The sequence below is a fragment of the Spirosoma radiotolerans genome, assembly GCF_000974425.1.
Lineage (GTDB): Bacteria > Bacteroidota > Bacteroidia > Cytophagales > Spirosomataceae > Spirosoma > Spirosoma radiotolerans.
Genome location: NZ_CP010429.1, coordinates 403,701 through 461,371, shown reverse-complemented (window position 1 = coordinate 461,371; position 57,671 = coordinate 403,701). Strand labels below are relative to the sequence as shown.

Genomic DNA, 57,671 nt, shown 5'->3' with positions numbered 1-57,671 from the left:
AGGGCAGGCAATAAATGAACGGCCCCATCTGCACTTTGCATGAGCATTTCGGTGATGCCGGATGTACAGCCGAAGTTGCCGTCGATCTGGAACGGTGGGTGAGCATCGAACAGGTTGTTATACGTACCTCCCCCCTCTTTGTTGACACCGAGAGGTGTCAATTGATTTTGAATGAGCGTATATGCGTGATTTCCGTCCTGTAGGCGCGCCCACCAGTTGACTTTCCAGCCCATGCTCCATCCAGTCGATACATCACCCCGATGAATGAGAGAGGTTTTTGCCGCGCTGTACAGCTCGGGCGTACGGTAGGGCGAAAGCTGGTTTGAGGGAAACAGACCGTAGAGATGCGAAACGTGCCGGTGTTTATCGTTGGGGTCGTCGATGTCTTCCAGCCACTCCTGCAACTGACCATGTTGCCCAATATGCATAGGGGGCAGTTTGCTGCGCTTCTGCCTAAGTGTATCGACAAACGAAGCGTCTTTTCCGAGCGTTTCTGCGGCCCGGATAGCGGTGCTGAAAACGTCGAACGCAATCTGATTGTCCATAGTCGTTCCGGCATCCAGCGACGAGCCGCCGTGGGCGCTGGGCGCATTTTCGGGCGACGTTCCCGGCGAGACAACCAGCCAGTGGTATTTAGGATGTTCGATCAGGTAATCGACGTAAAAAAGGGCTGACCCTTTCAGAATGGGATACACCGACGCCAGGAATTGTTTGTCGCCACTGTACAGATAGTGCTCCCAAAGGTGCTGACTGGTCCAGCCGCCACCAGCTACCCACATGCCCCACAACGCGCCATCGACGGCTCCGGTAGCCCGCCAGATGTCGGTATTGTGGTGGGCCATCCAGCCTCTTGCCCCGTACATGACCCGTGCCGTTTCCTGACCGGTTTCTGACATATCACGGACCATGTGCAGAAACGGCTCGTGCAGCTCGGCCAAGTTTGTTTTCTCGGCTGGCCAGTAGTTCATCTGGGCGTTGATATTGATCGTGTATTTACTGTCCCATGGTGGTCGCATTTTATTGTTCCAGACACCTTGCAGGTTGGCAGGTTGCCCCCCCGGCTGGGAAGCCGAAATCAATAGATACCGTCCGTACTGGTAATAAAGTGTAACCAGTTGCGGATCACTGACCGAGCGGAAATTTTGCAGTCGCTCGTTGGTGGGTAGCCTGGCGGCATCTGTAGAGCCTAGGTCGAAATTAACCCGGTTGAAATACTTCTGGTAGGCCGTAATATGCGGAGGCAGCATGGCTGCGTATGCTTTTGGATAGGCCTTGTTCAGGTATGCTGCCGCCCGCGCGTTTTCGTCGGCACTGACATCATGATAGTTGACAAAATTGGTGGCAATCGATAGGTATATCGTAGCCGAATTTGCGCCTTTAACCGTAAGCGCGGTGTCGCTGGCCGACACGCGGCCACCCTGCGTTTTTATCCGGGTAATTCCTTTAAACCGAACCAGACTTTTTACGCCTTCGTGATCCGACGTTGTGCAGGCAATGGTCAATTCATTGGTTGAGTTGGTTTTAATAACTGGATTCGTGTGTTGCGTAGAATAGGAAGCCGAAAACGATAATCGGCCCGGCTGGCTGGCCGTCAACTGCATCACCAATACCTGATCAGGAAACGAAGCCAGAATTTCGCGGGTGTAGGTGACCCCATCGACCGTGTATGACGTTTTGGCAACGGCACGCTCAATATCCAACTCCCGGTAATAGTTGCTGTACTTTTCATGCCCATCGAAGGTGAGGTTCAGGTTGCCAACCGGCTGGAACATCTGCCCCTGCGACTTTTTGCTGATTATGGCTTTGTTGGCCAGTTGCTCTGCTTCTTTCTGTTTACCCTCGAAAATTAACCGCCGTACTTCGGGTAAAGCCGCCAGAGCATCAGGGTTATCATTCCGGTTCGGCCCTCCCGACCAAACCGTATGTTCGTTGAGTTGTAGGGTTTCTTTAGGTACGTTGCCATACACCATCGCGCCTAAACGGCCATTCCCGATGGGCAGGGCATTCTCCCAGGTCTGACCCGATGGGGCATTATACCAAAGTTTAAGCGGTGACTTTGTTTGCGAAAAACAAACGGAGGTGAGTATCAGGTAAAAAAAGCAGAAAATGGTTTTCATTTAGAATGCATTGAACATATTATAAGAGAAGGGCACATATAGCGACCTTGTCGCTGTCTTTTAAACTATGAGAACGGACGCTACAACAGCCATCAGGGGAAGCATTTATAATAAACTCATCTACCATACCATGCGGTAAGTTCCGTTCTTTCGAAGTACTTTTTCCCTACTGCTCATAATGACAATTTATAACTTTCAGCAAATGGTTAGGCCTAATCTGTATTATCCAATAGTGTCTTTTTGACACTATTGATTCATTTAAAAAAGGGCAGTGGATCACATCCCGCCCTCTACTTATCATTTCAACTAGAATGCGCCTTAATGGCCTTGTTATACCTTAAAGTAGGCGAAAAAATAAGAATACAATTTTACAAAGATATAATTATACAAACTAGATCGAATTTGATAAATACTGACTGTATTTTACCCTTCCTGGTGCATTGGGCCTATACACCTCGTATACAGATTTGCTGTTTGTAAAAGGATAAGCCTCAAGCATATTTTTTCAAACGTTGTGCAATTGGGTGTGTTCGAGAGGGGTCTTATGAGCGACACAACTATTTATAATCATTTATTATGCATACCATAACGAGGATCAACAATTAATGCCTTTTCTAACACAAAGCATTCCCATTTTTGAGTAAAAATACCCACAACAATTAGCTTATTATTGCTAACCAATTATTATTAAATCACTAATAGTCAATCTATTATCGACAGAGGACTTGTTATGGCACGGTTTTTACAATGCTAAGTTGTACGCTTGCTCTAATGATGATCGGCAAACTTTTCCTCTACACCTGAAGATAAATTAATATAAAACTCATAGAAACTTAAGGAAGTCCATCTTGCTTTGTGATTGCCCTTGCCCGTGACAGGTGAAGTATCAAGGGTATACCATCGAATTCTTTCTTATGAAGAAACACATCGCTGGCAACTCAGATAAATACCACTAAATACCACATTGTCTGGCCCCTTCAGGTCCTGATTTTTTATGGTCTATATACAGGCGGGCATCATATCGCAGGTAGTCACGGCTTTCGCCGGTTCTGTTATCGAGCCAGCGGTCGTCGGCATTACGCTGGGTATTGTGCGCAACGAGTACCCAACCGAAATGGCAAACCATCTTCTTAACAACGAGTAAACAAGCTTACATGAGTCACATTTTCATCTGGATTATTACCCTCCTATCCATCGCGGGTGTCATCATCCGACCATTCAATATTCCAGAGGCCGTTTGGGCCGTATCTGGAGCCGTGTTACTGCTGATCTTCCAGTTACTATCTATTTCAGAAGGTATTTCAGGCATCGCTAAGGGGCTAGACGTATACCTCTTTCTGACGGGCATGATGCTACTGGCCGAAACCGCCCGGGAGGAAGGCCTGTTCGACTGGCTGGCGGCTCATGCTACCAAACGCGCCGAAGGATCAGCCAGCCACCTTTTCCTACTGATTTATCTGGTAGGCGTTATTGTCACTACGCTTTTATCCAATGATGCTACGGCAGTGGTACTTACCCCGGCTGTGGCGGCTGCCGTGAAAGCCGCTAAGGTCAAAAATCCGCTGCCTTACCTGTTTATCTGCGCCTTTATTGCCAATGCGGCTTCGTTTGTACTGCCGATTTCCAACCCAGCCAACCTGGTTATTTATGGGAGCCATATGCCGCCCCTGCTGGCCTGGTTAGCCCAATATACCTTGCCTTCGCTGGTGTCAATTGCCGTTACGTACGGGGTACTTCGCTTTACCCAGCGAGAGGCATTAACGGAATCCGTTGAGACTGACATCACTATACCGGCGCTTTCGGCTGGTGGTCGTCTGGCCATCCTCGGTATTGCCGTCACGGCTGTCGTCCTGCTGGTTTCCTCAGCACTGGACAGGCCACTTGGTCTGCCAACCGCTATTACGGGTATTCTCACAACGGTTCTGGTCCTGATCCGGGCGAAATTGAGTCCGTGGACCGTGATAAAAGGCGTTTCGTGGTCCGTGCTTCCGCTGGTTGCGGGCTTGTTCGTGCTAGTAGAAGCCCTTGTTAAAACCGGCCTGATCCAGGAGCTAACGAACCTGCTGCACGAAAGCACGACCCGTTCGGTAACGATGACTACCTGGGCAAGTGGAGTCGGAGTTGCTCTGACCTGCAACCTGGTTAATAACCTGCCAGCCGGACTTATCACGGGTACGGTGATACAGGCCAGTCAGGTGCCCGAGGTGCTCAAAAGTGCCGTATTGATTGGGATTGACCTGGGCCCTAATCTATCTGTGACTGGTTCACTGGCTACCATACTCTGGCTGGTCGCTCTGCGTCGGGAAGGCCAGCAGGTAAGCGCCTGGGCATTTCTCAAACTCGGCATTCCGGTGATGATGACCGCACTTCTCTTTACACTTGGTACTGTCTGGTTGTACCACCTGCTAACCTGACAGGAAGGAAGATTCTATTTGTTTTACTCGTTAACAACTCGTCGTTATGAAGCCATTTTACAATACCCGTTGGTTCTCAAGTTTAGTCAGATTTCGACTACCGAAATTCCTCCATAATGGTTCGTTTATGTGTTCAGCCGTCTACTCATTCACGCAAAAATGATCGACGCTCCCGCTAGAACCCCGAAACATAAAGCCAGTACAGACAGCTTACGCGCCCTGGATGCAGCTAATTTCTTCCTGGCCGATGTTCGTGATGGACTGGGTCCGTATCTGGCTATTTATCTGCTTACTACGCTGCACTGGGACGCCCAAACAATCGGCATCACCATGTCGGTGATGGGCATTGCGACCGTAGTGGCCCAGACGCCCGCTGGCGCCCTGGTCGACCGTACGCGTCGAAAACGCATTTATTCCGTTGTGGCATCGCTATTGATTGCTATGGCAGCCCTGCTCACTATCACCTGGCCTCACTACGGAGTCATTTTAGGCGGTCAGGCCATAATGGGCGTAGCTGCCGCCTGGTTTACTCCGGCTATTGCCGCGCTGACGCTCGGGCTGGTTGGCCCCAACGCCCTTGACGGACGGATAGGCCGAAACGAGACATTCAATCATGCGGGTAACGTATTTGCTGCGGTTATGGCTGGTTTGATTGGCTACTACCTCCGAACAGAAGGAATATTTGTATTGCTGGCCGTTATGTCGCTGCTCAGTAGCATCGCCGTCTGGCGCATCCATGAAACTGATATCGACCATGAACTGGCACGCGGCAAGGGCCCGGAAGACGGGCAAGTCAATTCAGGAGAGAAGCCAACCGGTATTCAGGCGGTGCTGGTCAACCGCTCCATTTTATTTTTTGCGCTGGCATGTGTGCTTTTTCATTTCGCCAATGCGGCCATGCTGCCCTTGCTGGGACAACGCCTGGCCAAAGGCATCAACGCCGGGGCTTCATCAGCCTACATGTCGGCCTGTATTATCGTTGCCCAACTGGTTATGATTCCCGTCAGCCACCTCACGGGAAAGCTGGCTCCCAAAGGGCGTAAGCGATTGCTGCTCATTGGATTTGCTGTGTTACCCGTTCGTGGTTTGCTCTACACACTAACCAATGATCCCCTATTACTGGTCGCTATTCAGATTCTGGATGGCGTCGGCGCGGGTGTATTTGGGGTGCTCTCCATCCTGATCGTGTCTGATTTAACCAGGGGTAGTGGCCTGTTTAATACTACGCAGGGCGCCATTGCCACGGCTGTCGGACTGGGCTCTTCGCTTAGCAATGCCTTTGCTGGTGGCCTTCTTCAGCGCACCAGCTACAATGTTGCCTTTCTGACGCTGGCTGCCCTGGCTCTAGTCGCTCTGGCTGTCCTGTGGTTTTTCGTACCAGAAACGAGTCCGCAGGCTCAGAAATCAACTGTCTGAAAAAAGGCTTTTTACAACAAGAAGAGCAGGATCGGCTGCCAATTAATGACATACCGATAGGAGACTGGATTTATTACACACCCAATGGGTTGCTTTTTATCTTTTGCTGTTCAGCAACGTTACTATTCTCGCTGATAGGACTAGTGCGGGGCGAAAAATATAACAAAAATTAGGTGTCACCACTGGCATAAACCATGGAAACCGGACTGTTCAAAGTCGCTAGCGGTGTCTGTTATGACAGTGGAAGCTAAGAAGTTTTTCTTTTCTCCTTTATTCACCGACTGGCTTGACACGGCTCAGCGAGCAGTCTCGAGCTTATTTAGAGCCGGGCTTTCCAGCCCTTTTCGCATCGTATTCAGCCAATGACTTCATGACTTCCTGATGGTATGTTTCAAGCATAGCGATCAGTTGCTTGTGGCTATACGCTGACTGGGCAAACTGAGTTTGTAGCTCTGTTTTAAACGTAGTTTGATCTTGTTCGCTATATCCTGATGGAAGTCTTGATTCGAAGAAATTCAAAAACTGACGACTAGTAGCCATATTATACTCTAGTTGCAGCTTACGCTCTTCCAAATACTGTTTTTCCCTTTTGGCTCTTATATCCATTTTATTAAAAAATACGGTAGCTTTTCACGATGCCTATGGAAATACGTTGTAATTCCGTTAGCTAAACTATTAATAACAAGTTAACTAAAGACGATTATTTATTAATCGGATAAGCCTATACGTCTGTATTTCCTCGTATATACGCTAACAATTAAACACATACATTCTTAAACTCTATAAACTGTAAGTATATAAATATATACCTAAATGGTATAATTTATTGTTATAGTATACTAAATTATACCCTACTCAGTTCATATAGTCGGCTGGAACAACAAAAAACGGCTCATTCATATGAATACTATTAACGATATTTAATTTTTAAAAACTAGTAGTTACCAATAAGTAAATAAAGTTGGCATAGAAAATGCAGTATATAATTTTGTGCATACTCAGTCAAAAACACTTATGATACTTTACTTTACAACAGTAGATAGTCTGGGACAGACAAAGGAATTTTCCTGGTGGTTTACTACCCTCGAATTTGCCCTGGATGTATTAAGCCACCTTTCCTCAACCGGAAGGACAATCATTTACGCCCGCCTTGTCGATAATGGGCATCATACCGACCTGCCCCTGGACGCTTTTGATGGTGAAATCATATCGTCCTCCATTCACCAATTAGAAGTTGAGTGGCAACAAGTCTTAGGGCAATCGATTACTGGCGAAAACGGCTCGTTTATCCATCTTAAATAAAGCACTGGCGATAAGTTTAAGCTCCTCTTACCCATGTACACTGATTCATACCCTTATTTACCTTTTCTAAATAATTCACCCTATATGAGTACCGTTTTAAAGGTCTCCGAACGAAATGTGATTAACTTTTGGTTTGCGGAAGCAACACCAATCCAGCAGTATAAAATAAAAATGAATCCCAGGCTCTGGGCAGCCTGTCAGCAGGTTAGTCAGGAATTTAAAGCGCCCTCCGGCACACCAGACCCCAGGCAGTATCGAAGGTCTGATAAAGTAGCGTTTGCCCAGCTGGTGTTAGTCCATTTTGCAGCTAGAGAACTGGCTTCTATGAGCCAATAAAAAAATCCCCGACCAGTTATGAACCAGACGGGGAATACAATCTAACCTATAGTGTATCTGATCACAGTTTCACAATCCTCACTATACCAGGCCAAAATAAGGATTCAGCCAAGCCAACGGTCCGATGGATAGGAATGGTGAGATCTATCTTAACATTGGTGAGGCAACAAGTAAACCATAAATCCGTATACTATCTACGTAAAGTTACCATTATTAATATTTAGAAAACAAAGTATTTATAAAAAATCAATTTATCGGTAATAAATACCGAATCTGGACTCAGTAATCGCCCATACTACCATACCTGCTCAAAGCGATCTAAAGCTAATTGATGGATAAAACGCGCTTTCGCCAATTTAACTTCATACCGATTTACTAATGAATCGTAATACCCTAACAAGTTGGCAGAAGCTGGTCGTCGGGCAACCAGATCCTTAGCTCGCTGACGAATAGTTTTTAAATGATTATGCGTTTGCTCAGTGATAGCAATCCGGGAAGCAGACTGCTCAATTCGTCGTTGAGCCATTCGACGAAGCTCATGGTGTACAGTCGAAGCCAGTCGAACGGGTTTACTCAGAATATTATTCCACTCCTGTTCAAGCTCCTTCATGGCAGCCATGAAGCAGGCCCCGTCAAAAGCCTTTACGGGTAGAGAGGTAGTATAATTATCCTCAACAATGCAGGAACTAAGGAGGGTCTGTCCCTGCATAACAATGTCGTTCAGAATTTTAAAGGCCACGTCAAGCTGTTGGAGTGGACAAGCGTATTCACGCAGTTGGTTATACTCATCAATGGTTGTTAAAAAGAGGTGCATGATTAGCTAAGCCTAAAACGTTGTATAATTTCAGGTAACATACAAAAGCAAAACCCGACTGTCTGCGTAGCCATTACGTTGGGCAATGGCCTTCTCGTATTGTCTGTTCGTCAACACATTATCCCTTGCCGATAACGCTTCCAAAAGGGAAGTCCCACTTTACCTCCGCAAATCACTTACTTCCCCGCCATTTATTTTCGAAGTAATTGGCTGACTACCGCTCGACTCTAACAGTCCGGCCGGTACGGTCAGGGCACCCGTTTGCGGATCAATCAGCCCGTTGCTATCTATTGCCGGCCGGTAAATGTCTCCCGCGAATGTATGCTGCCGTAGCACCTGCTTGAACCACCGAATCTGGTCTGCGTAGCTGGCCGAATGAGTCGGCCAGTTATTGTAAACAAACCCACCCCACTCGCTAACAATCAGAGGGACCTGCCGCCGGTAGAAGAACGGATCGCCCACCACCAGCGGATGGTTGGCCACCTGCACAAACTCACCCGTTTCCAGCCGGTTCAGTATGGTCCGCCATTGATCTGGGTCCGACGTATGCACGTGTGCCGTCAATAAATCAGACTTCAGGCGTCCCTCATAAGAAATATGGTGCCACCCATCATTATCGACCACCAGAAACTGGGGATGGGCCAGTTGCATGAAGTGGTACAGATCCATAATGTATTGGCGGGTTTGTGCGTTAGCAGCAATATCCTGAGCCCCCTGATCTTCGTTATACAGGCTCCAGATCACCACCGAGGGATGGCTCCCAATCAGAGATAGCATGCGCAGAAGTTCAGCTTTATGGTGTTGCCGACTTAGCTCAGTCGAGACAAGCGGAGCGGGCACTTCGACCCAGAGTAATAAGCCCAATTCATCGGCCAGGTTATAAAGGCGCGGGTCAAGTCCGGCCATATGCACCCGGACTAGATTACAGCCCAGTTCTTTTATTGCCCGCATATGCCGTTGCATTTCGTCCAGGGTAGCCCCGCCTGGTCGGTACACAATGCCATCCAGGTAAACAGGCTCATTGTTGAGGTACACATAGCGGCCACGCGCTTCTATCTTTCGCAGGCCAAATAGTGTTTCTACCTGAGTCGCATATCCTGTATGGTCAATAAGTTGCGCCACGAGTCGATAACGGGTCGGCGATTGGGGCGACCACAATCTGGCATGATCAACATCAACGACCACCCGCTGCTGCTTTTGACCAGCCTCTAACCGTAATGGAAAATCGGAGTTGGCCAACTGCTGGTCAGATTCTACGTCAAAAACCTGAAGACGCAACAGGTAATGGCCTGGGTCATGAATCCGCGTCGTGACGCTAAAGCGAACCAACCGATCTTCGACTACGCTAACAACGCCCAGGCGGGATCGTAACCGGTTGCGGTCGACCGTCTCAAGCCAGACACTTTGCACAACTCCCGTATAAGTTTGATACCACTTGACTCCCTGTTTATAGACGTGCGACTCCTGTTCGCCACAGCGGATGTCGGCATCCGTAACGTCAGCAATACGCACGGTAAGCCGGTTAAGTGGTCGTAGATACTGGTCGGGTAGCTCGTAGGAGAACGAGGCATAGCTCCCACAATGGGGATCTTCATCTTCCAGCGTACGAAGGAGATGCCCATTCAACCAGACACGGGTTGGGTAGCCGCAGGCGCCAAATGTAAGCTGAAAAATAGAGTGATCCGTCGCTCCGTTGCGAGTAGGCAGGTTAAAGTCACGTTCATACCAGATGACTACTTTTACAGGCCGTTCCTTTTTACCTGGAGACATATTTCCTCTGACATGCCTGATGTGGGCTTCTATAGAACCGGGCCACTGCACAGTACCATCCGACGGGTGATTTATACACCACAAATCATGTAATCCCCGATCATAGGGATCGAGCGTAAATCGCCACTCGCCATCAAGCAACAAGTAATTATTGGGTAGAGAAGCCGCTTCAGCTAGTTGGTTATCGGCTTGAGGCATGCCATCGGCAGGGAGCCGATTAGGCGTAAAACGGGTCATTGGGTGCTTAGTTTCCATACATGTAGGAAAAATTAGGTAAGCAGACCTGTTTAGATACTCGTCTTCAACTGCTGGACGTAACCAGGTAGCTAGTTAAGCAGAAGGAGATAATAGATACGTCCATTCGTTTTGTAACTCTTGCAGGATAGCCACCATAGGTCGCTCATCAAAAGCTTCCACAGGTAAATCAATCCAGTTCCCAAAGCAATCATCCTGATCCAGACAACGAATGTACCGTAATTTCCACCCTTCGCGGGTTAGCTCTGTTAAGCCATCAAACCCAGCTTCGATCGTTGTTGACCGAAACTGGCTATTGTAATATTTGCCGTTATCATCCGTACAGAGAATAAAAAATGCGTACATAGGTCAACTACATTAAACCGATTAAGAAACAGGCAGGCTGAACTCATACGGACACATGAATAACTCTCTATAGACAAGCACTATACTAAATAAACCTGACGAAGGGCTGATCAACACAGAATAAGTGAGGTTATGGCCATTAGTAAAAGGTCTGTACCCTTGTCAACGCCGTAAAAAGGGTGGACACTTAATCTGGGCCGGAATAATATAGTGAACTGACAGGTTGGTCAGCAAATAGCCATCTTTATGTAATCCATTACTTCCCCGGTTTTCGGTTGTAAACAGGGCCGGGTTATTCTGAAGAATTTGTTGTGCAGCCGTGTAGCGGTTGGTGTTGGCCCGGGCAGCATCATATTCGAACCGACGGTCGGACATGATGGGCGATAAACCTGTTAATACATCCTGTTTCGGATATGTTCCGGCTACATCATCGAGGTAATTGGTGAGTGTAAGACGGAAGCCCACCTCAAAGCCTACATTAAGTTTCTGGTTCAGGCGATAGCGCATTCCAAGACCAACCGGAATGGCCAATGTAACGAGTGAATACGGTTTATCGTAGCCAGCATTTCCCTGTCCTTCTGTATGAAGCAACTGGAGCTTTACCCATTCCCGAGCCTCAAAGTTACCATTGTTACCGTTTGTCGTGGTAGGTGTTCGGGCTTCAGGATTATGGACCACAAAAGCTAATCCCGCGAACAGATACGGCGTAAACGCTGCCCGAAAGTTTGGATTGCGTCCGTCTTCAACGAAATTGTAGATACCCTTAACCGCTACTTCTTTTATATCGTTGCGGAAATGAAGATTACGAACATACTGCGCTTCGAACCGGGTCGGGTCATTTTTGCTATATGTATAATCATCGCCCACGATACGCACCCAAGTAAAGGTTGTGCCAATAGCAAAATGGGGCGTCATCTGGCGTGTATACCCAACGCCTACATTCCAACGCGGCAGTGTGGTTAGTGTTTTGATCGGTAAGCTATACCCCGCCAAGTCACCGAAATACGTTGATGTACCAGCGCCAGCCGAAACGGATGAATAAGGCATAAAATTAACCTTGAAGCGCCGTTGCGCCAGGCTTACGGTTGCCTGATGCAGGATCACAAAAATCATTACTATTCGTAACAGTATCCACTTACCGGTGCCTCTTCCCATAAAATACATCTATAAACTAACGCTGACCAGCCATTGTAAATCGTTTCTAATGCTAATATCCCACACCATACGGACAGGTGCAGGATAGGTTATTTTCAATAGTTCACCGCCAGTATAGCCAACAGGAAAACTTACTGTATAGGCTTTTCATGCGTTATCCATTACAGATAGCGTGGGGTTAGAATATAGTTTTTGCCCATGCCAAATTCATACCGAAGCATGATCTCGTGCGAGCTGGGCGCTACATTTCGGAAATTGTTCAGGGTTCGGTCATAGGCATAGCCAAAGCGCAACTGATTGGTCAGTTGAATTTCCAGTAAACCAATCACCGCATCGGTCGTGGCCGAAGACCAGGTTGAAAACTGGTTCTTCCGAACGGAGGCACCGAGGGCAATCCGGTCGGCAAACCAGAAGTTGATATTGGCATCGAACCCAAGGTTCGACCCTTCGGCATAGCGCAGCAACGTCGATGGCTTCATCTTGACGACAGGACTCAGGCTCATCACAAACCCGGCACCTAAATAGGCCTGTCGTACCTGGACAGATCGCAGTTCGTTTACATTGTATTCGTTGAGCTTATTTTTGATCAATCTGGGTACCGACAGGCTAACATAAGCCCGGTCGCTGCTAAGGTAAATGCCCGTACCAAAATTGGGTAGTATCTTGGAGACATTGTACGAGAAGTTCGGGTCGAGCTGACCCGTATTCCCCGGTGTGGTTTGTACATCAGCCAGATTGCCACGGTAGCTCGACGCTCCTCCCTGCAACCCCAGGGCCAGTTTGCTTCGCTTACCTACGTTAATCCGGAAGGCATAAGAAACAAATCCCCCCGATTCTTCAAAAACCCCAACCCGGTCGCTGTATAACTGAAGGCCAATACCAATCCGTTCTTTGTTGAGGGGCATATCCATGGTAAACGTAGCCGTTTGCGGAGCGCCCTGCACGCCAGTCCATTGGTTCCGATACAGGGCCGTCATGCTCACAACATCCCGACTACCAGCGTAGGCTGGATTCAGAGTCATCATGTTGAACATGTACTGAGAGAATACTTTATCCTGCTGTGCCCAGCCGAGGTCGCAAATCCCAGCCATCAGCAGGAACAGACATAGCCATCTTTTCATTGAACACGAGTTTATCATTGTCACTAAGAATTGCCTGCATTAGCTGATTAAACTGTAGTCGTGGGTTGTGTCCTCATAGTCTACTTATGCGGATGGTAGCGCCGTTGCTGAGGTTCGTCAGGGCTGTTAGGCTCCAGTCCTTGGCTACCTCGGATCGCGCAATACAATCATCTAGTTTAAGCTGAGTACAGTTGTTAATCATCAATGGCTGATCGTCATGGATCGCTCGAATGAGCGCCCGTCGCTCAGGCGAATGCTGTAGAAATACGTACCCGCTGGCGCTACACCACGATCCGTTTTTCCATCCCAGTCGTTCTGGTAGTTATCCTGGCTATAGATAATAGCACCACTCAGGTTATAGACCGTAAGGCTGGCTTTCAGGGAGCCCAGATTATAGAGTACAAATCGATCGTTGATACCATCTCCATCCGGAGAGAACCCTTCCGGAATCATAAATTCACCCGTTTCGGGCGAACTAAGGCTACTGCAAACCTCAGCCAATGGTTTGACGTCAAGGTTCTGAAATACGCCACTGGCTTTTGCTACCTGTGAGTTCACCTGATCGCCGGTTGCTTTCAGGATCACCTCACTCAGGCCGGTTACCGGAAATGTCTGGCTGTCATTCCAGGTAATCGTGGTGCCAGACGTTGATTTTGGGTTGACCAGGTCAAACTGAACCTTGGCAATGGGTGTCCAGGCGGTGCTTACCTGAGCAGCACCTCCTCCTGAGCCGCTATAAAGAACATTCAGGGAAACGATTCCCCGTGTCATTCGTTCGGAGGAGCCATTCAGGGTTTGTGGATTATAGTTCAGGTCAGCTGTTTTGCTGGCACTGCTAAAATTATACTGTTCAATAAGTACTGGATGCTGGAGTTGTTGGGCGTCGTACCCAAAGCGAAAATTAGCATTTCCCATCAGAAACGAACTGTTTTCGCTTTGCGCTTTTATTTCGACATCGACCAATAGCTTCTGGGTGCTACAGTCGACCTTATTTAACTTTAAACGAACGTCAAATATCCCGTTTTGAGCCATTGCCTGTGGTGCAGCCAGGCAACATACGGAGAGAAGTGTCATGCAAAACCGGATCATAGCTATTGTCTTTTGGGTCGATTTCATAAGATCTGAATAAATGAGTGAATTGACCGGGCGGGCATAAACGTTACGCCCACCCGGCCTATTCCGCCTTAGTGCGGTACTTTAGAATAGCGACCGTTGTTTTTGTTCCAGAGTACACTATCACTGAAGTTCACATCGGCATCCATATTGAAGTCGCCCAGCCGGTATTGATCGAAGATACCGCTCTCATCTTTCCACAATTTGGAGTCGAAGAAGTTGATATCGAAGTCATCCGTATAGGTGTCTTTCTTGCCATCGCCACCGTACATCATCCACCGATTATCGATCTGAATCTCACCGAAAGACGGTGGATTAGTAACCATGTACGAATTCTGGGTTGTGAAGTCAAATATCAATTTGTTGTTCACAACAGGTACACGAGTTGGCGACATCACACCCATGTGATTGCGGTGTTCAATAACTGGGAAGTACGTACCATTCGGAATGCTGAAGCACGGATTGACAAAACTGATCCGACCATCACTGTGCAACAGACCGGCAACCCGGAAGGCGGTGTTCGTTGTCAGCGAATCTGTCCGCAGCGATACCAGTACCCAATCGACAACGTCGGCTGGATAGTTCGTTATGCTCTCCGTACCCGTGTAGTTCCACGGCGCCGTGTTGTAAGGCTGACCCGCCGGCGTCGGCACCGCGAACATACCGATTGGCGTTTGGCCAGGAAGCAGCCCGCGACTGTTGAGCGTGGTGTTCATCAGATGTGTCGTCGTGTTGTACGGACCTTCGAGCAACACCTTCAACTCAAGCGTTACACAGCTTGGCGTACAACTCGTTGGGGCCGCGATCGTAATAGATACCGGCGGACAACTGTTGTTGGTTAGCGTCAGTATGACCGGCTGTCCTGAAGGAACATCCACTACCGCATTTCCGACAATCTTACCCTTCGAAGCCGTTACCGTACCCGAGGTGCTGTTGGTGATATACTGCACATCGTAGCTAGCCCCATTGTTCCGGCATATAATACCCGAGATTCCGAAGCCTGGCTGCACACAGACCGAGCAGGACGCTGGCGAATTGACAACCACATCGATTGAACACCCTGGCCCGTTCGATGCTATTACAGTCACTTTGGTTCCTACCGGAGCTGTAATCCGATTTCCTGCCGAGATCACACCGCCAATAGCTGTTACACTCGCTCCAGGGGAGACAAGGTAGCCAACACTGTAGGTGCCATCGCCATTGCAGACAGGCTGACAGACAAACAGCGAGGGCAATTTACAGACAGTGCAACCCGTTGGTGCGCCTACCGTGAAGCTGGTTGTCTGGTAACAGCCGTTCTGCGAATTAATTGCTGTTACGGTAACCGCTGTTACACCGGCTGGTACCGTAACCGTCCCGGTCTTCATGTCCACCGTTGCCCCATTGCTGGCTGTCACGCTCGTACCGTTGGTAATGAAGGTGAACGTAAAGCCACCCGTTGTTGGATTACAGAGCGGGCTACAGAAGGTGAGCATTGGTGCCGGACAGACTACCGTTGAACAACCCGCTGGCGGATTGACCGTTTTCACCTGCGGACAGGCGTTGGTCGTGCCATTCGTAGCGGTTACACTCAGAACAATGCCAACTGGAATACCTGTAATGATACCAACGACAGCCGTATTTCCTGCGTTGGTCGCAATGACCGTACCCGGCGTAGCTACGTAGTTCACACTATAAGTCTGCGTAGCGGTCTGACAAACCGGCGTGCTAAAGACGATCAGTTCTTGCTGCGTACAGGCGGGTGGGCAAACCGGCGGCCGAATCACCACCACCTGATCGGCGCAACTACCATTCCGGGCGGTGATACTCACCGGAGTACCGGTGGTCGCTGTGATGACATTGCCTAAAAGCGTGCCTCCACTGACTACCAGACTTACCCCACTAGCGGGTGTCACATTCACTGCATAGACTCCATTGCTGCCACACACCGGTCCTGATACGGAAACCAGCGGATTGGTACAAGACGTGGTACACGAAGCTGGCGAGACGACCCCTACGGAGTAACTGCCACAACCATTGGCTCCTGTGATGGTGATCACCAAGTTGGTGCCGATGTTAGCCGTCACCGTGTTGCCTGACAGCGTACCGGCTGACGTACTGATGGTTCCATTGGTTCCATTCACGCTCACCGTATACTGACCCGTGCCCAAACATGCCGGCTGGCCCACTGTCAGCGTCGGCACTAACGTACAGCTGCCTGGTGTTGGACACGAAGTTGGTGCCAGCACCGTCAGGCGGCTAAAACAATCCAATCCATTGTTGGCTGTTACTACCAGATCCGTCAGGCCGTTCACTGTTATGGTGTTGCCGCTGATGGTACCTGTATTCACTGTCACATTGGTACTGCTACTGGTGAAGCTCACCGTGTAGCCCGTGCCCAGACTGTTACAGATCGGGGTCGATACCGTTAACACTGGCTTCTCACACACCACCGGACAGGTGGGGGCCACCAGCACCGCCGAGCCGGTGGCCACGCAGCCCCGCGCATCGGTGATGGTCACCGTGTAGGTGCCCGAACTGACTCCCGTCAGACCCGGCGTCGTTGCCCCGTTGCTCCAGCTGTAGCTGTAGGGAGCCGTGCCCCCGCTGATGCTCACCTGGGTGATGCTGCCCACCGTCGAGGGACACACGATGCGTGCCGGACTGTAGATGGCCAGGATCGCAGCGGGCTGGCTGATGACCACCTGCTGGCTGGCCTGGCAACCGTTGCCATCGGTCACACGAACCGTGTAGGTGCCCGCCGTCAGACCGCTCACGCTGCTGGTGCTGGCCCCGTTGCTCCAGCTGTAGCTGTAAGGAGCAAGGCCCCCGCTGACCACCGCCGTCGCACTGCCACTGGCCGTGGCGTTGCAGGAGGCCCCCGCCGAGTTCACACTCAGGCTCGGACCGCTCACGCTGTTGACGTTCACCGTCGCCGTTGCCGAGCAGCCGCCCGCGTCGGTCACGCTCACCGAGTAAGCCCCCGAGACCAAGCCAGACACGCTGGCCGTGATGGCCCCGTTACTCCATTTATACTGATACGGACGGGTACCCCCGCTGACCACCACACCCGCACTGCCGCTGGCACTGCCACAGGCCGCTGGCGTGGCCGATGCCGTCAGGCTCAGACTCGAGCTGCCCGGCACTACCACCGTCAGCAGACCCTGACACCCACTGCCGTCAAGCACTCGCACCGTGTAGGTGCCCACCGATAGACCGCTCACGCTGCTGGTGCTGGCCCCGTTGCTCCAACTGTAGGAGTAAGGAGCCAGGCCTCCACTGGCACTCACACTGGCACCGCCCGTGGCTTGCCCACAGGCCGCCGGGCTGACACTCACCAGCGACACGGCCGGTGCCTGAGACCCCGGCAGGTTGATCGACCCACTCACGCCTGTGCAGCCGTTACCATCGGTCACCGTCACCGAATACACCCCTGAGGAGAGACCGGTGATGGTCGGACCATTCTGGCCATTGCTCCACACGTAAGTGTAAGGAGCGGTGCCACTGGTGAGACTAGCCGTGATCTGACCCGTGGCCGAGCCGCACTCAGCCGCCGTCACCACCAGGTTGATGCCCAGGGGTGGGCACACGGGCGGACAATTGGCGGGGGTGAGAGTCGCCGTACCGGTGGCCACGCAGCCCCGGGCATCGGTGATGGTCACCGTGTAACTACCCGCACCCACGTTATTCAGACCTGCACTGGTTGCCCCGTTGCTCCAGCTGTAGCTGTAGGGAGCCGTGCCCCCGCTGATGCTCACCTGGGTGATGCTGCCCACCGTCGAGGGACACACGATGCGTGCCGGACTGTAGATGGCCAGGATCATAGCGGGCTGACCGACCGTGACCTGACCACTGGCCCGACAGCCATTGCCATCCACCACCGTCACCGAGTACACGCCGGCCACCAGACCACTGATGGTCTGGCCGCTCCGGCCATTGCTCCAGAAGTAACTATACGGCCCACTGCCCCCACTCACACTCACACTCGCACTGCCACTGGCCGATGCATTACAGGCCGCATCCACTGAACTCAACGTCAGCACCGGACCACTCACCGAGTTGACATTCACCAAGGCCACACTGCTACAGCCGCCCCCGTCACTCACCGTCACCGAGTAAGCGCCCGAGACCAGCCCACTCACACTGGCCGTGATGGCGCCGTTACTCCATTTATACTGATAAGGACTTGTGCCCCCACTCACACTCACACTCACACTGCCAGCAGCCTGACCACAGGCCGCTGGAAGGCTACTGGCCACCAGGGTTAGGTTGCTGCTGCCCGGCACACTCACCGTTAGGGTGCTGGCACAGCCACTGCCGTCGCTCACGCTTACCGTGTACACCCCGGCCGACAGACCGCTCACCGAGCTACCCGACAGACCGTTGCTCCACTGGTAGGCATAGGGCGGCAAGCCACCGCTGGCACTCACACTAATGGCGCCCGTCGACTGCCCACAGGCCGCCGGAGCGACACTCACCAGTCGGACCATTGGTGCCTGAGAGCCCGGCAGGTTGATCGAGCCACTCACGCCCGTGCAGCCGTTGGCATCGGTGATGGTCACCGAGTACACTCCCCCTAGCAGACCACTGATGGTCTGTCCGCTCTGGCCGTTGCTCCACACATAGCTGTAAGGAGCCAGGCCGCTGGCGGGCGTGGCCGTGATCTGACCCGTTGCCGAGCCGCACTGGGCCGCCGTCACCACCAGGTTGAAGCCAATCGGGGCCGGACAAGGTACTGGACAATTGATCACAGACAAGGCTAACGGCGTTGTTGCTGTTATACTACAGCCATTGGCATCCGTTACAACCACCGTGTAACTACCCGATTGGATAGCTTGAGCCGAGGCTATGATCGGATTTTGCTGGGAAGATGTATATCCATTTGGACCTTTCCAGCTAAAACTATAAGGTCCGACACTGTTAGTATTTATAGTCGCGGTCAAATTGACTGAACTTCCCAGACAAACGGTTCCTGAAGAAAGAGCGGCCTGTACCACGGGTGGCTGGTTGACGGTGACCGTTACGGTTGCTGTTCGCGAACAATTGGGAACACCTGTATCAGTAACGACTACGGTATAGGTCGTCGTCGCTGTAGGACTGACTGTTCCACCCGGGCTACCCACAACTGGAGCCACGATGGCTGGGCTCCACTGAAAAGTTAGTGGCCCTGTATTACCTGAGACATTCACTGATAACGTCACTGTGCTGCCCACACAGATAGTGGATTGACTGGTAGCCACCGTTGCCGAGAGCGAACAGCAGTTAATCACATTGATCGCAACGGGCGTTGTTGCCGTTGTTGAACACTGGTTTGCATCGGTAACTATTACCGAATAAATACCACTATTGGAAATACTAGCATTTGGAATGCTTATAGTACTGACGGTTGATGTCGTTGAAAAATTAGGACCACTCCAGGCAAAGGTATAGCCCGGCAACCCACCAGACGGTGAGGCTGTCAGGCCTATACTTCCCCCCACACAAACAGTTGTCGACAGCGCAGACAGTGTTATGCCTGGCTTCGGGTTAACCGTAACGGTCACACTGGCGGGTAATGAATTACAACCTGCAACCGTTTGACTTACCGTATAAACAAAGCTTCCGGCCGTAGCTGGAGTTGCCGTAACCGAGCTACCGGTCGACTGGGACAAAGTTGAGCCCGTCCAGTTGAAACTGGCACCAACAGCCCCCGTAGCCGTTAATATAACACTGCTACCCAAACAGATAGACCCTAAAGGATTGACCGTAACCGTTGGAGCAACAGGCGGGGTAGGATCGATTAAGGTTGCGGAAACAGGATCACTGGTACACCCACCGGCAGAAGCAGAAATGGAATAAACACCGGTGGTCAAGCCACTCAGGCTGATCTGACCAGAACCCGTTGCAGTCAGATTTTGGCTGATGGGAGATGCCCCATTCTTTGAATAATTAATAGCGTAAGTCTGTCCAGCCACTAGTCCGCTTAATGTCAATACCCCATCCGTTCCTGGACAGGAAGTTGGATTAGTTGATGTAACACTTGCAATAACTGGTTTATTAGCCAGTGTAAATGACGTTGTTGCCGTTGTACTACACCCGGTTGCATTTGCAGCGATGACGGTGTAAGAATAAACGCCTGCCGAACTCAGCGTCGCCGTCACCGGATTGCCACTGCTGACCGTCAGACCACTACCCAACCAACTGTAACTGCTGAATCCCGACGTTGACGTCAAGGTGACACTGGCCGGACCGTTCGAGACACAGTTCGGGCCAGTAGCCGCAATCGACACTGACCCTGAACTAACCCAGGAGATAACCACACACGCCCCATCACTGGCCGTGTTACATTTATCCCCCAGCGTGTTACAGATCGTTAACGAACCGGGCTGGATCACCCCTCCCACCGTGGGATAGGTCAGCGTATAAGCCCCCGTGCCAGGGTTCAAACTTACATTGCCCTGCAAGGAAACTGGGCTCACCGTGAAGCTGCCCCACTGCTGGTTAGCCGTAGCCACCACACTGCTGCCTGCGGGCAGGTTGGCAGGGTTCCAGTTGCGTAGCACCTGGGTAAAATAGTTATTGGAATAAGTAGAGCTTGTCGCGCATAGGGTTTGGGTATCGTCCTGAATGTCGGGTAACACCAGGGCTACCGTGTTGAGGGTCGCATTCTTACAGTAGCGTTCCAGAGCCGGGATGCCCGCGGCTCGCGGTATCTGTAGCGTTATTTCATTATTGACATTACTACCAAAAGTCATTATTGCATTCTGGATGGGTTCACCATTGACCAGGATGCGGACCACCGAGGCACAACCCGTGCCCGGAAAGGAAAACAAGGGCACAGCAACACCCGCCGTAACGGGTGTTGCTATAGTTTGAGGACCCGCCCCATCGGGATCGATATCGATCCCCGCTGGAGCCATGCCCACTTGGTGAACCGCCACCCCGCTTAACGCCGGTAGAGCCACTTGCCCAGCACTAGTGATCAGTTCATTATCGATGACAAAGTCAGACCAGTTCCCATTGATGTCGGTGATCTGGAAGTTGGCATCCCGACCATTACTCCCTGGGGTTGTAAACCCGTTGGGCGTGATGATGGTAAACTGGCCGGTGACGGCCCGATGCAGGGTGTTGTCTGTAGGGACGTACCAGGCCGTGTACTGATTAGCCACCACATCGTAGGTCAATTGAAAATCAACCAGGGGGGTGCGGCCCAGGGGATCACAGCCCGGTACATTCTGGGCCTGGACAGATGGTCTGGCGGCTCCACCCAGCAGCAGGAGCAGCAGAATCCAGGGTCTAAACCACATTACTTTCTCTACAGCTTTCATGGTAATCGGATTTAATTTCTACTTGTTGTGTTCATCTATACATTCTCATGATTCCATATAAGTCCTGCCTATCCCTATGGCAATTGTTGCCTAATGATGAAGGAAGGATTATTGAGGACATTGCTTGGGTGTTGAATCATGATGTTGTATATGATATGGGTGTCATTCTCCTGGCCCTGGAAGATCGTCTTTCCATCCATGTTTACATCCCCACTGTAGTACCCAGGCAGGATGTAAGAAGGTGTGTTGAAAATATTTCCAGGAGCGGTTGTGATCTGGTTGAAGACTTCCTGAGGATCGTTGAGCTGCCCCTGGTAGATCGTCTTGTCATCCCGATTGGCATTCCCACCCCACAAGGCATAGTAACCAGCCGCCCATGACAGATCCCGACGTTCTTTGTCCCCATACAGGCTCACCACCGTTGGATTCGTCGTATCATGCCAGATCTCGGTGGGTGTCAACTTGCGGAAGTCCACTGCCACATTCACCGAACCCGTGTTCAAGCTCACACTCGATTGGGTCATCACCCCCAGGTGATTGCGATGACGCACCGCTACCTGGTAACTGCCCCCCGCCACATGGCTGATGTCCAGACACGAACGACCATCCATGTCCACGATCGCTCCGTTGCGAAGCACCAGACCTGAGCGGGTGTACTTGACCACCGAAGGGCTGGCCGGATCCCGGAACTCCAAGAGAACCCAGTCTACCACCGAACTGTCCCCACGGGCCGCTAAAGCCACCGCCGGGTTGATAATTGTCTCGGCGAAAGGATCCAGAGCCCCAATCGAGCCGGCACCACCCGGATAGAAGGTGGCCAGGTAAGGCGCCGTCCGGTAGGGATCGGTCAGGGGAATCAGGTTCTTCGCCCGCAGGTCATCCCGCATCAGTGGTTCGTTATTGGCCCCGGTTGGGGGGTTAACTGGCCAGATGCCATCGGCATCGACCAGGGCTCCCTGCAGATAGACGAAGGCGTTCAGGCAGGAGGCACAGGTGACGGGCTGGATGGCAGCCGTACCGGTGGCCACGCAGCCCCGCGCATCGGTGATGGTCACCGTGTAACTACCCGCACCCACGTTATTCAGACCTGCACTGGTTGCCCCGTTGCTCCAGCTGTAGCTGTAGGGAGCCGTGCCTCCGCTGATGCTCACCTGGGTGATGCTGCCCACCGTCGAGGGACACACGATGCGTGCCGGACTGTAGATGGCCAGGATCGCAGCGGGCTGGCTGATGACCACCTGCTGGCTGGCCTGGCAACCGTTGCCATCGGTCACACGAACCGTGTAGGTGCCCGCTGATAGACCGCTCACGCTGCTGGTGCTGGCCCCGTTGCTCCAGCTGTAGCTGTAAGGAGCAAGGCCCCCGCTGACCACCGCCGTTGCACTGCCACTGGCCGTGGCGTTGCAGGAGGCCCCCGCCGAGTTCACACTCAGGCTCGGACCGCTCACGCTGTTGACGTTCACCGTCGCCGTTGCCGAGCAGCCGCCCGCGTCGGTCACGCTCACCGAGTAAGCCCCCGAGACCAAGCCAGACACGCTGGCCGTGATGGCCCCGTTACTCCATTTATACTGATACGGACGGGTACCCCCGCTGACCACCACACCCGCACTGCCGCTGGCACTGCCACAGGCCGCTGGCGTGGCCGATGCCGTCAGGCTCAGACTCGAGCTGCCCGGCACTACCACCGTCAGCAGACCCTGACACCCACTGCCGTCAAGCACTCGCACCGTGTAGGTGCCCACCGATAGACCGCTCACGCTGCTGGTGCTGGCCCCGTTGCTCCAACTGTAGGAGTAAGGAGCCAGGCCTCCACTGGCACTCACACTGGCACCGCCCGTGGCTTGCCCACAGGCCGCCGGGCTGACACTCACCAGCGACACGGCCGGTGCCTGAGACCCCGGCAGGTTGATCGACCCACTCACGCCTGTGCAGCCGTTACCATCGGTCACCGTCACCGAATACACCCCTGAGGAGAGACCGGTGATGGTCGGACCATTCTGGCCATTGCTCCACACGTAAGTGTAAGGAGCGGTGCCACTGGTGAGACTAGCCGTGATCTGACCCGTGGCCGAGCCGCACTCAGCCGCCGTCACCACCAGGTTGATGCCCAGGGGTGGGCACACGGGCGGACAATTGGCGGGGGTGAGAGTCGCCGTACCGGTGGCCACGCAGCCCCGGGCATCGGTGATGGTCACCGTGTAACTACCCGCACCCACGTTATTCAGACCTGCACTGGTTGCCCCGTTGCTCCAGCTGTAGCTGTAGGGAGCCGTGCCCCCGCTGATGCTCACCTGGGTGATGCTGCCCACCGTCGAGGGACACACGATGCGTGCCGGACTGTAGATGGCCAGGATCGCAGCGGGCTGGCTGATGACCACCTGCTGGCTGGCTTTGCAGCCGTTGCCATCGGTCACACTCACCGTGTAGGTACCCGCTGATAGACCGCTCACCACACTGGTACTCTGACCACTGCTCCACTGGTAGGTGTAGACACCACTGCCTCCGCTAGCTACCGCCGTGGCACTGCCACTGGCCGTGGCGTTGCAGGCTGCCGGTGTCGCGTTGACACTCAGACTAGGACCGCTCACCGAGTTGACGTTCACCGTCATTGTCGCCGAGCAGCCACCCGCATCGCTCACCGTCACCGAGTAAGCTCCCGAAGCCAGACCGCTCACGCTGGCCGTTAGGGCCCCACTGCTCCACTTGTATTGATATGGTGTGGTGCCACCACTGGCACTCACACTGGCACTGCCACTGGCATTGCCACAGGCCGCCGGGGTAGCCGAAGCCGTCAGGCTCAGGCTCGAGCTGCCCGGCACTACCACCGTCAGCAGACCCTGACACCCACTGCCGTCAAAGACACTCACCGTATAACTGCCCGCCGATAGACCACTCACACTGCTGGTGCTGGCCCCGTTGCTCCACTGGTAAGTGTAGGCACCACTGCCTCCACTGGCACTCACACTGGCACCGCCACTGGCTTGCCCACAGGCCGCCGGGCTGACACTCACCAGCGACACGGTCGGTGCCTGACTGCCTGGCAGGGTGACATTACTCACCACACCCGTGCAGCCGTTACCATCGGTCACCGTCACCGAGTAGATACCCGAAGCCAGCCCGCTCAGGCTTCGGCCGCTCTGGCCGTTGCTCCACACGTAACTGTAAGGGGCTACTCCGCTGGTGACACTGGCCGTGATCTGACCCGTGGCCGAGCCACACTGGGCCGCCGTCACCACCAGGTTCAGCCCGATCGGCGTGGGACACACCACCGGACAGGTGGGGGCCACCAGCACCGCCGAGCCAGTGGCTACGCAGCCCCGGGCATCGGTGATGGTTACCGTGTAGGTGCCCGAACTGACCCCTGTCAGACCCGCACTCGTCGCCCCCGTGTTCCACCGGTAGGTGTAGGGAGCACTGCCCCCGCTGATGCTTACCGGCACAATGTCTCCCACCACCGAGGGGCACACCCCCCGTACGGGGTTGTAGACCGCCAGGATGATCGCCGGTTCACCCACCGTCACCTGACCACTGGCCACACAACCCGACCCATCCGTGACGCTCACCGAGTAGGTGCCCGCCACCAGCCCACTCAGGCTGGCACTCGTCGAGCCGTTGCTCCACCGGTAGGTGTAGGAGCCGCTGCCCCCCGTCACCCCTACGCTCACGCTGCCGCTGGCCGAGCCATGACAAGCCGCATCCACAGGAGTCAGCGTCAGCTGGGGACCGCTCACCGAGTTGACGTTCACCGTGGCCGTGCTGCGGCAGCCCGCTCCGTCACTCACCGTCACCGAGTAGGCACCCGCCACCAGACCACTCAGGCTGGCCGTGCTGGCTCCGTTACTCCACTGGTAGGTGTAGGAGCCGCTGCCCCCGCTCACGCTCACGCTGGCCGTGCCGCTGGCCTGCCCACAGGCCGCCGGGCTACTAGCCGTCACCAGACTCAGGCTGCTGCTGCCCACCACACCCACACTCAGGGTGCTGGCACAGCCACTGCCGTCACTCACCGTTACCGTATACTGCCCTGCACTCAGCCCGCTCACGCTGCTGGTGCTGGCTCCGTTACTCCACTGATACTGATAGGGCAACTGGCCTCCGCTGGCACTCACACTGATGGACCCCGTCGCCTGACCACAGGCCGCTGGCGACACACGCACCAGGCTCACCACCGGCGCCTGCGAGCCCGGCAGGTCGATCGACCCGCTCACTCCCGTGCAGCCGTTGGCGTCACTCACCGTCACCGAGTACACCCCGGCCACCAGACCACTCAGGGTCTGACCGCTCTGGCCCGTGTTCCACTTGTAGGTATACGACCCCGAGCCGTTGGTAGGCGTAGCCGTGATCTGACCCGTGGCCGAGCCACACTGGGCCGCCGTCACCACCAGGTTCAGCCCGATCGGCGTGGGACACACCACCGGACAGATTGGCGGATTCACAGTCACCACCTGCATCAGCGAGCAATTATTATTTATTGCTGTCAGGGATAGAGGAGTATCTATACTAATACCACTCACCACACCATTGATAACCGTGCCACTGCTCGTTGTCACCGTCACCCCGCCTGGCGCGGTAACGTGTACCGAGTATGTTAAACCGTTACCGTCACAAAGTGGGCCACTGACACTCATTAGCGAACTCGTTGGGCATGGCTGATTACACAAGGTTGGGCTACCAATCACTTGGGTCTGCGAGGCACATCCGGCGATGGAGGCTACCACCGTCACATTCGTACCCACCGTACCCGTCACTATACCTAAGAAGGGAATCACTGTGCCTCCAAAGGCCGTTATAGTAGCTCCCGCGGTAGCCGTCACACTGGCTACATAGCTGGTGCCATTCAGACAGATGGCGTTGCCCGTCGAGAGGTTGATGGCTGTGGCACAGGTGGTGCACACCGCTCCGGTCACTACCGTCCGGCTGGTGCTGCAGCCCCCCGCTACGCTGGCTGTTACCACCACCGGCGTGTTGGCGGCAATGCCCGTTATGATCTGTAAAGTAGAATTGACATTCCCGGAAGTGCTGCTCACACTGGCTCCTGCACTCACCGCATAGCTCACCGTGCTCAGACCCGTCACCGGATCACACACCGGACCCGTTAGCGTTAGCACCGGTGACTGACAGACCGGCGCACAGACGGGACTGCTGATGGACGTCACCTGGGTGAGCGAACAGCTGTTGACCGCCGTCAAGGTCACCAAGCTGCCCAGGCTCAGGCCCGTTATCGTATTGCCTACGAGGGTGCCCGCACTGGCCGTCACGCTCACCCCCGTGGGGGCGGTGAAGACCACACTGTAGGTGCTGCCGTTGTTGTCACAGCCCGCCACCGCACTCACCAGAGGACCACCCGGGTTACAGGGCGTACCCGTGCACGAAGCCGGGCTGGTGATGATCTGAGTCTGGGAGGCACATCCGGCAATGGAGGCCACCACCGTCACACTGCTGCCCACCGTACCGGTCACCGTGTTCCCGCTGATCGTACCGCCCAGCACACTCAGGCTGGCTCCTGCGGTAGCCGTCACACTGGCTACGTAGCTGGTGCCATTCAGACAGATAGCGTTGCCCGTCGAGAGGTTGATGGCTGTGGCACAGGTGGTGCACACCGCTCCGGTCACCACCGTCCGGCTGGTGCTGCAGCCCCCCGCTACGCTGGCCGTTACCACCACCGGCGTGTTGGCGGCAATGCCTGTTATGATCTGTAAAGTAGAATTGACATTCCCGGAGGTGCTGCTCACACTGGCTCCTGCACTCACCGCATAGCTCACCGTGCTCAAGCCCGTCACCGGATCACATACCGGACCCGTCACCGTCAAGACCGGTGACTGACAGACCGGCGCACAGACGGGACTGCTGATGGACGTCACCTGGCTCACCGAGCAGCTGTTGACTGCCGTCAGTGTCACTGAGCTGCCCAGGCTCAGGCCCGTCACCGTATTGCCAATCACCGTACCGGCACTGGCCGTCACGCTCACCCCCGTGGGGGCGGTGAAGACCACACTGTAGGTGCTGCCGTTGTTGTCACAGCCCGCCACCGCACTCACCAGAGGACCACCCGGGTTACAGGGCGTACCCGTGCACGAAGCTGGACTACCGATCACCTGAGTCTGCGAGGCACATCCGGCAATGGAGGCCACCACCGTCACACTGCTGCCCACCGTACCGGTCACCGTGTTCCCGCTGATCGTACCGCCCAGCACACTCAGGCTGGCTCCTGCGGTAGCCGTCACACTGGCTACGTAGCTGGTGCCATTCAGACAGATAGCGTTGCCCGTCGAGAGGTTGATGGCTGTGGCACAGGTGGTGCACACCGCTCCGGTCACCACCGTCCGGCTGGTGCTGCAGCCCCCCGCTACGCTGGCCGTTACCACCACCGGCGTGTTGGCGGCAATGCCCGTTATGATCTGTAAAGTAGAATTGACATTCCCGGAAGTGCTGCTCACACTGGCTCCTGCACTCACCGCATAGCTCACCGTGCTCAGACCCGTCACCGGATCACACACCGGACCCGTTAGCGTTAGCACTGGCGATTGACAGACCGGCGCACAGACGGGACTGCTGATGGACGTCACCTGGCTCACCGAACAGCTGTTGACTGCCGTCAAGGTCACCGAGCTGCCTAGGCTCAGGCCCGTTATCGTATTGCCTACGAGGGTGCCCGCACTGGCCGTCACGCTCACCCCCGTGGGGGCGGTGAAGACCACACTGTAGGTGCTGCCGTTGTTGTCACAGCCCGCCACCGCACTCACCAGAGGACCACCCGGGTTACAGGGCGTACCCGTGCACGAAGCTGGACTACCGATCACCTGAGTCTGCGAGGCACATCCGGCAATGGAGGCCACCACCGTCACACTGCTGCCCACCGTACCGGTCACCGTGTTCCCGCTGATCGTACCGCCCAGCACACTCAGGCTGGCTCCTGCGGTAGCCGTCACACTGGCTACGTAGCTGGTGCCATTCAGACAGATAGCGTTGCCCGTCGAGAGGTTGATGGCTGTGGCACAGGTGGTGCACACCGCTCCGGTCACCACCGTCCGGCTGGTGCTGCAGCCCCCCGCTACGCTGGCCGTTACCACCACCGGCGTGTTGGCGGCAATGCCCGTTATGATCTGTAAAGTAGAATTGACATTCCCGGAGGTGCTGCTCACACTGGCTCCTGCACTCACCGCATAGCTCACCGTGCTCAAGCCCGTCACCGGATCACATACCGGACCCGTCACCGTCAAGACCGGTGACTGACAGACCGGCGCACAGACGGGACTGCTGATGGACGTCACCTGGCTCACCGAGCAGCTGTTGACTGCCGTCAGTGTCACTGAGCTGCCCAGGCTCAGGCCCGTCACCGTATTGCCAATCACCGTACCGGCACTGGCCGTCACGCTCACCCCCGTGGGGGCGGTGAAGACCACACTGTAGGTGCTGCCGTTGTTGTCACAGCCCGCCACCGCACTCACCAGAGGACCACCCGGGTTACAGGGCGTACCCGTGCACGAAGCTGGACTACCGATCACCTGAGTCTGCGAGGCACATCCGGCAATGGAGGCCACCACCGTCACACTGCTGCCCACCGTACCGGTCACCGTGTTCCCGCTGATCGTACCGCCCAGCACACTCAGGCTGGCTCCTGCGGTAGCCGTCACACTGGCCACGTAGCTGCCCGTACCGGTGCACACTGCGTTGCCCGTCGAGAGGTTGATGGCTGTGGCACAGGTGGTGCACACCGCTCCGGTCACTACCGTCCGGCTGGTGCTGCAGCCCCCCGCTACGCTGGCCGTTACCACCACCGGCGTGTTGGCGGGAATATTACTGATCGTATTGAGAAGAGCGTTGACTACTCCTACGTTCGCCGTTACACTGGCTCCTGCACTCACCGCGTAGCTCACCGTGCTCAAGCCCGTCACCGGATCACATACCGGACCCGTTAGCGTTAGCACCGGTGATTGACAGACCGGCGCACAGACGGGACTGCTGATGGACGTCACCTGGCTCACCGAACAGCTGTTGACCGCCGTCAAGGTCACCGAGCTGCCTAGGCTCAGGCCCGTCACCGTATTGCCAATCACCGTACCGGCACTGGCCGTCACGCTCACCCCCGTGGGGGCGGTGAAGACCACACTGTAGGTGCTGCCGTTGTTGTCACAGCCCGCCACCGCACTCACCAGAGGACCACCCGGGTTACAGGGCGTACCCGTGCACGAAGCTGGACTACCGATCACCTGGGTCTGCGAGGCACATCCGGCAATGGAGGCCACCACCGTTACACTGCTGCCTACCGTACCGGTCACCGTGTTCCCGCTGATCGTACCGCCCAGCACACTCAGGCTGGCTCCTGCGGTAGCCGTCACACTGGCTACATAGCTGCCCGTACCGGTGCACACTGCGTTGCCCGTCGAGAGGTTGATAGCTGTGGCACAGGTGGTGCACACCGCTCCGGTCACTACCGTCCGGCTGGTGCTGCAGCCCCCCGCTACGCTGGCTGTTACCACCACCGGCGTGTTGGCGGCAATGCCCGTTATGATCTGTAAAGTAGAATTGACATTCCCGGAAGTGCTGCTCACACTGGCCCCCGCACTCACCGCGTAGCTCACCGTGCTCAAGCCCGTCACCGGATCACACACCGGACCCGTTAGCGTTAGCACTGGGTTCTGACATGTTGTACATAATGAGGTTGTCACTGGAGCGGTTAAGGCAGTAGCACTACAACCCGAAGCATCGGTTACGACTACGGTGTAGCTGCCACTTATTGATGCGGTAGCCGTCAACAACTGACCCGTTCCGGAGAAGCCGTTGGGCCCAAACCAGTTATAGGTTAGCTGACCTGAGCCGCCCACACCTGTAACACTCAGACTAATTGGACTACCGATACAGGCGATTCCAGGCGTGGCACCGGCCGTTGCGGATAAGTTAGATCCGGTTGACAGGATAACCACATCGCTGAACGTACAGCCTCGGCTATCGCCCATAGTAACTGTATAACTGCCGCTTAGCAGACCAGTCGCGGTAGCCGACGTTGAGACTATACCCGTTGCCCCCGTTATGGTGTACGAGTAGGCGCCCGTTCCGCCTGAAGGCTGAATAACCGTCAGGCTTCCCGATGCTGGAGAGAGACATACGGGTTCGTTATACTGAATATTGAAATCAAGCCCCCTTGGCTGGTTCACAACAACGGTTGTTACCGATACACAGGAGGTCGAATTTGTTCTGGTTATTAGGTATGTTCCGCCTGGAACCGAGTAAGAGGCCGATGCATTTCCCGGCGTCCTCCCAATTTCAGTGGCCGTTCCAGAAATCGTTACAACGTATTCATCCGTTGCATTTCCAGACCCATTGAACTGTATAGACCCATTATTCTGCGGGCACAGGGCATCCGATGCAGTCCAGTTGGCGATGGCTGGCTGGCCTGTTGGATTTATCAGAATATTGTCTTTTGTGACATCACACCCATTGACATCCATTACAGTAACGGTGTTGACTCCGGCGGGTAGTCCCTGTACGGAAAATGTCCGTGAACTACTGACACCCTTAACGAACCCATTGACACTGTAAATGAATGGTCCCGTTCCACCCGAAACTGTAATGGCCAATTTGCCATCTGAAGCACCACAACTGCTTACCATCGTTGGTATGACACTCAGCGTAAATCCATTTGGCGTGCGGGTCGGAATCACTACGTCAATGACAGATTTACACGTGTTCGCAGAGCCTGCCACGGTGAAGGCATAACTTCCTGCTTTCAACCCTGAAATAGTAACAAGGCCTGCACTCGAGGCTGTTTGAGACCCCGTTGTTTGCCCACTCCAGGTGATGTTATACGGCCCGGTGCCTCCCTGAATATTAAGCGCGACCGAACCGTTCGAAGCTGTACAACTGGCAGCCCCTGTGGCCGAAATGCTGGCGATCGGTCCACCAATGTCGTTGACATTTACGGTATCGACGTATGTACAACCTGCGTAGATGGTGTTATTGGCAAATAGCGTTGCGGTTACCGAGTAAACACCCGCCGTTAATCCAGTCGCTGTTGGTCCATTCTGACCGTTGCTCCAGAGGTAAGTCGTTGTTGCCCCAGCCGGTACATTAAGGAGTGACGCGGTGGCCTGACCAACAGACTGACCACACTGGTTGTCGACCACGGCTGTATTGATTGGCAAAGTCGGACATTTGAGTTGACAAGGCGGCACCGTTACGAGGGCGGTCTGATTGCCCGGACAGCCGTTTGCGTCCGTGACAGACACGGCATAGTTACCCGCAGCCAGATTCGAATGACTGGCCCCGGCGATGGTCTGCCCCTGGTTATTGATGATGGATACCGTATAAGTAGGCGTCCCCCCGTTGATTTGAATCACGTTCAGGGTACCATCGCCATTGCCAACGCCACCGGGTCCGCAGGTTTCGGCAATGTACTGTACGTTAAAGTCGATACCCGTAGGCCCGGTAATGGTAAAGTTCTGGAATGAAGAACAGGTATCATTCTGTAATTCAACCGTATAGACTCCCTGCGGTAGGTTCGTTACCAGAGGTCCTGTTGAATTTTGCGGTACAGTAGCAACTACCGTCCCGCCCAGGGAGATGGTGTAGGTACCAGTACCTGTGCCGCCCGCATACGTCAGTGAACCCGTGCCGTCAGCACAAGCCATGCTTTGGGATGTCCAGCCGGTTACTGCAGGAGCGCCGGTTTGCTGTATGATGGCCGTCGTCGTGGTTGAGCAGCTGTTGGCCCCACTGATGACGCCAAGCGTATATACACCGGCAGGCAAGTTAGGAATCTGAAGGGTGCTGGCCGATACGGTCGTGTACGATGCACCATTCAGTGTATACGTATAAGCTGGACCACTACCCGACGCGGTCAGGCTGATCGATCCATCCTGTGAGCCACAACTCGACGTTGGGGTCGGAACAGCAGCTAGTGAAATGTTGCTGCTTGATGAAACCGGAATCGTTACATCGAGTACCGTTTTACACGTCGATCCGCTGGCCGTGAAGGTGAATACATAGCTTCCCGGAGCCAGACCCGACTGGGTAAACTGGAAGGGAGCTGTACCATTTACACTTCGGTTGCCACTCACCGGACCCGTCCAGGTTACGGCGAATGGGCCAGTGCCGCTGGCGACGCTGAACGAAGCGGTGCCGGTATTGGCCGCACAACTCGACGGGTTGATTACCCCCTGTGCTACCACCGGACCACCGATCTGGTTGACGTTGACGGTTTCAATGTATGGACAACCGACAAATGTTCCTGTCAGAACGGTAGCCGTGACCGAATAAACACCCGCAGCCAGGCCGTTGGTCGTCGGACCGGAGAAGCCGTTACTCCAGAGGTAGTCGACATCACTGTCGGCAAAATTACCCAACTGCGCCACGGCACGTCCATCGGCGGTGCTACAGTTTGCATCGACGACAAAGGTGTTCATCGGGATGATTGGGCATTTCAGGTTACAATCCGGAACCGTTACAAATACATTTTGAACACCTGAACAACCTTTTGAGTCAACTACGTTAATCTGATAGGTGCCCGGTTTCAGGTTGGTGTAAGTATCGGGTGAGGTAGCCGCAATCACCTGATTCTGGCTATTCAGAACCGTGGTCGAATAAGGAGCCGTGCCACCTGTCTGTTGCACGATCGAGATCGTGCCGTCATTGTTTGCCGAACCGCCTGGCGCACAGGCCACTTTTGTATATTGTACATTAAATTTGAGACCCTGAGGAACCGAAATGGTTGCCGTTGTAAACGACGTACAGGTTGATGCTGTCGATGTTTGCTGAATGCTGTAGGTACCAGCGGGTAGCGTCAGAGAGGTTGACGAAGCGCCACTAATGCCCGCTGTTGGCCCAACGATCGAGCCCGTCGTTACTTCCCGAATCAGGTAGGTTGCCGTAGGTTGTCCCCCGGCAAATACCAATTGCCCTTTGTCACTTGGACAAGCCGGGTTGACCGCTGTCCAGCCTGCAACCGTGGGAGCCCCCGTTTCCAGGATAGTGACGGGAACGGCCGGCGTTTTACACCCACCCGCCGAGCTAACGCTTACTGTATATACGCCAGCGGTCAGTCCCGAAACTGTAAAGGTTGGCAGCGATGAGGTTCCAATTTGTACGCCATTCAGCGAGAAGGAGAAGGGTCCTGTTACGCCAACGGCTGGTGTCGCCGTGATGAGGATGCTACCCGTCGGCGAGCCACAGGCAGTGGCATTGGTTGGCGTTCCCGTTACACTAATCTGATCGGTATCATCCTGAGGAATCGTAATGGGCAGGTAGGACGCACAAGCCGTATTACCAGACGTGCCGGTCACTTTGAAGATGTACGAGCCTGGTGCCAGCTGCACAGTGGTTGTACCTAGATTGGCGCCGGATGTGCTGCCACTGCCCGCCCCACTCCAGGAAATCTGAAAGGGACCGGTACCAGTGGTTATATCGATGGCAACCGCTCCGTTGGCTCCCCGGCAATCGGCCGAGGTGATCAGGCTGATTTCAGCCACAGGCCCACCGATATCGTTGACCTGAATGCTGTCGACAACACTACAGACACTGTTACCGGTCGAAACGGTAGCGGTAATGCTGTAGACGCCTGCGGCTAACCCGGCAACCGTTGGCCCGGTTTTCCCATTACTCCAGGCGAAGCCGGTGGTGGCGCCCGTGGGCAAGCCACCTAGGGAGACGATGGCCGTACCATCACTGTTTCCACAACTGGCATCCACGACAGCTGTACTGATGGGGTAATTACAGGACGGTGGCGTACAATCCCGGACCACGACCACGGCAGCCGCCTGATCGACGGGACAGCCGTTGCCGCCTACACCGTACAATACGGTGTAAGAGCCGACGCCCGAGGTAATGCCATTGAATATACTTCCCGAAAGTGACCCCGTAACAGCCGAGAAAGAACCCCCGGCCGGGAAATAGGTCGCCAGATCAACGGTTTCGTTGTTACAGATCGACACGATCACGTCGTTGCCCGCGCTCGGTTGCGGACTAACGCTGACCGTCACGGAAGCTGTGGCCGTACAACTCTGGCCGTCGGTGACCGTCACGCTGTACACACCTGCCGCAGCGGCCGTGGCCGTCAGCGTCGGGTTGGCGGTGGTGGCGGCAAAACCGTTGGGGCCACTCCATTTATACGTCAATGGGGTAGTTACCGGGGCGGTGGTGCTGTTGCCCGCCGTGACACTCAGGTTGAGGGTGCCTCCCGCGCAGGCAACCAGCGTGTTGCCCGCCGTAGCCGTCAGGCTACAGCAGTTGCTGGCCGAAACCGCTACCGTGGCCGTTCCCGAACAGCCCTGGGCATCAGTGACCGTGACGATGTAATTGCCGTTGATGGCCGTTGAAGCGGAATTTGTCACCTGCGGATTAACCCCGGAACCAACGTAGCTGTTCGGACCGGTCCAGGCGTAGGTAAACGGTGCCTGACCGCCCGTTGAGGTGGCCGACAGGTTAAACGGTTGCCCGATGCAGCCGCTGCCCGCAGCCACGGTAGCCGTGGCGATCAGGCTCTGGTTGACAACAATGGTACAGGTGATGGTGGTCGACGAGGGACAGGAAGCCGACGACGAGACACCCCAGATTTTATAGGTGTAGGTGCCGGCCGTGTTGAATAACTGGCTGATGTTGCCCGTACCCGTGGCGTTGTCTTCCACTCGCAGCCAGTTGATGGTGGCCGGAATGTCGGTCGCAAACGTAATGGCCCCGGTCTGACCCGAACAGATCGTTTGGGAACAGACCGAAGGCGTCACGATTGGAACCGGATTGACCAGCACCGTAGTGACCGCCGTCTGGCTGGGACAGCTAAACGAGGTGACCACCGCCGAATACGTATAACTCACTGGGTTACTACCCGTTGCTGTGGGAAAATCCGTAACATCACCAAAGCTGCTGACGTTGCCGGGCATGCGGGTCCACAGGGTTTGACCACCTGCCGGATTGGTTGTGTAATTGATGGCTACCTGCGTGCCCGAACAGATCGTCAGACTCGTCAGGTTGGGCACAATCGTCGTTGGAGGGCAGGCCCCCGCCAGGGTGTAGACCGTGAAAGAACCCGGTACAATGGCCGCCGTGGTGGTAATCGAACCTGCCGTCACCGATGCACTCAGGCCATTGAAGGTACTAGCACTGGTATTCTGCGCCAAAGAGCTAGCATCCACCGTCGAGGGAATGGCGACCCATTGGGTACCATCCCAACCGACAATGGTCAGGTTATTCAGGTTAGCACCGACCATTGCGCTGATGGGCGTATTGGCATCCCAAGTCAGGGTAATTTTAGCCGGAGTGGTGCCATCGATGTCCCAGTACTCGATATTATCGACCGTGCCCACATTGGCCGCTTTGGCCGTGGTGGGAAATGCCGGGCCACCGCCGGGCAGAATGCCGTAGGTGCCCCCCATCAGGTTGCTGGTGGTGGCCAGCCCCGGATCCACACCGTAATAGGCCGCCGTGGTGGGGGCAGCCGCCGAGGAGGCTGACACAGCCGCCGGGCGGTACTTATTGTTATCGCCGATGGGGAAAGTGAAGGGTCCAGCGTTGTAGGTGCGCACGTAGCCATCCACAAAAGCGGTGTTGCTGGCGTTGATCCAACTGCTGTTAGGGTTGACGAAGCTGTACATCCCGATGGCGGGCTGGCGCTCCGAGCCAATGATACCAGCATTGATGGTACCGCTGCCGGTCACAAAGTCATGCTGCTCATAAATAGCCATTTCAGCTGTAGTATGGGCAAAAGTACTTCCAAAGCTGCCGGATTGGGCCTGCACCAGTTGGCTTATGACGGTGAACACAAACGTGGCCAAGACGCTCCATCTGTGCTTTTTTATCGAATTCCCCATCATCTTGATTACGAGTTAAAACTTTTATTATTTACTACTGAATGGCTGCTTTTGACTGGATCGGCAACAGAACAGGATGCCTTCGTAGCAGTTGGAAGGCCGGGATTTAGGGTTTCTGGATTGATTCCCCGAATACCATAGTTTATTGTTCGTTTCTCTTCTATTTTGAAAGAAAAGCGACACTCAAATTGCTAATAAAGAATGTCAGGGTCTGTCCCGCTTGAAGCGATGGTAAAAATCTTATATCGACTACATCTCCGGCGGTAAGTGGATGAATAATGGTCCCTCCTCCGGCGATACCGGCGGCATTCGCCTGACAGTTAGCGATGGCTATCGTCCGGACCAACGTTCCATTGATGTATAACCCCACATAAAGTCCCTGGGCATAGGTAGCTTGAATGGTACCAAATACTGTACTGAACTGGTAAACACCTGTTCCATTTGCTGGTACAGTAAATGAGTCTGATGACAGGTCAAATACGTTGTTTTTATCATAGTGTTTGATTCCGTAATCCGCCTTCGGCGTGGTTGTAGCAGCAGCTACTTGGTTTCCTACATTCGAAACAGAAAACAAAACCGGTGCATCCTGAACACCTACCGGAGCCAAGGCTACCCAGCCAGTGCCATCCCAATAATACTCCCCGATTTTAGCCGCCAGCGTGGGATAACTAGTATTGGTCGAGGTGATAGCTGTATTGGTGTTGTACACGTGCATGCCCGCAGCAGGTGTTCCCGCCAACCCCCAGGTCGTCGTGTTAGTCAAGCTGATACGCGGCATCAACAAGCCTTTATTGGTGCTCTCCAGTTCCAGGAGAGAACCCCCGTTAATGCTGGTGGGGACGTTACCGATTTTGACCTGGGCCTGAGCCACCAATGTGCTGACGAAAAAGGCAACGATGGCAAGTGTATGGTTGAGAGTTGTCTTCATGTTTGTAAGCGATTTATAAAAGGTCATCTGTCTCCTGGTTGTCTGATTATCCATTAGTTATTCACCGTTAGCTGTGTGGTCACCGGCGTACCGGCACAGCCTCCCTGGCTAGCCGTGAAGGTATAGGTGTAGCTGCCCGCCGGTAAGGTTTCCCTGACCGTGACGCTGCCCGTTCCCGTCCCGCTCGCCGGGCCAGGGGTGGCCGGGCTGCGGCTCCAGTTGATGGTCGCCGTGGCCGGTAAGGCCATCGCCGTGACGCTGCTTTGTTCCAGCGCACAGACAACTAACTGCTGAGGCACGACCTTCAAAACGGGTGCGGGATTGATCGTTAACGTGACGGTTTTCGAGTCGGAACAAGCCCCTGCGCTGGCCGTAATGACATAGGTGATCGTTTGCGGACTGCCATTTAGGTTGCCGATACCTGGAAAGACGATGTTACTGCCCGTCCCGCTCTGGCCCACGCTGTTGATCCAGCTAACATTGGCTCCGCCTGCGCCACCCACCGATAGGGTGGTGCTCTGGCCCGAACAGATCGTCTGGCTTGTGCCCCCACTCACCGTCAGGCTGGGTTGAACCGTTACCACCACACTCGTCGTTGCCGTGGCCGAACATCCACTCCCCGCATTGGTCACCACCACCTGATAAATGCCACTTTGGGCCGTCGTCGACAGGGGTAAGGTGGGGTATTGCAGGCTGCTCACAAAACCATTGGGGCCCGTCCAGGCGTAGGTGTATGTACCACTGCTTCCTGGCAGGGCCGACAGCGACAAGGTACCACTGGTACACTGAGGGCTATTGCTCAGGGCCGAGGCCGACAGCGCAGGTGGGCCACCGATGGTGGCCACGATGGTCTGCAAACAGGTCGGATCCCCTATCTGCTGCACCACCAGGGTGTAACTGCCAGGGGCCAGACCACTGACGGTAAAGGGGCTGGTGCCCAAGGGCTGAGCGGCTGCGCCATTTAGGCTATATTGGTAACTACCGGTGCCCGTATACGTAATCAGCATAGAGCCGCTGTTGACCGGGCTGCAATTGGTGGCCGAAACGGGTGATGCGGAAGCTACCAGGTCGCAGCAGTTGTTGACAACAATGGTACAGGTGATGGTGGTCGACGAGGGACAGGAAGCCGACGACGAGACACCCCAGATCTTGTAGGTATACGTGCCGGCCGTGTTGAATAACTGGCTGATGTTGCCCGTACCCGTGGTGTTGTCTTCCACCCTCAGCCAGTTGATGGTGGCCGGCACACTGGAGTTGAAGGTGATGGCCCCGGTCTGGCCCGAACAGATCGTTTGGGAACAAACCGAAGGGGTCAGGATCGGCACCGGGTTGACCGTCACAACGGTGGTAGTTGTCGCAGTTGGGCAACCCACATACGGCGTAATGGAGGCCGTGTAAGTATAGCTCACCGGCGTGGTACCCGTGGCCGTCGGAAAATCAATGACGTTGCCGAGGTTCGATCCTGTTCCAGGGTTGCGGCTCCAGACGACCTGCGCCCCGGCAGGAATGGTTGTATAGGTAATAGCAGCCTGATCGCCCGAGCAGATGCTCAGGCTGGTGAGGTCAGGTGTGATGCTGGTGGTAAGACAGGCCCCCGCCAGCGTATAGACGGTGAATGAACTCGGAACAAGGGTCGCATTGGTGGTAATCGAACCCACCGTCAGAGAACTGGATGAACCATTGAAGACACTCGCGCTGGTGGATAAATTCAGGGAGCTCGCATCGACCGTCGAGGGAATGGCGACCCACTTGGTACCGTCCCAGCCCACGATGGTGAGGTTGTTTAGGTTGCTTCCCACCATCGTGCTGATGGGCGTATTGGCATCCCAGGTCAGCGTGATTTTGGCTGGAGTGGTACCGTCAATGTCCCAGTATTCGACGTTATCCACGATACCGACATTGGTAGCTTTGGTAGCGGTCGGGAACGGGCCGCCGGTGGGCAGCACGGGTTCATTGCCGCCTTTCAGGCTGCTCGTCACAGCGAGCGTGCCGTCGATGGCGAAATAGGCCGCCGAAGCGGGCGCTGCTGCTGAGGAGGCCGACACGGCCGCCGGGCGGTATTTATTGTTGTCGCCGATGGGGAAGGTAAACGCGCCGGTTTGCCGCGTCATGACGTAGCCGTCTGTATAAGCCGCCGACGAAGCCGACACCCAGCTTGAGCCCGTGTTAAAGCTCACGAAACCTTTGGGGTTGTTGCGTTCGGTGCCCACAATCCCCGGCAGTATACCCGACCCACCGTTCAGGAAGTTATGCTGCACAAAAATGCCCATCTCTTCGTTGGTGTGGACAAATGTGTTGCCAAAACTGCCGCTGGACTGGGCGCGAACCAGAAGGCTACTGATGGTAAACACAACCGTCAGAACGATGGTCCAGCCGTGCTTTTTTGTATACTTTCCCATCATGTTATTACGAATTAGAACTATTATTTTAACTACCAAATGATTACTTCTGCTAGGATTTGGAACGAGAACGGCTTGCCTTCGTAGCAGTTGGAAGGCCGGGTTTCATTGCCCTATTTAATTAAGCAAAATGCATAGGCGCGCTTATTGAACAGGATCAATGAAAAGTGATGTGCTCAACCAAATTTTCTAATTTGAAAGTTTGACTATTTCCAGCGATGAAACTGAATAAGTCCAGTCGGCAAAGGAAGGATTGCTTTGCACTTGCATCGTGACTTTGTCACCAGCAGACAATTTGACAACAACAGGAATGGTTCTGGAAAATCCGGTGTTGGCTGGCACAAAATCATTGATTAGTTTACGGTACAGAGCGCCATTTACGTAAATAAAAGCAGCCCGGCCTGTCCCGCTGGCTACGTTAGCCGTAGATTCAATGTAAAATGAAACCAAATAGAATCCTGATGAAGGAGTTGTAAACTCGTCCGTTGAAAGATTGAAATTGGAGTTTTTATCAAATTCAGTGGTTGTATAGTTCACTTTGTAAACGATACCAGAATTTACTAACGTGCTGGTTGACATAGAAACTCGCAAGGCCGCATCAGCACTTTGGGTTTGACCTATGGCTACCCAACCGGTACCATCCCAGTAATACTCCCCAATCTTTTGATCCAGGGTCGGGTATTTTTCATTGGTTGACGTAATGGAAGGATTGGTATTGTAGACGTGCATTCCCGGCGAAGTTGCTACCGTCCCTGTCCCCAGAACCGGAGCCCAGGTGGTGGTATTGGTCAGGGAAACCTGCGGCATACGGATGCCCTTATCGGCGGATTCCACCTCCAGCGCCGAACCGGGAGCAATAACGGTTGTATTGGTTCCGATTTTCACCTGTGCCTGCGCTATGAGCGAACTGGCAATGAAAGCTACTACCGCCAGTATGAAGTTGATCGTTGTTTTCATTGTCTGCATTCGAGTTATAAAATGAAATTGTGTCTTCAGTTACGTTTGGGTGCCGAGTCCGTCGGCGACGGTTAGTTGCTTACGGTTACCAGCGAGGTTACCGGTGCGCTTGTACAGCCGCCCTGTGTGGCGGTGAAGGTATACGTGTAGGTGCCCGCTGGTAAGGTTTCGTTCACTGTCACGCTCCCGGTTCCGCTCCCGCTGGCCGGCGTAGGGGTAGCGGGCGTTCGACTCCAGTTGATGGTTACAGTGGTCGGCATAGTCGTTGCCGACACGGTGGTTTGTTCCGCCAAACAAACAATAGCCTGTACGGGTGTTACTTTCAGTACCGGGGCGGGGTTGATGGTCAGTGTGACCGTTTTGGTGTCGGAACAATTGCCGCTCTGTGCCCGGATCGTGTACGTTATCGTCTGTGGTTGGCCGGTGGTGTTACCCAGCCCGGCAACGTTGATGGTGGCGCCCGTGCCGCTTTGCCCCAGGCTGTTGGTCCAGGTAATGGGCGCCCCTCCATCGCCCGTCACCGAGAGGGTGGTGCTTTGCCCCGAACAGATTGTCAGGCTGGGCGAGCCGCTAATGCTCAGACTGGGCTGCGTGGCCACGGTGACTGCCGTGGTGGCCGTACCCGAACAGCCTTGCGTATCGGTTACGGTCAAGGTATAGGTGCCACTTTGAGCCGATGTTGAGAGGGCCAGCGTCGGGTTAGGCAAGGTGCTGGTAAACCCGTTGGGGCCACTCCAGGCGTAGCTATAGGAGCTATTGCCGCCCGAGCCACTGCCCGATAAGGCCAATGTACCGGCGGTACAGAGGGGGCTGTTGCTACTGGCACTGGCGACCAAAGAGCCGACCGTGATCGTTACTGTAGCGGTTTTGATACAGGCCGCACTGGCGGTGGGATCGCTGACGGTGAGGGTATAGATACCGCTCATGGCTGAGGTTGCCGAGGGAATGGTGGGGTTGGCCAGGTTGCTGGTGAAACCGTTGGGACCGCTCCAGGCGTAGGTCACCGCCCCGGCATTGCCCGTAACGGTCGAGGCCAGGCTGATGGTCTGCCCCACGCAAACCACCGTGTTGCTGGCCGATGCACTGGCCACCAGTGTACAGCAGTTGTTGACAACAATGGTACAGGTGATGGTGGTCGACGAGGGACAGGAAGCCGACGACGAGACACCCCAGATTTTATAGGTGTAGGTGCCGGCCGTGTTGAATAACTGGCTGATGTTGCCCGTACCCGTGGTGTTGTCTTCCACCCGCAGCCAGTTGATGGTGGCCGGCACACTAGAGTTGAAGGTGATGGCCCCGGTCTGGCCCGAACAGATCGTTTGGGAACAAACCGAAGGGGTCAGGATCGGCACCGGGTTGACCGTCACAGTCGTGACGGTTGTATTGGTGGGACAACCAACTATTGGTGCCGTTGAAGCTGTGTAGGTATAGCTCACCGGTGTAGTGCCGGAAGCCGTTGGGTAATCGCTGATGTTACCAATACCGCTCAGGTTGCCCGGCATCCGATTCCAGAGCACCTGCTGGCCCGTTGGGCTGGTGGTGTAACTGATCGCAGCCTCCACGCCGGAGCAGATCGACAGGCTGGTAACGCTGGGCGTGATGGTAATAGTCGGGCACGCGCCTGCCAGGGTGTAAACCGTATAAGAACCGGGTACGACGGTCGCGTTGGTGGTAATCGAACCCGCCGTCACCGATGCACTCAGGCCATTGAAGGTACTAGCACTGGTATTCTGCGCCAAAGAGCTAGCATCCACCGTCGAGGGAATGGCGACCCATTGGGTACCATCCCAACCGACAATGGTCAGGTTGTTCAGGTTGGCACCGACCATGGCACTGATGGGCGTGTTGGCATCCCAGGTCAGCGTAATTTTAGCCGGGGTGTTGCCGTCGATGTCCCAGTATTCGACGTTATCAACCACGCCGACGCCCGTTGCTTTGGAGGCAGTGGAAAACGGGCCGCCTGCGGGCAACACGCCGTAGTTGCCGCCCATCAGGTTGCTGGTGGTGGCCAGACTTGGATCGACGCCGAAATAGGCCGCCGTGGTGGGCGCCGAACTCGACGAGGCCGAAACCGCAGCCGGGCGGTATTTATTGTTATCGCCGATGGGGAAGGTAAACGCACCGGATTGGTAGGTACGCACGTAGCCATCCACAAACGCCGTGCTGCTAGCGTTGATCCAGGTGCCGTTGGGGTTAACAAAGCTGTACATCCCGATAATGGGTTGCCGCTCCGACCCGATGATCCCGGCGTTGATGGTGCCGCTGCCGGTCACGAAGTTGTGCTGCTTATAAATAGCCGTTTCGGCTTTTGTGTGCGCAAAGGTGCTGCCAAAACTGCCGGACTGAGCGTGTACCCACTGGGCTATGACGGTCAACACAAATGTCAGAACGATCCCGAACCTGTGTTTTTTGGTAAAAATCCCCATCATCGAATTATGAGTTAAAATCTGTATTATCTTCTACTGAATGACTGAATCTGCCTGGAACTGAAAAGAACGGGTTGCCTTCGTACCAGGTGGAAGGCTGAGGCTCGGGCAGTTTTTACGCATTGCCCGAAACAGGATGATCGTACCGACAAAGCCCGAAGGCACGGCCTAATTGGATAGTTTGGTGATTTCCAGAATGGCCGAACCAAACCGCCAACCACCAGTACTTCCACCGCCGGCATCACCAACGGTTATCCAGACAGTATCTCCGGCATTAAGATTTAACAAAGCGGGAGTAGTGCGGGCAAAGCCAGAACCTGCAATGACATTGTCATTGAATAAAATTCGATCGCCTGTTCCATTGACAACCAGAAAAGCAAACCGCCCTGTTGCGTAGCCTAATATTTCAGGAGTCCCGCAGTTAACGTTAAAGTTTATGAGATAATAACCAGCGGATGGCGCGGTAAACTTGTCGGTGGTTAAGTCAAAGTTTGTTCCTTTATCGAATTTTTTTGAGATGAAATTTACAATCCCTCCTGTTGTAACTGACTGAGACCCCGCAAATTCGACCCGGAGGACTGCGTCGGTGCTTTGAGTCCCCCCAATGGCTACCCAGCCCGTTCCATCCCAATAATATTCCCCAATTTTAGCCGCTAGTGTTGGGTAAGAGGTATTGGTTGAGGTAATGTTCGGGTTAGTGTTGTACACGTGCATACCGGGCGCTGCCGGAACTGTTCCTGAACCCAGCATGGGTGCCCAGGTGGTTGTATTGGTCAAAGCAATTTTCGGCATCCGAAGGCCCTGGTTAGTACTTTCCAGTTCGAGCACGGAACCGGCGTGAATGGTAGTGGGGTTGTCCCCGATTTTCACCTGCGCCCGAGCCACCAGCGAACCGGCAACAAAGACAAAAAGTGCCAGTAGGATGTTGATCGTTGTTTTCATTGTCTGTATTCGAGTTATAAAAGTTGATAGAGATCCTGTTGTAAATGAGCTGCCGAATCCGTCAGCGACGGTTAATTGTTGACGGTTACCTGCGAGGTCGCGGGGGAACTGGTGCAGCCGCCCTGCGTGGCCGTGAACGAGTACGTATATGCCCCTGCTGGTAAGGTTTCGGTTATCGTCACGCTGCCGGTGCCCGTACCGCTGGCCGGCGTGGGCGTGGCCGGGCTGCGGCTCCAGTTGATCGTCGCCGTGGGCGAACTGGCCGTGGCGGTGACGGTTGTTTGCTCCGTGGCACAAACTACGGCCTGCAATGGCGTGACTTTGATCGTCGGAACCGGGTTGATGGTCACGGTAACGGTTTTGCTGTCGCTACAGGTACCCGCATTCGCTAAAATGACGTAGGTAACGGTTTGTGGACTGCCACTCACGTTGATCAGTCCGGCAAAATTGATGGTGGCGCCCGTGCCGCTTTGCCCCAGGCTGTTGGTCCAGGTAATGGGCGCCCCTCCATCGCCCGTCACCGAGAGGGTGGTGCTTTGCCCCGAACAGATTGTCAGGCTGGGCGAGCCGCTAATGCTCAGACTAGGCTGCGTGGCCACGGTGACTGCCGTGGTGGCTGTACCCGAACAGCCTTGCGTATCGGTTACGGTCAAGGTATAGGTGCCACTTTGAGCCGATGTTGAGAGGGCCAGCGTCGGGTTAGGCAAGGTGCTGGTAAACCCGTTGGGGCCACTCCAGGCGTAGCTGTAGGAGCCATTGCCGCCCGAGCCACTGCCCGATAAGGCCAATGTACCGGCGGTACAGAGGGGGCTGTTGCTACTGGCACTGGCGACCAAAGAGCCGACCGTGATCGTTACTGTAGCGGTTTTGATACAGGCCGTACTGGCGGTGGGATCGCTGACGGTGAGGGTATAGATACCGCTCATGGCTGAGGTTGCCGAGGGAATGGTGGGGTTGGCCAGGTTGCTGGTGAAACCGTTGGGACCGCTCCAGGCGTAGGTCACCGCCCCGGCATTGCCCGTAACGGTCGAGGCCAGGCTGATGGTCTGCCCCACGCAAACCACCGTGTTGCTGGCCGATGCACTGGCCACCAGTGTACAGCAGTTGTTGACAACAATGGTACAGGTGATGGTGGTCGACGAGGGACAGGAAGCCGACGACGAGACACCCCAGATTTTATAGGTGTAGGTGCCGGCCGTGTTGAATAACTGGCTGATGTTGCCCGTACCCGTGGTGTTGTCTTCCACCCGCAGCCAGTTGATGGTGGCCGGCACACTAGAGTTGAAGGTGATGGCCCCGGTCTGGCCCGAACAGATCGTTTGGGAACAAACCGAAGGGGTCAGGATCGGCACCGGGTTGACCGTCACAACGGTGACAGTCGGCTGACTGGGACAGCCGTAGATATTGGAATGAACTGCTGTATAGGTGTAGCTAATGGGCGAGGTGCCTGTTGCACTCAGCGCTTGTGACAGACTGCCGGTTCCGGTCAGGCTGTCGGGCATTCGGACCCAACTTACGGTTTGCCCGGAGGGTACATTGGTGTAATTCAGGGTAAACACCCCTCCACTACAGAGAGACGTGCTGGAGGGCGTTGCCGTTGGGGCGGCAGGCGTCAGACTAAAGCTGACCGGCACGCAGGCTTCGTTGTTGCTGGCGACATCGCCCGGGATGTTGGTGGTGTTATCCGCGGTATTGCAATCCGTTGCGCCGTTGTTGGTGGTTTGTCCGAACGCGCTGGTAATCTCCGCCCGGTTCGTCACAGTAAGAGAGCAAGTACCCGTTGTGGCCTGGGCGGTCAGACGGAGAATAACCCGGTTATCTGTTCCTACGTTCAGGTTTTTGACGGTCAATTGCACCGTACCGTTTGCACCCACGGCGGGTGTTGAAAGTGTGTAGGCCGTGGAGGCCAGGCTTGCACTATTGGCGTCGAGGACCTGAGCACTTTGGAAAACCAGACCGGTTGGCAGGACGTCCCGCGCAATCAAATCAGCTGCCGGGGAGGGGCCGTTGTTGGAGAGTGTGATATCGAAGGTAACCCTGTTACCGGACTGGCTTTGAATTACTTTGGCAATCTGCGGTTCCGCATAGGTTTGCGGGCAGGCGGCTGCGTCGTTCTGACTAATTGCCGCACCACTGCTCACCACGGTCGACCAGCTATTCGTTACCGTATTGTACCGTTGAATCGCACCCGTGAAATTTTCATAGGCGTACATGTTATTGAACTGATCGAACCAGATGGCACCGTAGACACCCGCGGGTAGGAAACCATTGGTTGGCGACACAATCGAAACCGCACCGGTGGTCGGATTGATCTTTTCAATCCGGCCGGACTGGTCGACGCTGTAAAGCAGGTTGTCGCCCGGGTTTAGCGACCAGTCACCCACGTATACCGCCGAACTCATCGTCACGGCTGTCGCGGTATACGGGATTGTATTCAGATTGACCGCGTACGCAATCCCGTCACTCGAATTCGCGATGTACATGATTCCGGCGGGACTAATATCCGCCGTATTATAGCCCAAAACGGGTAGTCCGGTGACATAGCCCAGGTCTTCAATAACGCCGTTGGCACCGACCCGGATTAAGGATCCATTATTCATGGAAATCGCATAGATCTTGTTGTCGACGCGGTTATACCCAGCCGCATTGTACAACATACTGCCCGTTCCGTCGATCGTCGTGAAGGAGTTGTTGGCGTACACAAACTTTTTAAGCGCTGTGTTGGTCGTGCCAGTGGGCTGTTGGGCAATGAACACCGATCCGTCGCAGGTGAACGAATTCGTGGCAAACCCGTTCACGCAGTTGAGGTAATTGGTAATGTCGGTTTGGGTAAAGGCGGAAGGTCCGATACCCGGAACGTTGTTAACATCCGGACCCAGGCTGTAAACAAAATCATCAATTAATCCATTGAAATAATTGCCGTTAACCGTTGAGGCCGCCCAGACATCACCAATTAAGGAAGCTCCGATGCCACCCGGTGTCACAACCGTTCCCAGCTGCAGGGTCAGGGTTCCACTACTGACCTGCGAACCATCCAGATAAAGCCTGACGGTTGAGGTGGTATTTATCTGGTAGATCAGGGCTACGTGGTGCCAGTTGTTATCGGTAATGGCAGGCCCCGCTAAATCGACGGTTGTACCGCTGAGGGTCCGAAGCCTGGCCTGTAACGTTCCGGCGTTTAAGCGAACCGCGAGGCCATTGGTAAGGTCGCCTTGCTCAAACAGGGTTTGGATACCGGAGGTCGGCGCATTCGCCTTGAACCAGAACATGATGGACGTACTGTTTCCGCCGTTGTGCATATAGCCCGAGGCATTGTCATACCGCAGGTATTGCGCCCCGTTGAAACTGGCTGACCTCACCCCCACCTTAGCCGTGGTTGAAAAGGTTGGCAGGGAAAACGTGCTGGTGATATCCTCCGTTGTAGCTGGAAACGAGATATCATTGTAGGCCGACTGATCGTTAAAGGTATTTTCAAACGAATAATAAGCCGTGGCATCGGGGGCACAGAAGGTCTGTGCCTGACCAGCTTGCGGTACTAGCCATCCGCCCAGTAAGCCCACCAACGCGAAAAGCCATTGCCAGCCGCCCCAACGCACCGGTTCATGGAGCCTTCCGGATAGACTACCACTCCGGACGGCAATTGGTTGGACCGGTGCGTTCGTTCTTGGACCTCCAGCGGGGCGGGCGACGGTGCGGTCTGCCTGAATAGTATACATTGTACTCATGGCAATGGTCAGTTTCGTTCTCATTGACTCCTTACTAGTTGCGTCCGCTGCTAAAGCGAGCGGCAATTGATTGCTTTGGCAAGCATTTTAATCTTTTTAGTTATCAGAATTTTGGCAGTCTCCTTTACTGCTGCACCGTAACCGGCACGTTCTGCACCGCGCTCGTACATCCGTTTACGCCCGTTGCCGTAAAACTATAGACGTAGTTGCCCGCCGGTAAGGTTTGCTGCACGGCCACCGTGCCTGTTCCGCTTCCCGTCGAAGGCCCTGGCGTTGTGGGTGTTCGGCTCCAGCTGATGGTAGCGGAGTTGGGCGTCGCTGTGGCGCTCAGACTGATCTGTTCAATGGCACAATAAACCGCTGTGGAAGGCACCACCTGCAACACCGGGGCCGGGTTGATGACGACTTCGACAGTTTTGGTGTCCGTACACGAACCTGCCGTAGCGGCCACAACGTACGTGATCGACTGCGGCTGGGTACTTAAATTCTGAATCGGTCCGAACGGAATGCTGGTCCCTGTACCGGTTTGACCTAAACTATTGGTCCAGGTAATCGTCGAACCGTTGTTCCCACTTACCGCCAGTGTCGTGCTTTGTCCTGAACAGATCGTCAGGCTCGGCCCGGCGGCTATGGTCAGGCTGGGTTGCGTCGCAATGGTGGCACTGGTGACGAAGCTGGCTGTACAACCCGTTGAATTCGTCACCGCCAGCGTATAACTCCCTGAAGCCGCCGTAGTAGCGTTGGGAAGGCTGGGGTTTTGCTGGCTGCTGGCAAAACCGTTTGGTCCCGTCCAACTGTACGAACTCATCCCGCTGGTGGCCGAGAACGATAAGGTATTTCCCGCGCATTGCGGACTGTTGCTGCTGATGGTCACGGCGGGACGTTGCACTGCAACGGCTACCGTCTGAACGGCCGTACAACTGTTGGCGTCCGTTACCAGAACGGAGTAAATGGCCGTGTTACCGTCTCCGCTTGCCTGAATGTTTGTGACGGATGGATTTTGCAGGCTACTGGTAAACCCGTTCGGACCAGTCCAACTGTACGTAACGGAACCCGTATTACCCGACACCGCAACGCCAAGGGTAGCCGTTCCGCCCGGACAAACCGACGTGTTGCTGGCCGATGCCGTGACGGTCAGGTTACAGGGCTGGGCTCCTGCCAGCGTATAGACCGTGTAGGAACCCGGCACAATGGCCGCGCTGGTAGTAATCGAGCCCGCCGTTAGGGAACTGGGCGATCCGGTAAAGGCACTCGCGCTGGTGGATAAGCTCAGGGGGATCGCGTCGTAGGTCGAGGGAATATTGACCCACTGGGTACCGTCCCAGCCTACAATGGTCAATTGATTCAGATTACCGCCCGTCATGGCATTAATGGGCGTGTTGGTATCCCAGGTGAGGGTGATTTTAGCCGGGGTGGTGCCGTCGATGTCCCAGTATTCGACGTTATCGACTACGCCCACGTTGGCTGCCTTCGAAGTGGTGGGGAAAGCCGGGCCTCCACCGGGCAGAATGCCGTAGGTGCCCCCTTTCAGATCGCTGGTGGTAGCCAGGCCCGGATCGACGCCGTAGTAGGCCGCCGTGGTGGGCGCTGCCGCCGAAGAAGCTGACACGGCCGCCGGGCGGTATTTGTTATTATCGCCGATGGGGAAGGTAAACGCACCGGAGTTATAGGTACGCACATAGCCGTCGACAAACGCCTGATCGGTAGCTCCGACCCAACTGCCGTTGGGGTTGACGAAGCTGTAGACACCGATGGCCGGTTGCCGCTCGGAGCCGATAATCCCGGCGCTGATGGTTCCGCTGCCGTTCATGAAATTGTGCTGCCCGAAAATGCCCATTTCACCGCCGGTATGGACGAAGGTGCTGCCCGTGCTGCCGGATTGCGCCTGGACGAGCTGGCTTATGACGGTCAACACAATGGCCATGAAAGCGCCCCATTTGTGTTTGCTGGTAAAATTTCCCATCCCCTGATCTACGAGTTAACAACTTTATTTTCTACTACGTAATGACTGTTTTTAGCTGGATATTCAAAAGAACGTGTTGCCCCGTTTACCAGCGTAGGGGCGTTGAATCGCTGATGGGTTAGACCATCAGCAGATACTTGAATGATTGCGCAAGCATTTGTAATTTCGAACCTATACCAAAACAGCAGGCCCAGCTGTAGTCATTACTTTCACATTAAGGCACATAGTACAAAGACATTGAACCTGTATAGATGTTAGTAGCACAGCCGACAGGTTCGTAATTGATCGAATACGTGGCTTTAATGGTAACAACGTCATTTGCATTCAAATGTAAAAGTTCATTAATTGCGTTGGTCCAACCACCACCACGTCTTGGCAGGAGATTATTCCCTGCGAAAACAAGGGGATTTAATGCAGTACCATTAACATATAAAGTCAGGGAAGTTGCAATGAGAGCATTTGCGTCTGTACATCCTGCACCGTTTTGAAAGCCCGTTATGGTATTTAGTTGGTAATATCCAGTAGTCGGTACTCGTAAACCATTTCCGACTTTTGACATCCCTCCTTCTGAGTAATCAATGGTAGTATATTGTACCTCTTGGGATTGGAAATTAGAAGTAAATACTGGTGTGTTTCCACCTGTTATCCTCATTTTTGGCAATTGATCAATAGTATTCGAGCTAATTTTTTGCCAGCTTGCTCCCCCAACAGCATCAGAAGTCAATATTTTTCCGACCCCTTCCGTCCCGTCTTTAATGGTCAATTGTCCAGTCGTTTTATCGACTTTCACCTGCCGGTTTGGAGTGGATGCTTCGACTTCCAGGTTCGATTGCGGTTCAATAACCGTTGGATTGGACCCGATTTTCACTTGGGCCTGGGTCGCTAGTGTGCTGGCGATAACTACCAGCAATAGAAGGCTATACTTGATCATGGTTTTCATTGGTTGTGTCTTGATTTTACTTGGTTTCATCTTTCACACTCGATGACAGGTGCAGGATGGTAGCGGATTTCTGCTTTTCCCTGATACGCCTATCCGTTTAGCGGATTACCCGGCTTCCTCGCTTGGTTTGTGTAATCACGAACGGGATACAGGTATTCGGTTTGCAGCAGTTACCCGCCACAAACAGCACGGGGCAGCAGCCCTGAGTGGGGCACGCGTTTGTTGTGGAGGTGAAGCTGTAACTGCCCAGGGCGGTCACGTTGTAGGTCGATGCCGTTGCCCCCGGAATGGCGACACCGTTTTTAAACCACTGAATGCCCCCGTATCCAGCCGGTAACGATAGCTGATATACGTCTCCTTCGCAGAAGCTAACCGGGACCGCAAAGCAGGCAATGCTCTGGTCGTCTTCGGCGGGGTTGTTGTTGTCGGGCGTCGAGTTCAGATCGGTCTGATCGGCTTTGCTCACCTGGGCTTTATTGAACCAGGTTCCTTCGGCACTCACCCGCACGGTTACCACTAAGGTCGCTTTCCCGTTGGCAGCAATGGCGCCAATGGTCCAGAGGCCGGTGGTGGCGTTATAACTACCGTCGCCGGTAGCTGACTGATAGACTACCCCGGCAGGCAGCGTATCTTTCACGGCCACCCCGGTTGCGTTATTCGTGCTGCTGTTGGTTACGACAACGGAATAGGAAATGACATCATTGATGGCTGGTGTGGTGTTACTCACGGTTTTCTTCAACGACAGGTTGATGGTGGTAACGGGGGGCTGAGTTATGGTGATTCGCAGCCAGGCCTGATCGCACAGGGTTGGATTCTGTTGTTTGCAAACCTGATACCGTATGCTGTCTTTTCCCACATACCCTGGGTTGGGCGTATAGGTATAGGTGCCATCGGCGTTGAGCACAACGCTGCCATTTTTGGGGCCAATGACGGGAGCCGTGGTGACCACCAGTGGTGCGCCTACATCGTTGGTGACTACATTGCCCGACACGGGCACCCCAACGGTGGTAGAATTGACATCGTCGTTTGCTTTAACGGCGCAATAGTCGGGAATACAGACCTGGATGTTGCCAAAGTATTTGCTGGAGGTAACGTTGACCAGTCGGTAGCCAGCCGAATTCGTTGCGTCGGCAATGTATTCATTCATGCCCGTCACGGGGAAGGTGGTATCGGTATGCCAGCGCAGGCCAAAGCAATTGGAGGTAACCAGGCTTGTGTTGACAATATCGAACTGAATGCAGGAAACGGTGGTCCAGGTGGTGGGCACGAGTTTCGCTCCGGTTCCGGACCCGCCATAGGTGGTATTGAGTGAAACGGTACCCAGCGTGGGTCCGGCGGTACTCCCGTTCAGGTTTTGTGGGTTGTATCGGGTATCGCTGGCGGGGGCTACACTGGCGTAATTTTCCTGGCTGACAATAGCCGGGTTTTTAATTACCTGAGAGTCATAATCGAATCGGTAATTGGCATCACCCATCAGAAATGTACTATCTGTCGAACTGGATTTAACATCCACTCGGATGACCACCTTTCCGGTTACGCAGTCGAGCGATTTTACCGCAAAACGGACTGAAAACCTACCTTTCTGGGCAAACGCACCCGACACAGCGCCCAGGACCAGAAATATGAGGAAGTAAAGTTTTAATTTCATACAGATACGGTCAACGTGATGTAGTTACAGATGATTTGTGGCATTTAGTCATTAAAATTTGATAGCCTTTTTTGCATCAGTCCGATGTAAAGAATAGCCAAAAAATCATCCCGCCGGAATTACATCTATTAAAGACGGACGTCCATAACATAAGTAACCCGGCAGTTTGAAAAAAGCATTTTTAACTAATTGAACTCGGTCATTGCCGACATCGAATAGGCAATAATTACTAGATTAATAAGCAAATTAGAGCGCACACTTTACGCTCAGTGTAGTTTAAGCAACGAAAAGGAGAAAACTTGATATGAATGCAGTATTTTCTAGATACAAATGCTTAGATAAGCCGATACAGATAATTTTTAGACAAATAGGCGTGAAATAGGCGATTAAAATTGAATTCAAAAAGCGGAATTAAATCACAAAAGCTGCCAATTAATGTCTTGAATAGTTCAATTCGCCAATACGAATGAGCGCTATTTTTGTAGGTAAAATAAACTGTTGCGCCATTATTGCAGGTCTTTTTTTGCTAAGCAAATCGGTCTAGCAAGTATCTAGCCATACTGTCAAAAGAAGTGGCTATCTTTTTTATTCGGTTTACAGGAATGAGCGCCGTGCAGGCTCAATTGCCCGGCTCGTCATTCCGCCTGGACTGCAGTAGACGGTAAAAGAAAAGGGGCTGAACGGTGGCTATGGCTCTGTGCCGCCCGCCATAAATACTATTGGTTATCAGATATTTATACCAAATACCACCTATAAATCAACGTAACGCGAAGCATGGGCTTTTCTATTGATCATGAATCGATTCAGTGCCGTAGGTACGGAATGTTTGTAGAAAAATAGTCTAATGAATAAGCCATTCGTGCTTAGGTACGCAATCGAACAAATGGTTTTGTACCTACGGCACGTGGTCGGGTGAGCAGGGTATATGTACTACAAATATATCGTGCCTATGGCACTTCACAGTCTACAAATTACCGGGATGTCGGTTACTTACAACCAACACCCCATCAATAGTGCTTATGCCTGACATCACCTAAATAAATAGCGGATACTTAAGTTTAGTATTACCTAAAACGTAGCGCAAAATCACTCGAACAGACCATAAAAAAAAGGCTGACGGTAATGCGCCATCAGCCTTTTTTGTAACTAGAAATTAACTGTTTTTATTATTTCTCGACGCCTAGTTTTTTCAGTGTAGCATGTACACGGTCATGGTACGTTACGCCAATGGGAAGTTGCTTTTTATCAACATGAATAGTCTTTGTTTCTATTCGTGTAATCTGTTGAACGTTAACGATGGATGATTTGTGAATCCGGATAAACTGACTATTCTGAAGCTGGCTTTCTATTTTCGATATTTTCTCATTTGCTACCAAAATGCCTTGTTTGGTAAATACTTTTACATAAATACCATAGGGTTGAAAAAATTGAATATCTTCTAAATAAACGCGTACCGTTTTTCGACCCATTTTCAGGTAAATATTTCCCCGTTCCGGCTGAACCGTATACGAAGGTTTTGCCGCATCTGGCGATTTCAAGGCGAGTAAGGCCTTGTTCATGGCTCTGTATAAACGAGGAACCGTGTAGGGCTTTTTAATGAAGTCGGCCACTTTCAAATCGAAACATTGAACCGCATAGTCAGTATGAGCTGAAATCACAATAATGGGCGGATGGTCAGGCATCCACGAAATAAAATCAAGCGTAGATTTCCCTTTAATTTCGGCTTCCATGAAGAGCAAATCAATTTCCTGTGTGGTCAGCAATTGATAAGCGGCTTCAAGATTATCGCAGGTATAGGGACGATGAAACATTTTCGTCGCTTTCAGATCGTTAACCAGCGCATTTACATCATCGGAATTAGGATCTACAATAAGAGCCTGAAATAATTTAACCATGTTCGGAAAAGGACAGTTTACGGATTTACAGAGGTTTGGCAAAAAAAGATAAACGTGTGTCAAGCAAATCATATGGTGTACTCGAAAGCCCGATTATGAGCTGATAATCAGCCATTCATGGTTGACGGAGGGATGGCTCCTGCATACTTGGTGCGGCATTGGCTTTCACGATCTCCAGGTGTACTCCTTTAAAGCCGGACGCAAGATGCTGGCGGCACCAGGCATTTAGTTTTTCCAGTTCCTGTGGCTGCCAGGAATCTGAATTCAGAAGCCGCACCTGTAATTTGGCTTCGGTAAGTGTACAGGCTTTAAAGATGACCTTCTTGTCGGGGTCCGATAATTCGTTCAGTAGAGCGGCCAGGCGATCGAGTCGTTTCGTACTTCCATCCCAAAGGCCTAGTTCACGAGCCAGCCGATAAATCTCGGCGGGTTTCCATAAGTCCGGGTTTGTTCGACGGCGGTATTTGGAATTGCCGTTTAGACCCGTAATCCGGGTAAACTCAGATTTCGACAAGTGCTGAAACGATAAGGATCGTAAAACAGCCCCTCGAAAATGAAAGTAAGATTGTAGGTGCAGTAGAATTTGTTCCATAAGATTTAGTTAACCTGTGGAAACACTATGAGTAAGCCAAAGCCCGGTATCGTTCCGTGACCACAGGCCAGCCTTAAAGCATTTACTTTACCAGTGGCGTCTATAAGTGTAGCCGCCCTAGTCTGACCTGTGTAGGTTATACAGCCAGAGACTGGCCTGGCTCAGACAAATCACCGGTTCACTAGCTACCCCTTACATTGGAAGCGCCCACTTATGTTTACCGAACAAGGTACTGTTCTATGGGCACGGCATTCGTGAATAGGCCCAGGTATCTAAGATCCAGACAAGCCATGAACTCGATAGTTGAAAGCCTGATGGCTATTCTTAACGTATACAGTCACGACATATAGTTTGATTTTATTCAGGTTAAGTAAGTTACGGTTATATACCTAAATAGCAATTGTGCGGCCAAACTAGTAAAAAATTACTTTTAATAAGTATATAACAGTGTTAATTACTAATAACATGGTGTTTTATGACTACGAAAAGTCATTATCTATCTCAAATGGATTTTTTTCAATTCGTCACTCGTGCCACTTGGCATGGTCTTTGTTCCCAAGGTTCCGTTTAAGTGGTGGGAGCCTCGGTCAGTTTCTATCATCCAGCAAGGCTTACGCAGCCAGTGGCCAGCTTAAGACTACTTCCGTACCATGAGGCTCCACCTCATCAATACGCAGCTCTCCTCCGGAAAGAGTCATCAGTTCTTCGGATACAGCCAGTCCCAGACCTGTGCTGGATAGCTTGTTATTTCGCTGATGGCGTGTGGCAGTGAGGCCTGGCCCGGTGTCACGGATCATTAGCACAAGCTTATCGTCGTTTCGCAGCGAACGCAGGGTGATCGTTCCACCAACGGGGGTAAACTTAATGGCATTATGCAGCAAATTTCGAAGAACCAGACCCGTTGTATTTTCATCAACTACGAGCGGCTCGTGCGCTACATGATTCACTAAAACAAGGCGCTTTTGGCTGATTTCAGCCGACAGTGTCTCAATACTATCGGCAATGAGTTCATCCAGAAAGAACAAATTAACTTTAAGCCTGACCTGTCCCCGCTGGCCCAGCGACCAGTATAATACGTTATTGACCAAGGTATAGAATTGTTCGATATGGGTTGTCAGTGTAGCCCGGAACGTATGCCATTCATCGACCGTCGGATAGGTCTGTTTGCCGGCAACAATCCGCTTCAGAGCAATGACGGGCACGCGCAAATCATGGCTCACCATGCCGAATAGTTTGTCTTTATAATAGCTAAGCTCTTGTAATTCTGTGGCCTGGCTTTCCAGCAGTTGCCGTTGCTCTTCGGTTTCCTGCTGCAACTGTTGGGATCGCCAGAGCATGAACCCGACGCCAACCATTCCAAAGGTCAGGGAGAAGGCTATCCACAAAAGTCGGGTCTGTTGCTGGTTCGCGTCCTTTAAGGCACGCTGTCGTACGTCGCCAAGGAGCTTTTGAATGGTCGCTTCGTTACGGAGTTCCTGAATAGTCGCTTCTTTAGCGGCTACCTTATAGCGGGTATCCAGATCGGCAACAGCTTTGGTTTTCGCTACCGATGCCAGGCTATCGCTCAGTTGCCGAACCCGCTGAGCCGTTAACCAGGCCGCCTGATGCTGGCCATCGAGAAATTGAAGATGCTGCAGGCTATCGAGCGTCATCAGCACTACATCCGGGCGATGGCTCAGGCGTGCCGCACGAACGGCCCGGCTTGCCAGTAACATAGCGTGATGATAATGCCGCTGGGCCACCTGAATGTCGGCCATTCGAAGGTATATGTACGCCTTTGAAATAAAGGATTTATCAACTTTTTCCCACTGAGCGGCTTTGTTGATGGCAACACTGGCCAATTGCCAGTTACCCATTTTTAAGTAGAAGAGGGCTATGTTGACGTATATAGTTTCTTGATGAGTCACTACACTCGGACCAAACTTTAGGGGGGTAAAGGTGGCCGCCTTGTTCATATAAGCAAGCGCTTCAGGGTATTTTTTCTCCCGGGCCTTTCGTTCAGCCATCGTTATGAAATAGATAATACGATCCTCTGGGTTTGTCGAGCGACTCATCAATCGAAGAGCTTGCTCTGCGTAATTCAACGAGAGTATGTCATTGCCCATATGCTGATGAATTTCACGAAGCAGCCCGTAGGTAGCCGGTATTCGATCGTTTTCCTTATCGTTGTATTGCAACGTACGATAACAGTAATTTATAGCCGTAGCGTAATCGCCCAGATCGGTATAAACAACACTTAGTGCATAATTAATCCGGCCCAACAGCCTAATCCGGTGCGTCTGAATAGCCAGCGTATCGGCCTGCTTCAGTAGTAGAAGAGACTGATCAAGGTGGCCCCGTTTGCGTTCCAGGCGCGCCATTTCATAGAGTAAATGACTGGTTCCCAGTTTAGATTGGTGTCGTAGAGGCCCTTGTAGCGCAGTATTGAGCAGCGTAAATGCTTCGCTGTTGTGGTTTGTGCTCATCAGCTTGTGGGCCGAATCAGCACAGGCAATCAACCGACCGGTGAGCGCGTCGATTGGCTGCCCTTTGAGGCTTGTCAGCGAGCTGGCTAAGATAAGCAACGTGCTTACCCGAACAACCCATTGCCTAGGCATCATGACTAGCCCAGTCAATATTGTCTATTTTGCTGGATTTACTACGGAACAACTCCCCGATCGTTTCCCGAAAACGCTGGCCAACGGGCAATTTTGTTTCGTTCAGCCAGACAGCGCGGTGCTCGATGGTGGTCAATTTATCCAGGTTGATGATGTATGATTTCTGGATACGGATAAATTGGCTGGAGGGCAACCGATCTTCCAGCATGGAGATTGATTCACTGGTAACCACTACTTCCGACACGGTATGAATCTTAGTATAAGCCGCGAAGGCTTCGAAGTACATGATGTCGTGAAAATTGAATTTTCGAAGTCGCCTGTTGACGTGTAGAAATATGTTCTGAGAATCAACCCGTGGTTTAGAGATCTTGTCATCAAACGTGCGGCTAATGGCACGCATCAGCCGATCAGTCGTATAGG

At 53.6% G+C, this 57,671-nt stretch carries 28 protein-coding genes (2 of these 28 cut by a window edge); 5 read left to right on the top strand and 23 right to left on the bottom strand.

What is annotated here, in order from left to right; all coding sequences use genetic code 11:
• Positions 1 to 2,117: the 5' portion of a glycoside hydrolase family 95 protein gene (locus SD10_RS01810; RefSeq protein WP_046375418.1), read on the bottom strand. The gene continues 343 nt to the left of window position 1, outside the view; 2,117 of the gene's 2,460 nt are visible here — the first part of the coding sequence; its start codon is at positions 2,115 to 2,117; its stop codon lies off the left edge, out of view.
• Between the two features lie 994 nt (positions 2,118 to 3,111).
• On the opposite strand from SD10_RS01810, the gene SD10_RS29590 reads away from it, so the two are divergent.
• The 3 genes from SD10_RS29590 to SD10_RS01800 all read left to right on the top strand — a co-directional run bounded on the left by SD10_RS29590 (position 3,112) and on the right by SD10_RS01800 (position 5,947).
• Positions 3,112 to 3,261: a hypothetical protein gene (locus tag SD10_RS29590; protein ID WP_158500533.1), complete on the top strand. Its 150-nt coding sequence runs from the start codon at positions 3,112 to 3,114 to the stop codon at positions 3,259 to 3,261.
• A gap of 10 nt (positions 3,262 to 3,271) precedes the next feature.
• A complete protein-coding gene (locus SD10_RS01805; protein WP_046375417.1) occupies positions 3,272 to 4,531 on the top strand; it encodes an arsenic transporter in 1,260 nt (419 codons plus the stop codon).
• Positions 4,532 to 4,690: 159 nt separating this feature from the next.
• A complete protein-coding gene (locus SD10_RS01800; protein WP_046375416.1) occupies positions 4,691 to 5,947 on the top strand; it encodes an MFS transporter in 1,257 nt (418 codons plus the stop codon).
• Between the two features lie 315 nt (positions 5,948 to 6,262).
• Here the strand turns inward: SD10_RS01800 and SD10_RS01795 are convergent, their stop codons facing one another.
• Positions 6,263 to 6,553 (bottom strand): hypothetical protein, encoded by a 291-nt coding sequence (locus tag SD10_RS01795; protein ID WP_046375415.1) that lies wholly within the window; start codon positions 6,551 to 6,553, stop codon positions 6,263 to 6,265.
• 408 nt (positions 6,554 to 6,961) lie between these two features.
• Between SD10_RS01795 and SD10_RS01790 the strand changes: the two genes are divergently transcribed.
• Positions 6,962 to 7,249 carry a hypothetical protein gene (locus SD10_RS01790; protein WP_046375414.1) on the top strand — a complete coding sequence of 96 codons (288 nt, stop codon included), beginning with the start codon at positions 6,962 to 6,964 and terminating at the stop codon, positions 7,247 to 7,249.
• Positions 7,250 to 7,282: 33 nt separating this feature from the next.
• Entirely contained in the window at positions 7,283 to 7,585 is a 303-nt protein-coding gene (locus SD10_RS01785) for a hypothetical protein (RefSeq protein ID WP_227699116.1), read from the top strand.
• Between the two features lie 295 nt (positions 7,586 to 7,880).
• Here the strand turns inward: SD10_RS01785 and SD10_RS01780 are convergent, their stop codons facing one another.
• The 21 genes from SD10_RS01780 to SD10_RS01680 all read right to left on the bottom strand — a co-directional run.
• Entirely contained in the window at positions 7,881 to 8,399 is a 519-nt protein-coding gene (locus SD10_RS01780) for a hypothetical protein (protein WP_046375412.1), read from the bottom strand.
• Positions 8,400 to 8,558: 159 nt separating this feature from the next.
• Entirely contained in the window at positions 8,559 to 10,424 is a 1,866-nt protein-coding gene (locus tag SD10_RS01775) for a glycoside hydrolase family 2 (RefSeq protein ID WP_046375411.1), read from the bottom strand.
• A 75-nt stretch (positions 10,425 to 10,499) separates the two neighbouring features.
• Positions 10,500 to 10,769 carry a hypothetical protein gene (locus SD10_RS01770; RefSeq protein ID WP_046375410.1) on the bottom strand — a complete coding sequence of 90 codons (270 nt, stop codon included), beginning with the start codon at positions 10,767 to 10,769 and terminating at the stop codon, positions 10,500 to 10,502.
• A gap of 162 nt (positions 10,770 to 10,931) precedes the next feature.
• Positions 10,932 to 11,882 (bottom strand): outer membrane beta-barrel protein, encoded by a 951-nt coding sequence (locus SD10_RS01765; RefSeq protein WP_046375409.1) that lies wholly within the window; start codon positions 11,880 to 11,882, stop codon positions 10,932 to 10,934.
• Between the two features lie 203 nt (positions 11,883 to 12,085).
• Positions 12,086 to 13,045 (bottom strand): PorP/SprF family type IX secretion system membrane protein, encoded by a 960-nt coding sequence (locus SD10_RS01760; protein ID WP_227699115.1) that lies wholly within the window; start codon positions 13,043 to 13,045, stop codon positions 12,086 to 12,088.
• A 201-nt stretch (positions 13,046 to 13,246) separates the two neighbouring features.
• Positions 13,247 to 14,161: a gliding motility-associated C-terminal domain-containing protein gene (locus SD10_RS01755; RefSeq protein ID WP_082111482.1), complete on the bottom strand. Its 915-nt coding sequence runs from the start codon at positions 14,159 to 14,161 to the stop codon at positions 13,247 to 13,249.
• A gap of 68 nt (positions 14,162 to 14,229) precedes the next feature.
• Positions 14,230 to 21,444 carry a beta strand repeat-containing protein gene (locus SD10_RS01750; protein ID WP_046375406.1) on the bottom strand — a complete coding sequence of 2,405 codons (7,215 nt, stop codon included), beginning with the start codon at positions 21,442 to 21,444 and terminating at the stop codon, positions 14,230 to 14,232.
• Positions 21,445 to 21,518: 74 nt separating this feature from the next.
• Positions 21,519 to 36,242: a SprB repeat-containing protein gene (locus SD10_RS01745; protein WP_046375405.1), complete on the bottom strand. Its 14,724-nt coding sequence runs from the start codon at positions 36,240 to 36,242 to the stop codon at positions 21,519 to 21,521.
• A 157-nt stretch (positions 36,243 to 36,399) separates the two neighbouring features.
• Complete coding sequence (locus tag SD10_RS28535; RefSeq protein WP_148562366.1) at positions 36,400 to 37,167, bottom strand: hypothetical protein; 768 nt, start codon at positions 37,165 to 37,167, stop codon at positions 36,400 to 36,402.
• Between the two features lie 53 nt (positions 37,168 to 37,220).
• Complete coding sequence (locus SD10_RS01735) at positions 37,221 to 39,569, bottom strand: hypothetical protein (RefSeq protein ID WP_046375404.1); 2,349 nt, start codon at positions 39,567 to 39,569, stop codon at positions 37,221 to 37,223.
• 186 nt (positions 39,570 to 39,755) lie between these two features.
• On the bottom strand, positions 39,756 to 40,523 hold the full coding sequence (locus SD10_RS01730) for a hypothetical protein (protein ID WP_148562365.1): 768 nt from the start codon (positions 40,521 to 40,523) through the stop codon (positions 39,756 to 39,758).
• 71 nt (positions 40,524 to 40,594) lie between these two features.
• The gene (locus tag SD10_RS01725; protein ID WP_046375402.1) at positions 40,595 to 42,952 is read right to left on the bottom strand and encodes a hypothetical protein; all 2,358 of its coding nucleotides are present in this window, start codon (positions 42,950 to 42,952) and stop codon (positions 40,595 to 40,597) included.
• Positions 42,953 to 43,117: 165 nt separating this feature from the next.
• Entirely contained in the window at positions 43,118 to 43,891 is a 774-nt protein-coding gene (locus tag SD10_RS01720) for a C1q-like domain-containing protein (RefSeq protein WP_046375401.1), read from the bottom strand.
• 71 nt (positions 43,892 to 43,962) lie between these two features.
• On the bottom strand, positions 43,963 to 47,640 hold the full coding sequence (locus SD10_RS01715) for a DUF6923 family protein (RefSeq protein WP_046375400.1): 3,678 nt from the start codon (positions 47,638 to 47,640) through the stop codon (positions 43,963 to 43,965).
• Positions 47,641 to 47,740: 100 nt separating this feature from the next.
• The gene (locus SD10_RS01710) at positions 47,741 to 49,579 is read right to left on the bottom strand and encodes a hypothetical protein (RefSeq protein WP_046375399.1); all 1,839 of its coding nucleotides are present in this window, start codon (positions 49,577 to 49,579) and stop codon (positions 47,741 to 47,743) included.
• Positions 49,580 to 49,793: 214 nt separating this feature from the next.
• On the bottom strand, positions 49,794 to 50,519 hold the full coding sequence (locus SD10_RS28530) for a hypothetical protein (RefSeq protein ID WP_052731036.1): 726 nt from the start codon (positions 50,517 to 50,519) through the stop codon (positions 49,794 to 49,796).
• Between the two features lie 97 nt (positions 50,520 to 50,616).
• Complete coding sequence (locus SD10_RS01700) at positions 50,617 to 52,167, bottom strand: Ig-like domain-containing protein (protein ID WP_046375398.1); 1,551 nt, start codon at positions 52,165 to 52,167, stop codon at positions 50,617 to 50,619.
• A gap of 1,166 nt (positions 52,168 to 53,333) precedes the next feature.
• Positions 53,334 to 54,062 (bottom strand): LytR/AlgR family response regulator transcription factor, encoded by a 729-nt coding sequence (locus SD10_RS01695; RefSeq protein ID WP_046375397.1) that lies wholly within the window; start codon positions 54,060 to 54,062, stop codon positions 53,334 to 53,336.
• A 115-nt stretch (positions 54,063 to 54,177) separates the two neighbouring features.
• A complete protein-coding gene (locus SD10_RS01690; protein WP_046375396.1) occupies positions 54,178 to 54,654 on the bottom strand; it encodes a hypothetical protein in 477 nt (158 codons plus the stop codon).
• Between the two features lie 611 nt (positions 54,655 to 55,265).
• Positions 55,266 to 57,254, bottom strand: a complete 1,989-nt coding sequence (locus SD10_RS01685) for a tetratricopeptide repeat-containing sensor histidine kinase (RefSeq protein ID WP_046375395.1) — start codon at positions 57,252 to 57,254, stop codon at positions 55,266 to 55,268.
• Positions 57,244 to 57,671, bottom strand: the 3' portion of a protein-coding gene (locus SD10_RS01680; protein ID WP_046375394.1) for a LytR/AlgR family response regulator transcription factor. The gene runs 304 nt beyond the window's last position; only the last 428 of its 732 coding nucleotides appear in the window; the start codon falls outside the window, past its right edge; the stop codon is at positions 57,244 to 57,246. The genes SD10_RS01685 and SD10_RS01680 overlap by 11 nt, the downstream gene beginning before the upstream one ends.

Excerpts from the sequence above, each read along its gene's own strand:
- SD10_RS01690 (WP_046375396.1), bottom strand. The coding sequence starts at position 54,654 with ATGGAACAAATTCTACTGCACCTACAATCTTACTTTCATTTTCGAGGG.
- SD10_RS01800 (WP_046375416.1), top strand. The coding sequence starts at position 4,691 with ATGATCGACGCTCCCGCTAGAACCCCGAAACATAAAGCCAGTACAGAC.
- SD10_RS01710 (WP_046375399.1), bottom strand. The coding sequence starts at position 49,579 with ATGGGAAATTTTACCAGCAAACACAAATGGGGCGCTTTCATGGCCATT.
- SD10_RS01775 (WP_046375411.1), bottom strand. The coding sequence starts at position 10,424 with ATGGAAACTAAGCACCCAATGACCCGTTTTACGCCTAATCGGCTCCCT.
- SD10_RS01765 (WP_046375409.1), bottom strand. The coding sequence starts at position 11,882 with ATGATTTTTGTGATCCTGCATCAGGCAACCGTAAGCCTGGCGCAACGG.
- SD10_RS01790 (WP_046375414.1), top strand. The coding sequence starts at position 6,962 with ATGATACTTTACTTTACAACAGTAGATAGTCTGGGACAGACAAAGGAA.
- SD10_RS01760 (WP_227699115.1), bottom strand. The coding sequence starts at position 13,045 with ATGAAAAGATGGCTATGTCTGTTCCTGCTGATGGCTGGGATTTGCGAC.
- SD10_RS29590 (WP_158500533.1), top strand. The coding sequence starts at position 3,112 with ATGGTCTATATACAGGCGGGCATCATATCGCAGGTAGTCACGGCTTTC.
- SD10_RS01715 (WP_046375400.1), bottom strand. The coding sequence starts at position 47,640 with ATGAGAACGAAACTGACCATTGCCATGAGTACAATGTATACTATTCAG.
- SD10_RS01785 (WP_227699116.1), top strand. The coding sequence starts at position 7,283 with ATGTACACTGATTCATACCCTTATTTACCTTTTCTAAATAATTCACCC.
- SD10_RS01720 (WP_046375401.1), bottom strand. The coding sequence starts at position 43,891 with ATGAAAACAACGATCAACATCCTACTGGCACTTTTTGTCTTTGTTGCC.
- SD10_RS01745 (WP_046375405.1), bottom strand. The coding sequence starts at position 36,242 with ATGATGGGGAATTCGATAAAAAAGCACAGATGGAGCGTCTTGGCCACG.
- SD10_RS01700 (WP_046375398.1), bottom strand. The coding sequence starts at position 52,167 with ATGAAATTAAAACTTTACTTCCTCATATTTCTGGTCCTGGGCGCTGTG.
- SD10_RS01795 (WP_046375415.1), bottom strand. The coding sequence starts at position 6,553 with ATGGATATAAGAGCCAAAAGGGAAAAACAGTATTTGGAAGAGCGTAAG.
- SD10_RS01805 (WP_046375417.1), top strand. The coding sequence starts at position 3,272 with ATGAGTCACATTTTCATCTGGATTATTACCCTCCTATCCATCGCGGGT.
- SD10_RS28530 (WP_052731036.1), bottom strand. The coding sequence starts at position 50,519 with ATGAAAACCATGATCAAGTATAGCCTTCTATTGCTGGTAGTTATCGCC.
- SD10_RS01695 (WP_046375397.1), bottom strand. The coding sequence starts at position 54,062 with ATGGTTAAATTATTTCAGGCTCTTATTGTAGATCCTAATTCCGATGAT.
- SD10_RS01750 (WP_046375406.1), bottom strand. The coding sequence starts at position 21,444 with ATGAAAGCTGTAGAGAAAGTAATGTGGTTTAGACCCTGGATTCTGCTG.
- SD10_RS01770 (WP_046375410.1), bottom strand. The coding sequence starts at position 10,769 with ATGTACGCATTTTTTATTCTCTGTACGGATGATAACGGCAAATATTAC.
- SD10_RS01685 (WP_046375395.1), bottom strand. The coding sequence starts at position 57,254 with ATGATGCCTAGGCAATGGGTTGTTCGGGTAAGCACGTTGCTTATCTTA.
- SD10_RS28535 (WP_148562366.1), bottom strand. The coding sequence starts at position 37,167 with ATGAAGACAACTCTCAACCATACACTTGCCATCGTTGCCTTTTTCGTC.
- SD10_RS01780 (WP_046375412.1), bottom strand. The coding sequence starts at position 8,399 with ATGCACCTCTTTTTAACAACCATTGATGAGTATAACCAACTGCGTGAA.
- SD10_RS01755 (WP_082111482.1), bottom strand. The coding sequence starts at position 14,161 with ATGAAATCGACCCAAAAGACAATAGCTATGATCCGGTTTTGCATGACA.
- SD10_RS01730 (WP_148562365.1), bottom strand. The coding sequence starts at position 40,523 with ATGAAAACAACGATCAACTTCATACTGGCGGTAGTAGCTTTCATTGCC.
- SD10_RS01725 (WP_046375402.1), bottom strand. The coding sequence starts at position 42,952 with ATGATGGGGATTTTTACCAAAAAACACAGGTTCGGGATCGTTCTGACA.
- SD10_RS01735 (WP_046375404.1), bottom strand. The coding sequence starts at position 39,569 with ATGATGGGAAAGTATACAAAAAAGCACGGCTGGACCATCGTTCTGACG.